41 protein-coding genes (1 of these 41 running past the window's edge) are annotated in these 57,671 nt (G+C 68.6%); 6 read left to right on the plus strand and 35 right to left on the minus strand.

Annotated features, from left to right (window positions below; all coding sequences use genetic code 11):
* Nucleotides 1-87: 87 nt before the first annotated feature.
* From Q0P60_RS04665 to Q0P60_RS04675, 3 genes are all read right to left on the minus strand, one after another.
* Complete coding sequence (locus tag Q0P60_RS04665; protein ID WP_294988923.1) at nt 88-537, minus strand: hypothetical protein; 450 nt, start codon at nt 535-537, stop codon at nt 88-90.
* Between the two features lie 67 nt (nt 538-604).
* Nucleotides 605-1,873, minus strand: a complete 1,269-nt coding sequence (gene glyA, locus Q0P60_RS04670; protein WP_294988926.1) for a serine hydroxymethyltransferase — start codon at nt 1,871-1,873, stop codon at nt 605-607.
* Nucleotides 1,874-2,052: 179 nt separating this feature from the next.
* Nucleotides 2,053-2,517: an RcnB family protein gene (locus Q0P60_RS04675; RefSeq protein WP_294988929.1), complete on the minus strand. Its 465-nt coding sequence runs from the start codon at nt 2,515-2,517 to the stop codon at nt 2,053-2,055.
* Nucleotides 2,518-2,769: 252 nt separating this feature from the next.
* Here Q0P60_RS04675 and ettA point away from each other — a divergent pair, with 252 nt between their 5' ends.
* The 3 genes from ettA (at nt 2,770) to Q0P60_RS04690 (ending at nt 6,983) form a co-directional block, all read left to right on the plus strand.
* The gene (gene ettA, locus Q0P60_RS04680) at nt 2,770-4,434 is read left to right on the plus strand and encodes an energy-dependent translational throttle protein EttA (protein ID WP_005408049.1); all 1,665 of its coding nucleotides are present in this window, start codon (nt 2,770-2,772) and stop codon (nt 4,432-4,434) included.
* Nucleotides 4,435-4,598: 164 nt separating this feature from the next.
* The gene (locus tag Q0P60_RS04685) at nt 4,599-5,915 is read left to right on the plus strand and encodes an NCS2 family permease (RefSeq protein WP_005408048.1); all 1,317 of its coding nucleotides are present in this window, start codon (nt 4,599-4,601) and stop codon (nt 5,913-5,915) included.
* Nucleotides 5,916-5,984: 69 nt separating this feature from the next.
* Nucleotides 5,985-6,983 carry a DUF4434 domain-containing protein gene (locus tag Q0P60_RS04690; protein ID WP_294988933.1) on the plus strand — a complete coding sequence of 333 codons (999 nt, stop codon included), beginning with the start codon at nt 5,985-5,987 and terminating at the stop codon, nt 6,981-6,983.
* 76 nt (nt 6,984-7,059) lie between these two features.
* Here Q0P60_RS04690 and Q0P60_RS04695 read toward each other — a convergent pair whose 3' ends face one another.
* The 28 genes from Q0P60_RS04695 to purL form a co-directional block, all read right to left on the minus strand.
* Complete coding sequence (locus Q0P60_RS04695; protein WP_294988937.1) at nt 7,060-8,193, minus strand: acyl-CoA dehydrogenase family protein; 1,134 nt, start codon at nt 8,191-8,193, stop codon at nt 7,060-7,062.
* A gap of 4 nt (nt 8,194-8,197) precedes the next feature.
* Nucleotides 8,198-8,884: an alginate O-acetyltransferase AlgF gene (locus tag Q0P60_RS04700; protein ID WP_294988941.1), complete on the minus strand. Its 687-nt coding sequence runs from the start codon at nt 8,882-8,884 to the stop codon at nt 8,198-8,200.
* Nucleotides 8,881-10,368, minus strand: a complete 1,488-nt coding sequence (locus Q0P60_RS04705; protein ID WP_294988944.1) for an AMP-binding protein — start codon at nt 10,366-10,368, stop codon at nt 8,881-8,883. Before Q0P60_RS04705 ends, Q0P60_RS04700 begins: the two co-directional genes overlap by 4 nt.
* A 27-nt stretch (nt 10,369-10,395) precedes the next feature.
* Nucleotides 10,396-10,629 carry a phosphopantetheine-binding protein gene (locus Q0P60_RS04710; protein ID WP_294988947.1) on the minus strand — a complete coding sequence of 78 codons (234 nt, stop codon included), beginning with the start codon at nt 10,627-10,629 and terminating at the stop codon, nt 10,396-10,398.
* Nucleotides 10,630-10,645: 16 nt separating this feature from the next.
* Nucleotides 10,646-12,226, minus strand: coding sequence for an MBOAT family O-acyltransferase (locus Q0P60_RS04715; protein WP_294988950.1), 1,581 nt, complete (start codon nt 12,224-12,226; stop codon nt 10,646-10,648).
* 13 nt (nt 12,227-12,239) lie between these two features.
* Nucleotides 12,240-13,364 carry a cell division protein FtsQ gene (locus Q0P60_RS04720; RefSeq protein ID WP_294988953.1) on the minus strand — a complete coding sequence of 375 codons (1,125 nt, stop codon included), beginning with the start codon at nt 13,362-13,364 and terminating at the stop codon, nt 12,240-12,242.
* A 4-nt stretch (nt 13,365-13,368) separates the two neighbouring features.
* Entirely contained in the window at nt 13,369-14,397 is a 1,029-nt protein-coding gene (locus Q0P60_RS04725; RefSeq protein ID WP_294988956.1) for a twin-arginine translocation pathway signal, read from the minus strand.
* Between the two features lie 21 nt (nt 14,398-14,418).
* Nucleotides 14,419-17,244 carry a hypothetical protein gene (locus tag Q0P60_RS04730; RefSeq protein WP_294988959.1) on the minus strand — a complete coding sequence of 942 codons (2,826 nt, stop codon included), beginning with the start codon at nt 17,242-17,244 and terminating at the stop codon, nt 14,419-14,421.
* Nucleotides 17,241-19,388, minus strand: coding sequence for a glycosyl transferase family protein (locus Q0P60_RS04735; protein WP_294988962.1), 2,148 nt, complete (start codon nt 19,386-19,388; stop codon nt 17,241-17,243). The genes Q0P60_RS04730 and Q0P60_RS04735 overlap by 4 nt, the downstream gene beginning before the upstream one ends.
* A gap of 6 nt (nt 19,389-19,394) precedes the next feature.
* Complete coding sequence (locus Q0P60_RS04740) at nt 19,395-21,599, minus strand: hypothetical protein (protein ID WP_294988964.1); 2,205 nt, start codon at nt 21,597-21,599, stop codon at nt 19,395-19,397.
* Between the two features lie 4 nt (nt 21,600-21,603).
* Nucleotides 21,604-21,939 carry a hypothetical protein gene (locus Q0P60_RS04745; protein WP_294988967.1) on the minus strand — a complete coding sequence of 112 codons (336 nt, stop codon included), beginning with the start codon at nt 21,937-21,939 and terminating at the stop codon, nt 21,604-21,606.
* A 135-nt stretch (nt 21,940-22,074) separates the two neighbouring features.
* Nucleotides 22,075-23,274 carry a nicotinate phosphoribosyltransferase gene (pncB, locus tag Q0P60_RS04750; RefSeq protein ID WP_294988970.1) on the minus strand — a complete coding sequence of 400 codons (1,200 nt, stop codon included), beginning with the start codon at nt 23,272-23,274 and terminating at the stop codon, nt 22,075-22,077.
* Between the two features lie 131 nt (nt 23,275-23,405).
* Nucleotides 23,406-24,245: a glycosyltransferase family 2 protein gene (locus tag Q0P60_RS04755; protein ID WP_294988973.1), complete on the minus strand. Its 840-nt coding sequence runs from the start codon at nt 24,243-24,245 to the stop codon at nt 23,406-23,408.
* Complete coding sequence (locus Q0P60_RS04760) at nt 24,242-25,093, minus strand: glycosyltransferase (protein ID WP_294988976.1); 852 nt, start codon at nt 25,091-25,093, stop codon at nt 24,242-24,244. Before Q0P60_RS04760 ends, Q0P60_RS04755 begins: the two co-directional genes overlap by 4 nt.
* A gap of 602 nt (nt 25,094-25,695) precedes the next feature.
* Nucleotides 25,696-27,906 carry a type II secretion system secretin GspD gene (gene gspD / locus Q0P60_RS04765; protein WP_294988980.1) on the minus strand — a complete coding sequence of 737 codons (2,211 nt, stop codon included), beginning with the start codon at nt 27,904-27,906 and terminating at the stop codon, nt 25,696-25,698.
* Nucleotides 27,907-27,915: 9 nt separating this feature from the next.
* Nucleotides 27,916-28,701 carry a general secretion pathway protein GspN gene (locus Q0P60_RS04770; RefSeq protein ID WP_294988982.1) on the minus strand — a complete coding sequence of 262 codons (786 nt, stop codon included), beginning with the start codon at nt 28,699-28,701 and terminating at the stop codon, nt 27,916-27,918.
* Nucleotides 28,691-29,428: a type II secretion system protein GspM gene (gspM, locus tag Q0P60_RS04775; protein ID WP_294988986.1), complete on the minus strand. Its 738-nt coding sequence runs from the start codon at nt 29,426-29,428 to the stop codon at nt 28,691-28,693. Before gspM ends, Q0P60_RS04770 begins: the two co-directional genes overlap by 11 nt.
* Nucleotides 29,403-30,548: a PilN domain-containing protein gene (locus Q0P60_RS04780; protein ID WP_294988989.1), complete on the minus strand. Its 1,146-nt coding sequence runs from the start codon at nt 30,546-30,548 to the stop codon at nt 29,403-29,405. The genes gspM and Q0P60_RS04780 overlap by 26 nt, the downstream gene beginning before the upstream one ends.
* Nucleotides 30,545-31,408, minus strand: a complete 864-nt coding sequence (locus Q0P60_RS04785) for a general secretion pathway protein GspK (RefSeq protein ID WP_294988990.1) — start codon at nt 31,406-31,408, stop codon at nt 30,545-30,547. Before Q0P60_RS04785 ends, Q0P60_RS04780 begins: the two co-directional genes overlap by 4 nt.
* On the minus strand, nt 31,405-32,040 hold the full coding sequence (locus Q0P60_RS04790; protein WP_294988993.1) for a type II secretion system protein J: 636 nt from the start codon (nt 32,038-32,040) through the stop codon (nt 31,405-31,407). Before Q0P60_RS04790 ends, Q0P60_RS04785 begins: the two co-directional genes overlap by 4 nt.
* A complete protein-coding gene (locus Q0P60_RS04795) occupies nt 32,037-32,462 on the minus strand; it encodes a prepilin-type N-terminal cleavage/methylation domain-containing protein (RefSeq protein WP_294988997.1) in 426 nt (141 codons plus the stop codon). The genes Q0P60_RS04790 and Q0P60_RS04795 overlap by 4 nt, the downstream gene beginning before the upstream one ends.
* Nucleotides 32,459-32,953 carry a GspH/FimT family pseudopilin gene (locus Q0P60_RS04800; protein ID WP_294989000.1) on the minus strand — a complete coding sequence of 165 codons (495 nt, stop codon included), beginning with the start codon at nt 32,951-32,953 and terminating at the stop codon, nt 32,459-32,461. Before Q0P60_RS04800 ends, Q0P60_RS04795 begins: the two co-directional genes overlap by 4 nt.
* A gap of 6 nt (nt 32,954-32,959) precedes the next feature.
* Nucleotides 32,960-33,403: a type II secretion system major pseudopilin GspG gene (gene gspG, locus Q0P60_RS04805; protein ID WP_294989003.1), complete on the minus strand. Its 444-nt coding sequence runs from the start codon at nt 33,401-33,403 to the stop codon at nt 32,960-32,962.
* Between the two features lie 49 nt (nt 33,404-33,452).
* Nucleotides 33,453-34,673 carry a type II secretion system F family protein gene (locus Q0P60_RS04810; protein ID WP_294989006.1) on the minus strand — a complete coding sequence of 407 codons (1,221 nt, stop codon included), beginning with the start codon at nt 34,671-34,673 and terminating at the stop codon, nt 33,453-33,455.
* Between the two features lie 24 nt (nt 34,674-34,697).
* On the minus strand, nt 34,698-36,419 hold the full coding sequence (gspE, locus tag Q0P60_RS04815; protein ID WP_294989009.1) for a type II secretion system ATPase GspE: 1,722 nt from the start codon (nt 36,417-36,419) through the stop codon (nt 34,698-34,700).
* A gap of 137 nt (nt 36,420-36,556) precedes the next feature.
* On the minus strand, nt 36,557-38,449 hold the full coding sequence (locus tag Q0P60_RS04820) for a S8 family serine peptidase (protein ID WP_294989012.1): 1,893 nt from the start codon (nt 38,447-38,449) through the stop codon (nt 36,557-36,559).
* 157 nt (nt 38,450-38,606) lie between these two features.
* Nucleotides 38,607-45,788, minus strand: coding sequence for an ESPR-type extended signal peptide-containing protein (locus Q0P60_RS04825; protein WP_294989015.1), 7,182 nt, complete (start codon nt 45,786-45,788; stop codon nt 38,607-38,609).
* A gap of 439 nt (nt 45,789-46,227) precedes the next feature.
* Nucleotides 46,228-50,112, minus strand: coding sequence for a phosphoribosylformylglycinamidine synthase (gene purL / locus Q0P60_RS04830; protein WP_294989017.1), 3,885 nt, complete (start codon nt 50,110-50,112; stop codon nt 46,228-46,230).
* A gap of 507 nt (nt 50,113-50,619) precedes the next feature.
* Between purL and Q0P60_RS04835 the strand changes: the two genes are divergently transcribed.
* On the plus strand, nt 50,620-52,719 hold the full coding sequence (locus Q0P60_RS04835) for a glycosyl hydrolase family 18 protein (protein WP_294989020.1): 2,100 nt from the start codon (nt 50,620-50,622) through the stop codon (nt 52,717-52,719).
* A 95-nt stretch (nt 52,720-52,814) separates the two neighbouring features.
* On the opposite strand, the gene Q0P60_RS04840 is transcribed toward Q0P60_RS04835, so the two are convergent.
* Entirely contained in the window at nt 52,815-53,600 is a 786-nt protein-coding gene (locus Q0P60_RS04840; protein WP_294989023.1) for a thioredoxin fold domain-containing protein, read from the minus strand.
* A gap of 100 nt (nt 53,601-53,700) precedes the next feature.
* A complete protein-coding gene (xerD, locus tag Q0P60_RS04845; protein ID WP_294989025.1) occupies nt 53,701-54,678 on the minus strand; it encodes a site-specific tyrosine recombinase XerD in 978 nt (325 codons plus the stop codon).
* A gap of 56 nt (nt 54,679-54,734) precedes the next feature.
* On the opposite strand from xerD, the gene Q0P60_RS04850 reads away from it, so the two are divergent.
* The gene (locus Q0P60_RS04850) at nt 54,735-55,226 is read left to right on the plus strand and encodes an RDD family protein (protein ID WP_294989028.1); all 492 of its coding nucleotides are present in this window, start codon (nt 54,735-54,737) and stop codon (nt 55,224-55,226) included.
* 121 nt (nt 55,227-55,347) lie between these two features.
* Here Q0P60_RS04850 and lptG read toward each other — a convergent pair whose 3' ends face one another.
* Nucleotides 55,348-56,454, minus strand: coding sequence for an LPS export ABC transporter permease LptG (lptG, locus tag Q0P60_RS04855; RefSeq protein ID WP_294989031.1), 1,107 nt, complete (start codon nt 56,452-56,454; stop codon nt 55,348-55,350).
* Nucleotides 56,451-57,533 carry an LPS export ABC transporter permease LptF gene (lptF, locus tag Q0P60_RS04860; RefSeq protein ID WP_294989034.1) on the minus strand — a complete coding sequence of 361 codons (1,083 nt, stop codon included), beginning with the start codon at nt 57,531-57,533 and terminating at the stop codon, nt 56,451-56,453. Before lptF ends, lptG begins: the two co-directional genes overlap by 4 nt.
* Nucleotides 57,534-57,637: 104 nt before the next feature.
* On the opposite strand from lptF, the gene Q0P60_RS04865 reads away from it, so the two are divergent.
* Nucleotides 57,638-57,671, plus strand: partial view of a leucyl aminopeptidase gene (locus Q0P60_RS04865; RefSeq protein WP_294989037.1) — the 5' end (the start) only. Its footprint extends 1,445 nt past the window's final position; the window shows 34 of its 1,479 coding nt (coding positions 1-34); the start codon lies at nt 57,638-57,640; its stop codon lies off the right edge, out of view.

Here is a 57,671-nt window from a genome sequence, read left to right on the forward strand (position 1 = left end):
GAGAAGGGCCCCAGCAGCAAATGCTGTCTGCGCGGAAGTGCCTGCGCTACGGTCGAAGAGGCCGCGTGAGCGTCGCCGCTGCGCCGTTCAGCGCTCCCGGCCGGCGGCAGCCCCCTGCCGGCCCCATCGCAGCCACGCCAGATGCCCTGCGAGCAGCAGCAGCGGTGGCCCCAGCCCCAGGTAGGCCAGCATCTGCCATTCGCCATGGGTCCACAGCAGGCGCGCCACCGCAACGATCACGCCACACGCCGCGAAGACGCCCAGCAGCAGGCCTACCCACACAACTCGTGGGGACTGGCGCAGGCCCTCACGGCCACGCCACAGGAAGACGATGCTCAACCACAGCCAGGACAGCAGGCCGAGGATCCCGCCCAGCGACCACAGCAGCAGCACCGTCGGCTCGTCGCCGGACAGATACGTGCCCTCCAGCGCCACCATCAGCCCCAGTACCGCAACGGTGCCTCCGGCAGCCAGTGTGGGCAGGCCCAGCACCAGGCCGGCGACAGCGACCACGCGCTTGTGCAGCAGCTCATCCATGCGCTCTGACTCCAATACCGGGGTCAGAGCCCTTCCCGCAGGAAGGGATCCGACCCCGTTGTTCCGATCAGCCGTAGACCGGGTACTTGCGGCACTGCGCACTGACGGCATCGCGCACGCGCGCAATGACGGCGTCATCGCCCGGCGCGTCGAGCACGTCGGCAATCCAGTTCGCCAGGTCCACGCAGTCCTGCTCGGTGTAACCACGGGTGGTTACCGCCGGGGTCCCCAGGCGCAGGCCCGAGGTCACGAACGGCGAGCGCGGATCGTTCGGCACCGAGTTCTTGTTGACGGTGATGTGGGCCTTGCCCAGCGCGGCTTCCGCGTCCTTGCCGGACACGTCCTTGCCGATCATGTCGACCAGCATCAGGTGGTTCTGGGTACCGCCGGAGACGATCTTGTAGCCACGCGCGATCAGCGTGTTGGCCATCGCCTGGGCATTCTTCACCACCTGCTGCTGATAGGCCTTGAAGCCCGGTTCCAGCGCTTCCTTGAAGGCCACCGCCTTGCCGGCGATGACGTGCATCAGCGGACCGCCCTGGATGCCCGGGAACACGATCGACTGCAGCTTCTTGACCAGGTCCTCGTCGGCACCCTTGGCGACGATGATGCCGCCGCGCGGGCCGCGCAGGGTCTTGTGGGTGGTCGAGGTGACCACGTGGGCGTGCTCCAGCGGGCTCGGGTAGACGCCAGCGGCAACCAGACCGGCGACGTGCGCCATGTCAACGAACAGGTAGGCACCGACCTTGTCGGCGATGGCGCGGAAGCGTGCCCAGTCGATCACCTGCGAGTAGGCCGAGAAGCCGGCCACGACCATCTTCGGCTTGTGCTCCAGGGCCAGGCGCTCGACTTCGTCGTAATCGATCAGGCCCTGGTCGTTCACCCCGTACTGCACGGCGTTGAACAGCTTGCCCGAGGCGTTGACCTTGGCACCGTGGGTGAGGTGGCCGCCATGGGCCAGGCTCATGCCGAGGATGGTGTCACCCGGCTGCAGCAGGGCGAAGTACACGGCCTGGTTGGCCTGCGAGCCGCTGTGCGGCTGCACGTTGGCGTACATGTCTTCCGTGGAGCCCGCACCGAACAGCTGCTTGAGGCGGTCGATCGCCAGCTGCTCGGCGATGTCCACGTACTCGCAGCCACCGTAGTAGCGCTTGCCCGGGTAGCCTTCGGCGTACTTGTTGGTCAGCTGGCTGCCCTGGGCTTCCATCACGGCCGGGCTGGTGTAGTTCTCGCTGGCGATCAGCTCGACGTGGTCTTCCTGGCGCTGGGTCTCAGCGGCGATGGCCTTGGCCAGTTCGGGATCGTAGGTTTCGATGCGGACGTCACGCGGGAACATCGGGTACTCCAGCAGGCAGGGAAAGGGGTACGACTCAGCCCCCGATTGTAGCCCCGCACCGGCCTGCTGGGGCCGAAACGGACGGGGCCGGCATCCGCGAAGGAATCCGGCCCCGTATGGTTGCCTGATGGCGGCGCAGCCCTTTCCCGGGAAAGGCGTGCGGCCCCGCGGGCGGATCGTCAGCGGCTGCTGACGATGTAGTCGGCGATGATGCCGCTGGCGATGGCCACCAGCAGCATGTTGCCGCGGTCATCGCGGATCCACTGGTGCCCGTACGGCGGGCGGCGCAGGTGGTAGCGCGGGTAGTCGTTGACCACGTAGATCGGGCCGCGGTAGTAGTCGCGGTAGCGGTGGCCCACCTTCCAGCCGTAGCCGGGGCCATAGGCCGGGCGATAGACCACGCGCGGCGGTGCCGGGCGGTAGTAGCGGTCATGGTCGCGGTGCCAGTCGCGGCGGTCACGTTCCCAGTCGCGCCGGGCCTCGCGGCGGTCGCGCTCCCAGTCACGGCGGTCCTGACGCCACTCCCGGCGATCCTCGCGCCACTCGCGGCGGTCACGGTGGTCGTTGTCGGCGAAGGCCGGGGCAACCGCGCCGAGCGCCAGCACAGAGGCCACGGCTCCGGCCATTACTCGATTGATGCGCATGTCAGACCTCTGCTTGGGTGGGTGGTGACCCCATATTGCGCACTCGATCTGAACCGTTTCCCGCTGGAAACGCTTCCCGCTGCGGAACTGTGACCCGGTATTCAGGCGATAGCCAGCCCGGCGCGCCTTCCGGGCGCGGCCCGGAACCGGTTCCGGCTATAATTGGCGGCATTCCTTTTCAGTCTGTGCCCGCTGCCGCAACGGGATCTTCCCGTGACGGGTCGGGCGCAGGGCCGCGCCTACGGAGACCTCATGTCCTCGCAATACATCTACACCATGAACCGCGTGTCCAAGGTGGTCCCGCCCAAGCGGCAGATCATCAAGGACATCTCGCTGTCCTTCTTCCCGGGCGCGAAGATCGGCCTGCTGGGCCTGAACGGCGCCGGCAAGTCCACCGTGCTGAAGATCATGGCCGGCGTGGACACCGATTTCGAGGGCGAAGCCCGCCCGCAGCCGGGCATCAAGGTCGGCTACCTGGCACAGGAACCGGAACTGGACCCGACCAAGACCGTGCGTGAAGCGGTCGAGGAAGGCGTGGGCGAAGTGCTGCAGGCGCAGGCTGCGCTGGAAGCGGTGTATGCCGCCTACGCCGAGGAAGGCGCCGACTTCGACGCCCTGGCCAAGGAACAGGAGCGCCTGGAGGCGATCCTCGCCGCCGGCGACGCCCATACCCTGGAAAACCAGCTGGACGTGGCCGCCGATGCGCTGCGCCTGCCGCCGTGGGATGCCATCGTCGGCAAGCTGTCCGGTGGTGAGAAGCGCCGCGTGGCGCTGTGCCGCCTGCTGCTGCAGAAGCCGGACATGCTACTGCTCGACGAACCGACCAACCACCTCGACGCCGAGTCGGTGGAATGGCTGGAACAGTTCCTGGCGCGCTACACCGGCACCGTGGTGGCCGTCACCCACGATCGCTACTTCCTGGACAACGCCGCCGAATGGATCCTGGAACTCGACCGCGGCCGCGGCATTCCGTGGAAGGGCAACTACACCGACTGGCTGACCCAGAAGGATGAGCGCCTGAAGCAGGAAGACAACCAGGAAAAGGCTCGCCAGAAGGCGATCCAGAAGGAACTGGAGTGGTCGCGCCAGAATGCCAAGGGTGGCCGCACCAAGGGCAAGGCCCGCCTGGCCCGCCTGGAGGAGCTGCAGTCGGTCGATTACCAGAAGCGCAACGAGACCAATGAAATCTTCATCCCGCCGGGCGAGCGCCTGGGCAACGCGGTGATGGAGTTCAAGAACGTCTCCAAGAAGTTCGGCGACCGCCTGCTGTTCGACAACCTGAGCTTCCTGGTGCCGGCGGGCGCCATCGTCGGCATCATCGGCCCGAACGGCGCCGGCAAGTCGACCCTGTTCAAGATGATCACCGGCCAGGAAAAGCCGGATACCGGCGAGATCGTGGTCGGCCCGACGGTGAAGCTGTCGTACGTGGACCAGAGCCGCGACGCGCTGGAAGGCAACCACAACGTCTTCCAGGAAATCGCCGGCGGCCTGGACATCCTCAACATCAACGGCATCGAGATCCAGTCGCGCGCCTACATCGGCCGCTTCAACTTCAAGGGCCAGGACCAGCAGAAGATGGTCGGTTCGCTGTCCGGTGGTGAGCGTGGCCGCCTGCACATGGCCAAGACCCTGCTGCAGGGTGGCAACGTGCTGCTGCTCGACGAACCGTCCAACGACCTGGACATCGAAACCCTGCGTGCGCTGGAAGATGCGCTGCTGGAGTTCCCGGGCAACACCTTCGTCATCTCGCATGACCGCTGGTTCCTGGATCGCATCGCGACCCACATCCTGGCGTTCGAAGGCGACTCGCACGTGGAGTTCTTCCAGGGCAACTACCGCGAGTACGAAGAAGACAAGCGTCGCCGCATGGGCGATGACGCGGCGCCGAAGCGCCTGCGCTTCAAGGCACTGAAGTAAGAAACAAAGAACGGCCGCGCTCTGCGCGGCCGTTCTGCATTCTGGCAGGTCACCACCGTGGGTGGTGACTGGAGGCGTACCGACCAACGGTCGGTACCCACCACCAATGGTCGGTACCCTCAACCAACGGTCGGTACCCACAACCAACGGGTTGAGATTTCCCCATGTCCCTGTTCGAACGCCTGTTCCAGCTGCAGCAGCACGGCACCACCGTGCGCACCGAGCTGCTGGCCGGTGTCACCACCTTCCTGACGATGTCCTACATCGTCTTCGTCAACCCCGAAATCCTCGGCACCACCGGCATGGACGCAGGCGCGGTGTTCGTGGCCACCTGCCTGGCCGCAGCGCTGGGTTCGGCGGTGATGGCGCTGGCCGCCAACTTCCCGGTCGGCATGGCACCGGGCATGGGCCTGAACGCCTTCTTCGCCTTCACCGTGGTGGGCGCCGCCGGCCTGCCCTGGCAGCAGGCGCTGGGGGCGGTGTTCATCTCCGGCCTGGTGTTCCTGGTGCTGTCACTGACCGGGGTCCGGGCATGGCTGGTGTCGGGTATTCCGTCCTCGCTGCGCTCGGCGATCGTGGCCGGTATCGGCCTGTTCCTGGCGATCATCGCACTGCAGAAATCCGGGGTGATCGTCGGCAATGAAGACACCCTGGTGGCACTGGGCCCGCTCAATACCGCGCCGCCGCTGCTGGCGCTGGCCGGCTTCCTGCTGATCGCGGTGCTGGAAGCACGCCGCATCCGTGGCGCGATCCTGATCGGCATCCTGGCTGTGACCGGTGCCGGCTGGGCGCTGGGCGATGTGCAGTACCAGGGCCTGGTTTCGCTGCCGCCGAGCCTGGCACCGACCTTCCTGCAGCTGGACCTGCCGGGCCTGCTGCACCATGACGGCGGCGCTCCGATCGCGGTACTGCTGCAGGTCGTGCTGGTGTTCGTGCTGGTGGAAGTATTCGATGCCACCGGCACCCTGTACGGCGTGGTCGGCCGCGCCGGCCTGCTGAAGCTGCCGGGCGCGCAGAAGCGTTTCGGCCGCGCACTGCTGGCCGACAGCACGGCAATCGTGGCCGGTTCGATGCTCGGCACCAGCAGTACCACCGCTTTCGCGGAGAGCGCCTCGGGCGTGCAGGTCGGCGGGCGTACCGGCCTGACCGCGTTGGTGGTGTCGGCCCTGTTCCTGGCGGCACTGCTGTTCTCGCCGCTGGCGGCCATGGTGCCCAGCTATGCCACCGCACCGGCGCTGCTGTTCGTGGCCGGCCTGATGCTGCGCGAACTGGTGGAAGTGGACTGGAGTGACCTGACCGAATCGGTGCCGGCTGCCTTGTGTGCGCTGGCGATGCCGTTCACCTACTCGATCGCCAATGGCCTGGCCTTCGGCTTCATCGCCTATGCCGCACTGAAGGCCGGCACCGGCCGCTGGCGCGAAGTGCATCCTGCGGTATGGCTGGTCGCCGTGCTGTTCACCCTGCGCTACGCACTGGAGTAAGCGCGACCGCCGCTGCCGGACAGGCAAGCGGTTCACCCGCTGCGCACGGCGCTCTGGGATGATGGGCGCATGTCAGCGCCCCTGCTCCCATCCGACCCGTCTTCGCCGCTGCGCCGGCGCCTGCTGCGCGCGGCGCTGCTGGCACCGGTGGCCGGTGCCCTGGCCGCCCTGCCCGGTTGTTCGCTGCCGGAGCAGGTCGACGGCACCTTCCTGCAGCCGTGGCGCAGCCACCTGCAATGGGGCATGGGAGACTGGCAACGCTCGCTGCAGCTGGCCCGTAAGCTGGGGTGCCGGCAGCTGGTGCTGCAATGGACCGGCATCAGTGGCGGCGCCGACGGCGATTGGGAGCTGCCCGATACCAGCGTGCGCATGCTGTTCACCGCGGCGGCCGAAGCAGGCATCAAGGTGCGCGTCGGCCTGCCCTTCCAGCAACGCTGGTGGCAGGCGATCGGCGCCGACGATGCGGCGCTGCAGGCGTTCTTTGCCGACAGCCTGGCGCAGGCGCGCACGTGGCTGGCGAAAGCGCCGTGGGCACGCCTGCAGGCGTTCAACGGCTGGTACGTTCCCTACGAACTGGAGCAGTACCACTGGGCCGATCCGGCCCGCCAGCAATGGCTGGCGCACTGGCTGCACGGCATCACCGAGGCCACCGCCGAGCGTGGCGGCGACTGGGCGATCTCCTGCTATTTCAGCCGCCTTGCCACCGATGGCAACCTGGTGACGCTGTGGGACGCGGTGCTGGCGCAGGCAACGCTGCGGCCGATGGTGCAGGACGGAGTAGGTGTTGCCGGTGCCGGCAACGTGCAGCAGTTGCAGCCGCTGCTGAAGCATTTCCGCGAGCGTGGCGTCGCCTTCGACGCGATCGTGGAGCTGTTCCGCGAACTGCCCGGCGAGAACAACGACGGCACCCAGTTCAAGGGCGAGACCGCCGACCCCGCACGCATCGAGCGCCAGCTGGCATGGGCGCGCGACAGCGGTGCCGAGCATGTGCTGGTGTATGCGCTGGACCCGTGGCTTACCCAGGACACCCCGGAAGCGGCCACACTGCGCCGCCGCTGGGGAATCTGACCCGCAAAAAGGGGACGGAGGGGATTAAGTCGTTTGTGGCACAAACGACTTAATCCCCTCCGTCCCCTTTTTGCTGTTAGAGGGCGCGGCCGATGATGTCGCGCAGGATCTCGCTGGTGCCGCCGAAGATGCGCAGTGCGCGGGCGTCGGCCCAGGCGCGACCGATGCCGTACTCGCTGCTGTAGCCGTAGCCTCCATGCAGCTGCAGCAGGTCATCCAGCACCCTGCCCTGCAGTTCGGTGGCATTGAGCTTGGCCATCGCCGCACGCAATGGCAGCAGCCGGCCCTGCATCTGCTCGGCCAGGCACTGGTCGAGGAAACTGCGCAGCATCGCCAGCTGGGCAGCGGCCGAGGCCAGCACGAACCGGGTGTTCTGGTGATCGATCAGCAACCGCCCAAATGCCTTGCGCTGGCGCACGTAGTCCATCGTTTCCTGCAGCATGCCCTCGGCCGACGCTGCGGCGCGCAGGGCGATGGCCAGGCGCTCGGCAGCCAGCTGCTCCTCCAGGCAGGCGAAGCCGCGACGCTCCTCGCCCAGCAGGTGATCGGCCGGCACGAACACGTCTTCGAAGAACAGTTCGGTGGTGTCCTGCGCGTGCTGCCCGACCTTGGCCATCGGTTCGCCGCGGCTGACACCGGGCTGGTGCAGGTCGACGCAGAACAGGCTGAGGCCGCCGGCACCCAGCTCCGGCGCGACGGTGGCCACCACCACCGCCATGTCGGCGTTGTTGCCGTTGGTGATCCAGGTCTTCTGCCCGCTCAGACGGTAGCCGCCGTCCACCGCTTCGGCCCGGGTCCGGATCGTCTTCAGGTCACTGCCCGCGCCGGGTTCGGTCATCGCGATCGCACCGATCACTTCACCGCGAGCCATCCGCGGCAGCCATGCGTCGCGAACGGCTGGCACGGCGTACTGCATCAGGTACGGCGCGACCATGTCCGAGTGGATCGAGAAGCCGATGCCGAGGAAGTTGGCGCGTGCCAGCTCCTCGATCACGCAGGCGGCATGGCCGAAATCACCGCCCAGGCCGTAGGGCTCGGGCAGCTGGCAGTTGAGCAGCCCGGCCTCCCCGGCCGCCAGCCACAGCGCGCGCGGGGTGATGCCATCACGTTCCCACTGCTGGTAATACGGAGCAATGCGTTCATCAATGAAGCGACGTACCTGTTCGCGGAACAGGTCGTGGTCGTCGCGGAAGACAGGGCGCTCGGCCATTGCGTCAGCGGCCCACCGCGTCGGTGCCACTGAGCTGGCCCTGCAGCACCGGGGCGCTGGCAGTGCCGGTCAGGAACAGGCTGTAGTGATCGCCCGGCTGCAGCGCCGGCAGTTCCAGCGCGGTGCTGTCCTTGTCACCACAGCCGGCCACCAGGCGCGCCTTCACCGGGTTGATGCCGCGCGCGGCGCTGCGCCCGGCGGCCACCGCCGGGAACACCACGGCGCCCTTGTCGGCCATGGCCAGCTTGCCCTGCGCGCAGCCTGCGGCAAGGTTGTAGAAGCGGATCTCGGCCTTCAACGCATCGCTGCTGCCGCCGCCGTCTTCGAGCACCGTCACCGGCTTGGACGGCGCAGCGCCATCCAGCACCAACGTGGTGAAGCTGCCGGCGGCCACCGCCGGCTGCGTGCGCGCCTTGCCCGCCACGCGCACGCTGAACGGCTTGCCGCCTTCAACGATCGCATAGCGGGTAGCGCGGGCGGCCGGGCCGACGCTCTGGTCGGCGCCGTTGGCGATACCGGCCTTGACCGCGGCCGCACCCGGGTTGAGCACGCGCACGAAGGCCGAGCCGGCCGGCGGGCGCGCGGCATACAGCTGGGCCAGACGCCCTTCCGGCGCAGCCTGCTGGGCGAAGGAGGCACACGGCGCCAGCACCAGTGCCGCGCTGATCAGCGTTTTCATCGACAGGTTCATGCAGGTTTCTCCGTCATGCGGAGCGTGCGCGCCAGGGCCTGGTAGCGCTGCTCCAGTTGCTTGCGATCAACCTTGTTGCTGATCGTCTGCGGCAGCGACGCCACCGCGAACAGCTCCGAAGGAATCATATAGGGCGGCATGTAGCGTTCCATCTGCTCCTTCCAGTCGGCCAGTTCCGCCGGCACCCGCTGCAGTTCGCCGGTTGCCGGCGGCGCGGTCTCGATGAAACCGATCATGCGCACCAGGCTGCCATCCGGCCGGCGCAGCACCACCGCCGCACCGGCTACCACGCCGGGAAGCCGGGCCAGGCCGACATCGACCTCGGCCAGCTCGATGCGGTAGCCATTGAGCTTGATCTGGTCATCGCGGCGCCCGCGGAAATAGAACCGCCCCTGTTCGTCCTGGTCGCCCAGGTCGCCCAGGTCGCCACTGCGGTAGGCGCGCTTGCCGTTGTGCTCGAACAGCACGCCGGCATCCAGGTCGGGACGCTCCAGGTAGCCGCGCATGACATGGTCGCCGGCCATGCAGATTTCGCCATCGAGCAGGAACACCTCGGCATAGGGTTTGCCGACGCCGATCGGGAACGGGTTCGGCGCCGCGGCGCGCAATGCCGGATCGATCTCCACCCAGGTGGTGGAGCAGGTGGCCTCGGTCGGGCCATAGGAATTGATGATGCGCACCTGCGGGAAGCGCGCCCACAGTTCTTCGGCCACGCGCGGGGTGAGCGACTCGGCACCGAACACGAACACGCGCAGGTCCGGCAGGTGGGCGGCGTCGAAGCGCGGGTTGAGGATCTGCTGGCGCACGAACGATGGCGTCGACGCCCACACCGCCACCTGCGAATCGCGCAGGTGATCGATGAACTGCTCGCTGCTGGCAATGACATCGCGCGGGCACAGCACGCAGCAGCCGCCCAGGCCGAGCGCGCCACACAGGTCGAACAGCGAGAAGTCGAAGCTGAACAACATCTGGTTCAAGAACGCCGGTGCCGGGCCGAGGCCCAGGCAGTCACGGATCCAGCCGGTGAACAGCGCCACGCTGTCACGGCCGATCTGCACGCCCTTGGGATCTCCAGTGCTGCCGGAGGTGAACATGATGTAGGCCAGGTCCGGCACCGCCAGCGCGCGCGGTGAGCCGGCGCCGGGCAGGAACGCATCGGCCGCCGCATCGTAGACGGCCCGCGCATGCACCAGGCTGGTGATGCGTTGCAGCCGCGCCTGCGGGTTGATGTTGTCCACCGGCACATAGGTCACGCCCAAGCCGAGGCAGCCCAGCATGGCGACCACGAAGGCCGCTTCCTTGTGCCCGGAAATCACCAGCGCATCGCCTGCCGCCAGCCCGGCCGCACGCGCACGCTCGATCCAGTCCTGGGTGCTGCGGTACAGGCTGGCCCAGTCCATCACGCCATCGGCGGTGTGCAGGGCCGGCGCCTGCCCGGCAACCTCCAGGTCGGCGAAACGGCAGTGGTCGAAATCGAAATACATCGCGCTACCTCCGGCGCCGTTGCGCGGTCAGCGGGAACCGTGTTCGGCCACGTAGTCGGTCAGCACCTGCACCGAATCCACCAGCGTATCGATCTCATCCACCGGCAGGGTCACGCCCAGGCGGTCCTTGACCTCGACCATCAGCTGCACCTTGGACATCGAGTCGAACAGCGACTCGATGTACTCGTCCGGCTGCACGCGCGTGCCGATCACGGCCTCGACGATATCGATCAGCTGGTTCTGGATCGTCTGCTTGTCCATGTTGGTATCCACCTTGTCAGAACTGGAAGTAAAGGAAACGGGTTTCTTTATGCAGGTTGAGCAGGCACAGCGCCAGCAGCACCAGCATCAGCAGCAGCCATGCCAGGTTCGGCTGCCAGCGCATCCACGCGCGCGGTGCCGGGTTGGGCTTGGCCAGCGAAGGCGAGTACACGCCCATGATCTGGTGCGCGTTGGGGGCCAGCCAGACGATGGCCAGCGACACCAGGATGTACAGCAGCTGCAGGTGATGGCCGATCAGCAGGCGCAGGCCGTCGGCCAGCGCCAGGCCCCCCACATGGCCCAGGTTCTCCATGCTTTCCCAGCCGCGCACGCCGAACATGCCCTGCACCAGCTGCCAGGCATCATGCACGCCATCGGCGCGGAAGAATGCCTGTGCCACCAGCACCGCACCGAAGGTCAGCAGCAGGTAGCCGGCATGCTGGAACGGGTTGAGCGTGCGCATCGCCGCCGGCTTGCGGCCGCCGACGAACACGCGCCAGGCGTGGTTGATGGCCAGGTAGGCCGCATGCAGCAGGCCGAAGATCAGGAACTGCAGGCCGGCGCCGTGCCAGATGCCGGCCAGCCCCATCGCCCAGACCGTGGGCAGCACGATCATCGACAGGAAACCGCCGGCGGTGGACACCGCAGCCGGGCCGGTGGCGCGGCCATGGCGGGTGCGCCAGCGGGTCACCGCCATCGCCACCGGGTAGTACAGGTAGGCGGTGATGTAGCGGGTGAGCGTCATGTGCCAGCGCGCCCAGAAGTCGATGATGCTGGTGGCCTTGTACGGCGAGTTGAAGTTCAGCGGGAAGCGGATGCCGAACATCCTGGCCAGGCCCAGCGCCATGTCCGAATAACCGGAGAAATCGAAGTACAGCTGCAGCGCGTAGGTCAGCGCGGTGGCCCACGCGCCCCAGAACTGCACATCACCGGTGGACGCAAACCCCGCATCGGCATACGGCGCCAGGGTGTCGGCCAGCAGCACCTTCTTGGCCAGGCCGATGACGAACAGCATGCCGCCGATGGAGAGGTTCTCGGCCTGGAAGCGGTAGGTTTCGCGCTTGCTGAACTGCGGCATCATCTCCTTGTGATGCAGGATCGGGCCGGCGATCAGGTGCGGGAAGAAGGTCACGAACAGCACGTAGCTGAGTGGGCTGCGGTCGTTGACCACGCCGGCACGGCAATCCAGCAGGTAGCCGATCTGGGTGAAGGTGAAGAAGGAGATGCCCAGGGGCAGGATCAGCGTGTCCATCGGGCCGACGTTGAAGCCCATGTCGTGGACGAAGTTCACCATCGCCGCGAAGTACTTGTAGTGCACCAGCAGCAGGATGTCGGCGGCCACGCCGAAGGCGGTGGCCAGCAGCTGCAGCTTCGGCCGCTTGGCCAGTGACAGGATGACCAGGCTGACCAGGTAGTTGAAGAGGATCGATCCAGCCAGCAGGATCACGAACTGCGGGTTCCACCACCCGTAGAACACGATCGATGCCACGCACAGCCACAGTGCGGCCAGCCGCGGCTGCAGCGCGCCCAGCAGGTAGTGGACGCCCAGCGCGATCGGCAGGAACACCAGCAGGAACAGGAATGAGTTGAAAAGCATGGTCGGTCGGCGCTCAGTCGATACCGGCCAGTGCCTTCTGCTCGCCTTCGGTCAGCGGCAGGGACAGGGCCATTTCGGAGAATTCCCAGATCACCAGTTTCAGGGTCGGTGGCCACGTCGCCTGCTGCGGCAATGCCGTCAGCAGCGCGCCGGAGAACTGGCCACCATCCATGCTCTGGTTCCACACCTCGCGCCCCAGGCCATGGCCCAGGCGTTCGGCAAACAGGCTGCGCCTGCCGTTGGAACTGCCCAGCAGCAGCACCTCCACCGGCGGCGTGTCGTCCAGCAGGCCACCGCTGCGGACCGGGGCGATCACCTGCTCCGGTTCCAGGTCCAGTGCGGGCCGCCAGGCCGGCGGTGCATGTTCCAGCCCGGCCAGCACGATCAGGTCGCCCATGCGCGGCTTCGGCACGCCCAGCGGGCCGACATCGAATGCCTGGCCGCCCTGCCCGCCCAGCAGCGGCAGCGCTGCGGCGGCAACCGCGTCGGCGGCGCGCTGCGCACCGATCCGGTTCATGTGCACGTCGGTACGGAAGAACACCGGCGCATCCTGCCCGGCCAGCACCGGCAGCAGGTCCACGCTGGGCACCCTGGCCGCGGCCAGTGCCTGCTGCCACTGCCCGTAACGGGCACGCATCGGCTCGGAGTAGCGCAGGCCACAGGTATGCGCCTGCTCGATGCGCGACTTGTCCGGCACCACCGCCACCAGCAGCTGCACGCCCTTGGCCTGCAGCTGCCGCGACCAGTGCTGCATCAGCCGGATGCGATCGGCGAGCACCTGCGCACCGGCACCGGGCTGCGGGCGCAGGCCATCGCGGTAGAACAGCCAGTCCGGGCAGCCCAGCGCCACCTGCTCACCGGTATCCCCCAGCAGCCGGTAGCGCAGGGCGGCGCCGACCAGATCACCTTCGTTCTGGATCGGCAGGCGCAGCGCCTGGTTGATCGCCTGGCCGGCCTCGCCGTCGGCCCACTTGGACGGCAGCAGTTTTTCAGCCGGCAAGCGGGCATTGGCCAGCATCCAGCCGCCGGCGCAGGCGCCGATCAGCAGCAAGGCCGACACCACCACGGCGGTCAGCCGATGGGCGCGTGCAGGGGCAGCAGGTGGCAGGGGCGCAGGCGCCCCGGGACGGGCATTCATCGGTTTACTGTCCCAGTGCCTTGTGCAGGCGCGCCTTCCACTGCTCGGCGCTCATGATCGAAGCGTTGTCCCACTGGCCACGTGCATCCGGGCCCTGCGGGTAGGACGGTTCGAACATCTGCCAGACCAGCACCTGCGGCTTGTTCTGCTTGAACTCGGCCGATTCCAGGTACTCCAGCAGCATCACCCAGTGGCCGACGTTGCCGGGCTTCCAGTTCACCGATACCGGCCGGTCGATCAGGTTGGACAGCTTCTGCGGGAAACCGAAGTACGGCTGCACCATGCTGTGCCCGGTCACGTGCACCGGTGCCGGCGCATCGTCCAGCAGCGACTGCTGCTCGGCCTGGCGGCGCACGGTGAAGGTATCGCGACCGATCACCTTGCGCTGCTCGTCGGTGAGGAACAGTTCGGCCAGGTCACCGAAGCGGCGCTCCTTGATCTCGCTGCCCAGTGCCAGGCCGGTACCGGCCTGGCCGGCCAGGGTCGGCACCTGCTCCTTGATGCGGGCGGCAACCGCAACCGCAACCGCATCGGCCGCCGGCTGCGTCCAGTGCTGATCGCTGCGGTAGAACACGTCCTGGCCGGCCTGCTTGACCTGGCGCATCGCCTGCAGCGCATCGACCGCCGGCACTTGTGCCTTGGTCAGGCCATCCAGCTCCAGCGCGTAACGGCCACGCACCGGATCGCCCAGGCGCTTGCCCTCGGGCAGCTTGTCTTCATAGAACAGCGCCTTGTCCGGCAGTACCAGCACCTGCAGCTTCACCCCGGCCGCGGCCAGCGCACGCTGGGCTTCGGCGATCAGTGCGGTATTGCGGGCGACCGCGGCAGTGTCCACCTCGGTCAGGCTGCCCCAGGCCGGGAACAGCCAGCCGTCCTTGCCGGTCAGCACGATCGACGAATCCTGGTTGGCCGCCGCGACCGGCGCGGCCGGAGCCTGCGCCTGCAGCGGGCCGGCCACGGCAAGCGCAGCCAGTGCGGCCAGCAGCAGCGCGCGCGGGCGCAGCCTCGGGGTTGAAACGGAAACGAGCTTCATCGGCAGTTCCTTCTTGCGGAGTCAGTAGTACAGGGTGGCGGTGGCGAACAGGCCCTTGGCCCGCTGGGTATCGCCCCCACCGATGGCAAAGCGGTACGACACCGACAGGTCCAGGTAGGACCGCGCCGCGTTGTAGTGGTCTTCGCGGAACCAGTAGCGCAGGCCGACGCCGGGGCCGGCGCCGAGCGACCAGCTGCGCTGGGTATCGGACAGCGCGAACGACTGCGTGCCGATGCCGGGATAGTCGATGCCACGCACCCGCGAGCGCTGGTCCTGCCAGTCCGCGCCCAGCACCAGGTACGGGGTCAGCAGCCAGCGGGTCTGGTCGGCACCGAAGCGGTAGTTGCGGCCGGCCCGCAGCTCGGCCGCGGCGAAGGCCTGCTGGCGGCGCAGGCGGCCGTTGGATTCGCTCACCCGCTGGCCCGGGTTGCCGTTGGCATCCAGCGCATCGATGGTGAAGTGGGCGCGGTTGTCATCCCAGCTCAGGCCGGCCTGGGCATAGCCACTGACCGTCCACCACTGGGTGACGTCGGTGCGTACGCCGGTGCCCTTGTAGAAGCCGTAGGTGGCGTAGGTCATCCAGCCGCCAGCACTGTCGTTCAAGCGGTAGCGGGCCAGCAGGTTGGCCTGCAGCGGGCGCTCGGACTCGATCTGGATCTGGCAGCGCATCGCCGCCGAATCGGCGTAGATGCCGCCACGGCGGGTCGCGCTGCCCAGGAACTGGCGGCGCTCGAGGCCGACGCTGAGGCCGGTCTGGCCGAACGCATAGCGCACGCCGAACGAACCGATGGTGGACGGCCAGCCCGCGATCGAACGCGATCGGCTGAGGCGCTCCGCGCGTTCACGGGTATCCGGCGTCTCCACCCCGGTGCATGGGTCGACGAACAACAACGACTCGAAGGTGCCGCCCGCGTCATACAGCGTATTGGAGAGGCGCGCGTAGGCTTCCAGCGTACCGTGCTGGTTGTTGGTCACCTGCGGACGCCAGAACGCTTCCAGCGTGCCGAACACCGACGCGCCAGGCGTGCTGGTCGATGCACCGCCGAGGTTGGTCGCGGCCTGGCGCGAGCCTCGATAACCGGCTGCTGCGGTCATGCCCCAGGTCCGCGAGTAATTGGCGATGGCACTGCGCGTGTTGTAGCGCTGCGTCTTGTCCAGCGGCAGCTGCCCGGCATCGGCGGCATCGATCGCACCGCGCAGCAGGGTCACAGCCTGGCTGTGATCGCCAGTGGCGGCGCTGGCATAGGCCTGGTCCATCACCACGGTCTTGGGCGCCTTGCCGGTCGCCTCGGCGGCACGGAAGTCGGCCAGCGCCAGCGCCGGCTCACGTGCGGCCTGGTTGAGGTAGCCGCGCTGCATCAGCAGGCCGGCATCGTCGGGGTGCGCGGCCAGCGCGGTATCCAGGCGCTGCCGCGCCTCGGCCTGCTGGCTGCGGTTGCCGGCGGCCAGGGTGGTGGTCAGCAGGCCCTGCAGCGGCACGCTGTCCGGCGTTTCCTGCACTGCCTGCCGGGCTTCGATGATGGCCTGCTGGTAGTCCTGCCGTCCGTAGGCCGCATAGGCGCGCTGGGACGCACCGCCATCCCCCTGCAGGTCGGCCGGCATCACCTCGCACTGGGTGCCATACGGGGTATCGCGGCACTGCTGGAACGGCGCCGGGTACGACTGCAGGGTCAGGGTCTGGCCGGCACGCGCGGTACGGATCGCCTTGGCCCGCTCGGCCACCGCCTGGCGGATGCCCTGCCGGGCCTTTTCGTCCTCGTCGGCCAGCGTGTCGGCCTGCAGCGGTGCCAGCAGCGTGCTGGCACGCTCGCGGTCACCGGCCGCCACCGCCGCATCCACCGCCAGCAGGCGCACGTTGCGCTGCTGCTGGCCATCCAGCCAGTCCTGCTTCAGCGCGGCATCGAAATCGGCATTGGCCTGCGCGGTTTCGCCCTGGCGCTGGCGCAGGTAGGCGCGCATCACCAGTGCAACGGTGTCGTCCTGGTCGTTGTCCAGGGCATCGTCGGCAGTCTGCTCGGCGGCAGCCAGCTGCCCGTCCAGCAGCTGCGCGGTCATCAGCAGCAGGCGGTGCGAGGCCACACCGGGCGCACGCGCAACGGCCTCGCGGGCGAAGCCGGTGGCCGCAGCGAAATCCTGCGCGATCAGCGCCTGGTAGCCATCCTGCGCTGGCTTCACCGCACGCTGGCGCCCCAGCGCCACGCGCTTGGCGCGCAGATCGGCAACGTTGGGCGCGCCCAGCTGCAACGCGGTCGCCGCAGCGGCGTCGGCCTGCTCCAGCTGCTGCTGCGCTTCCAGCGAGGCCACCCACAGGATCGCCCACGCGCCCTGCTGTGGCTGCCGGCGGAAGGCCTGCTCGGCCTTGCTGGCGGCCACCGCCATCTGATCGTTGTTGTAGGCGGTGTAGGCCTCGGTGGCGAGTTCGAACGCCTGCTGATACGCACGTTCGGCCGGGGTCTGGCGCGCGGCGGGGACAGCGCGGCCGCCCGCGCCGGCAGTGCCGCCGCGACCGGCCGCCGGGGCACTGGCCAGGCCGTCCAGCGCCGGGTCCTTCAGGCCAGCGTTCAGGGCATTGCGCGCCTGCTGGCGTGCCTCGTCGGCGCGACCGAGTTTCTGCAGGGCGTAGATCTGCAGCAGGCGCAGGCGCACCACATCCGGGCGCAGGCGCGAGGCTTCGCTGGCCTGCCGGTAGGCGGCGCTGTAGTCGCCGCGCTCGTAGGCGGCAAAAGCCTGCTCGGCCAGGCGGTAGGCCGGCCCGGACAACGGCAGCGGCGCGTCCGCCTGCGCGTAGGCCGGCGCAGCGGTGGCCAGGGCCACGGCAATGACGGTGGAGAGCAGCGTGGTCTTCATGCCGTTACGACTCCGGGAGGCGGTGACTGCAGCAACGCCGCACGACGGCGCTGCTCTTCCATGGCCTGGGCAACGGCCTCTTCGGTGGCGATGCCCTTGGTCACCAGGTAATCGCCGATGCGGCCATCACGCTGCGGCTTGTATTCGTCCAGCGCGATCTCGAAACGGGCATGGTCGATCAGGCGCATTTCCACCAGCAGGTCGCCGAGCAGCGGCACGGTATCGATGCGCCACTGTTCGGCACCGCCGATCATGCGCAGGCCGGCGTTGATCTCGCTTTCGCGGGCCACGCTCTGTTCAACGTGGGCGCTGCCGGTTTCCTGCTTGAGCAGGGCCAGCGCAGCCTCGGACAGTGGATTGGCCACTGCCAGGCGCAGGGTGTCGTCCTGCAGCCGCGGCAACGGCAGCATGCGCCACTGCACGCAGGCATCAACGCTGACCGGGAACTCGCCCCGGGTCAGGTAATCGACATCGATCACCGCACGCTGCAGGTCACCCTGGAAGGCGATCGCCTCGGCCAGGGTTTCATCATCCAGCCAGCCCTGCGACAGCAGGATGCGGCCCAATGGCTGCTTGCGCCCGCCCTGCTGCTGCAGCAGCGCCTGCTCCAGGCGTTCGGGCTCGACCGCCTGCCAGGTGGTCAGCAGTTCGCCCAGCCGCTTGCGGGTCTGCACCAGCGCCGAGGCATCGGGGAAGTCGTGCATGGTCTTGTCCCAGACCATGCGCTTGCCGAACAGCAGGTAGGCCAGGAACATCTTCCACGCCCGCGCGGTGGCCATGAAGTTGACCATGTTGCCGACCACCATGCGCGGGATCGACATCAACGCGTGTTCCCAGCCGTACAGCCGGTTGACGAAGTAGAAACGCTGCGCCACGCGCGTGGCCAGCGCTGCGGTGGTCAGCAGTGCGATGTTCATCTGCCAGGTCCCGGCCTGGAACACGCTCGGGTACTGCAGGGTCCATACCCCGGTCACCTTCAGCACCCAGAACAGCAGCAGCTGCAGGAAGATGACATAGGCGATGATGCTGACGAAGGAGGTGATGATGCCCTTGCGGTCGCGCGCCAGCAGGTACTTGGTCGCCAGCGAACCGCGCCAGCCCAGTGTTTCCCAGCTCTGCAGGCCGATGCCCAGCACCCAGCGCGCCTTCTGCCGGTAGGACGCGCGGAAGTTGTCGGGGAAGTACTCGCGCACGCACAGCGCCATCTGCTGGGTGCGTTCGCGCACCGGCCCCCAGCCAAACCACGACGGCCGCCGCACCAGGAACTGCACCGGGAAGCGGGCGAAGATCGAATGCATGCCCATCGCCGCCAGGCGCGCACCGACGTCGTAGTCCTCGGTGAGGCTGTCGGTGTTGAACGGCTGGTTGTCGGTCTGCTCGCTCAGCGCCAGCAGCGCGCGCCGCGAGAAACAGGTGCCGACACCGGCCGAAGGCACCATGCCGGACACGCTTTCGCGCACCACCAGGTCCTTGGCGTGCCATTCGGCGAACTCGTCCATGTAGACGCCGGCCACCAGCTCGTACCACTCGCGGTCCAGCGAGGTCACCGGCAACTGGATCATGTCCTTGCGCGGCAGCAGGTAGTTGAAGAAACGCAGCTCCATCGGGTGCAGCACGTCTTCGCTGTCATGCAGGATGACGCCAGCGAATTCGATGTCGTGGCGCTTCTCGTAGTCGAAGATCGACAGGATCAGCCAGTTCAGGCAGTCGGCCTTGCTGGTCGGGCCATCGTGCGGCACTTCCACCCGGCGCAGCCGCTTGTAGCGGCGGCGCATGCGCTCGACTTCGTCGATGGTCTGCTGGTCGTTGGGATAGGTGCCGACGAACACCACGTACTCGCGGTAGTCCAGAACATCGATCATGTTCTCGACCATCTGCGCGATGACGTCGTACTCCATCCATGCCGGCACCATGATCGCCAGCGGCTGCTCGGGCCGCTGCAGCAGGTCCTGCTGGGTCAGCGGCTTGTACTCGCGGCGCTTCTTGACGGTCAGCGTGCGCCAGGTTTCGCGGACCCAGTACCAGACGTCGATGAACAGGTCATCGAGGCTGGAGATCAGGATCAGCACGGCGACTGCCGCCGCCACTGTTTCCAGGGCGGCGTAGTAGTTGGCCAGCTGGATGTTCCAGAACAGACCGTCCACGACGGATCAGTGCCCGGTGCTGGCGGACTTGCGGCGGCGGCGGACCTGGGTGATACGGGCGGCCAGCAGGGCGAACACCACCACGCCAACGGCAAGCAGCAGCCACACCATGTGCTTTTCCCAGCCCGACTGCGGATTGCCCTCTTCGGCGATGCGCGAACCATAGGGATCCTGGCTGTCGAAATCGCGCACGACGTCGCTGCCATCGATCACTGCCAGGTCGCCGCGCAGCAGGCGGAACGGTGCGCCCAGCACCGGCCCCTGGCCGCCCAGGTCGCTGTACAGCACGCCGGTCTGGCCGCCGGCCGATGCCACCTGCACGGCAGCGGCATGTTCCAGCCCGGTCAGGTCCAGCAGCGGTTGCGGCTTGCCGGCAATCACCAGCTGGCCATCCTTCAGCCCGGCCAGGGTCACACCCGACGGCGCCACGCCAAAGGCCAGGTAGGGCTTGCCCGGGCTGATCGCCGCGCCGGCATCGACCACCTTCAGCTCGGCAGCTTCCGGCGACGCACCGACGGCACTGGCGATGGCGATCACCTTGGCCAGCGACAGCGGGGCATCCTGCAGCCAGCTGCCCGGCACGAACACTTCATTGGCGCGCGACAGCAGGCTGGCGGCACCGATGAAATCCGCGCCCAGGGTGCGCTTGGCCAGCTTGATATGGCTGCTCGGCAGGATCGACACCGGGAACGCGGTGGCCGGATCGTGGCAGTACGGGCGTGCCGGCTGGCGCAGGAAACTGACACGCACCTCATTGCGGGCCGACAGCGCATAGGCCGGCACCTTGGCCACCAGGCGCTGCGGCTTGCCGTTGGCCGACAGCACCCGCGCACCCAGCAGGTAATCATTGAAGAAGATCGTGGCCACCGCGCCCTGCCCGCCCGCATTCGGCGCGGCGGACACGTCGATCACCACTTCCTCGGGCAGGCGGCCGTCGGCCGACAGCGCGCCCAGTTCAAAGGTGGCACTGCGGTCACCGCGGGTGACGATGTCCTGGGTACCGGCGATGTTGCCCAGGCGGCTGAGCAGCACCAGGTCACCCTGCATGGCGGGCGCGCCGGCCTGGTCCACCTTCAGCGAACGTCCCAGCGCATACGCGCGCCACTGTTCGGACAGCAGCCCGGCCACCTTGCCACCGGCGGCCGGGTCGACCACCAGCGCCGGCCGACCGGCCACCGCGGCCACGCTCACCGATGCATTGGCGGCCGGCTTTTCCAGCGCGGCCATGTCGGCGGCGCGCCACGCACTGAACGCGCTGGCAGCATCGGCGCCACTGGCCCCCACCTGCACGGCCAGGGCGTCCAGCGCCGCGCGTACAGCACTGCGCAGTGCCTCGCTGCCGATCATCACGTCGGCGGCCAGCGGTCCGCTGTCGCGCAGCGACAGCAGCGCACCGACCTCGGCCAGATCCTTGATCGCGTGCGCGCGCTCCGCTCCGGCCAGCGCCGCATAGGCGGGCACCCCGAGCAGGCTGGCGGGAATGCTGATGCCGGTCAGGTCGACGCTGTCGCCGACCTTGGGCAGTGCCACCACGTCCACCTGCTTGCCACCGGTCTGCAGCGCGGCACCGATGCGCCAGGCCGCGTCGTACGACGGCGCCTGCAACGACTTGCCATCGACCAGCAGGCGCACGCGCGGCGGCAATGCGCCCCAGGCCTTGGCCACGGTGTCCACGGCGCGGCCATCGAAGCGATAGCTGAAACGCGAATCGGGCGACAGCCGCAGCACGTTGGCCGGTGCGCTCTGGTCAGCGCAACGGTAATCGGAAACGATCGACCACCAGCCCACGCCCACGCGGACGAAGCCGTTGTCGCGCGGTTCGCCGTCGATCGCCAGCAGCTGGCTGGCATCGCCCTGTGCATCGGTGATCGAGCGCGCGGCGATTGGATCGCCATCCACCGACCACAGGCCGGAGGTGCGGCCGGTGTGGCCACGCACATAGCGGCCATCCAGCTGCAGCTGCGCGTCGCGGGTGGGTACGCCCACCGGCACCGGCAGGTAGATCTCGCGCTGGCTCTCCTGCCCGCTGAGCACCAGCGGCTGGCGGAAGCCGAGCTGACGCAGGGTCATCTGCCGGGTGACGGTGCTGTCGCCGGTCCACTCGGCGAACTGGCCTGCCGCGTTGTCGGCGGCATGGGCGATGACGGCGGTGCTGGCCAGGGCCAGGGCGGTGGAAACCAGGAGGAAGGTACGTCGGCCGGTCTGGGTCATGGCGTCACTTCGAGAAGAGGAGAAAGGGCACGGCCGGCGCGGCGACCGCCGGGACTGGATTCGGCAGCGGCCGGCCGCACGGGTCGGTCCCGACAGGGCCGACCGGAATGCGCGATGGAAAGATTGACGCCAGGCCATTGCGCATCTGGCGGGAAGCGATGGCATCGGGGGTGCGGCCGGCGAAGACCGCGGCCAGCAACGCCACCCGGTCCGGCATCGCCCGATGCTGGACCGCGGTGCAGACGATCGATTCAATTCGCGGCGCCTCACCCAGCGCCTTCAGCAGCGGTCCCCTCCCGAGTGCTTCAGGACAGGTACCGGACACGGATAGAACCTTCACCGCAGAACTCCCTCAAGGCCTGCTAAACATCCTGTCGCCAGATCGTAAGCGATTCTGTGAAGTTCGGCCATATAAATGTGATGCGCATCACAAACTAGCGCAGTAAGCATTCGATCACACAAGTGACGCAAAGTGTCACTTTGTGACGGCAGGCTTCTCCTCGGGCGGCAACTCGAAGACCTGGCGCAGATAGGCCAGGTAACCGGGGTCGTCGCACATGCTCTTGCCCGGCGAATCGCTGAGCTTGGCCACCGGCTGGCCGTTGCAGCGGACCATCTTGATGACGATGTTGAGCGGTGTCGGGCCGAGGTCGTTGGTCAGGTGGGTGCCAACGCCGAACGCAACCTGGCAACGACCGCGGAAATAGTCGTACAGACGCATCACCTTGGCGATGTCGAGACCATCACTGAACACCAGCACCTTGCTGCGCGGATCGACACGACGCTGCTGGAAGTGCGCGAGCATGCGATCGCCCCAATCGAACGGGTCGCCGGAATCATGGCGCACACCGTCGAACAGCTTGCAGAAGTACATGTCGAAGTCGCGCAGGAACGCGTCCAGCCCGACCACATCGGACAGCGCGATGCCGAGGTCGCCGCGGTACTCGCGCGCCCACGAATCCAGTGCCGCCACCTGCGAATCACGCAGGCGCGGACCCAGCGCCTGGAACGCCTGCAGGTACTCGTGCGCCATCGTGCCGTGCGGGGTCATACCGTACAGGCGCGCGAAGTGCACGTTGCTGGTGCCGACCAGTTGCGGGCCGAGCGCATCGCGCAGCAGCGGCAACAGGCGCGCATGCCAGTCGCGCGAATAACGGCGGCGGCTGCCATAGTCGGCGATGCGGCACTGCTCGAAACCCGGCGTGTCGCGCAGCAGCGCGGCCTTGGCCTGCAGCCGGCGCTCGCCTTCGGCGAAATCCGCCGTGGTGGTATTGCGGAACCACACCTCGTTGATGATCGCCAGCAGCGGCACTTCAAACAGGATGGTGTGCAGCCACGGGCCGGTGATGTCCAGTTCGATCTCGCCGGGCACGGTCTTCGACGCACGCAGCTGGATGTATTTGCGATCGAGATGGAACAGGCCGAGGAAATCGGCGAAGTCCGGCTTCACGAAGCGCAGACCACGCATGTAGTCCAGTTCCGCGTCACTGAAGCGCAGGCTGCACAGGTGGTCGATCTCTTCGTCGATCTGGTCGATGTAACGCGCCAGTTCGATGCCGGGGGTACGGCACTTGAACCGGTACTGCACCTGGGCGCCGGGGTGCTGGTGCAGCACCGCCTGCATCATGGTGAATTTGTACAGGTCGGTATCGAGCAGGGACTGGATGATAGGCATGGCGGAGATTATGCGCCCGGCCAGGTGAACAGGGGAGCGCGACGCGCACCTGGCATGCAGTAGATCCACGCCATGCGTGGATGCCTTGCCGCAACGCCGAGCATCGGCTCGGCGCTACAGAATGCAGATCTCTACAACGACCTGCGCAGCAACCTGGGCACCAGCATCAGCGCATGCGCCCAGATCGCGCCCCACACCGCAGCACGCACCGGAAGCGAACGCTGCTTCGCCTCGAACTTCTGGAAGTAGCGCCACAGGCCCTTGTGCTTGTGCCATTCCACGAAGAAGGGCCGCGAGCGGCTGGAGACGCCGCGCACGTGGGTCACCTGCAGGTCATTGGCGATCGCCACCACCGCGCCGGCCTCGCGCGCACGCCGGCACAGGTCCAGGTCCTCGGCATGCAGGCGGTAACCGGCGTCCCAGCCGCCGATACGGTCGAACAGTGCGCGCGGCATCATCAGCAGCGCACCGGACAGCGCCGGCACCTGCTGCAGGGCCTGGTGCGGATCACGCGGCACCGCCAGCTTCGACCCCTTGCCGGGCGAACGCAGCATCAACAGGAAATCAGGATCGCGGCGGCGCACGGCTTCGTCGGCGTGGCCATGCTCGTCCAGCTGCTCCACGCCCAGCAGGCAGTCGCCCAGCGCCTCGGCGCGGCGCCGAAGTTCGGCCAGCGTATCCGGCTCGACCATCAGGTCCGGGTTGATGAAGGCCAGCCAGGGGCTGTTCGAATCCGCCACGCCCTGGTTGTTGGCGGCGGCAAAGCCGGGGTTGTCCGGATTGCCGACGAAGCGCACGCGCGGATCATGGCTGGCATGCCGCTGCACGATGTCCAGCGTGCCATCCATCGAACCGTTGTCGATCACCCTGATCTCGGCCACGTCCTGTGCCTGGCGCAGGCGCGACAGGCAGGCGTCGATGGTGCTGCCACTCTGGTAGGTGACGACGATGGCGGCAATGGCAACATTCAAACGGGTGGCTCCGGCGCGGACGGGACGAACAGGTCACCCTGCTCGCGCGGCATTATCGCCTGCCGCATGCGTTGCTGCAGATCGGCACGCAGCCCATGCAGCGGATCATGCATGAGGAAGTCCGCCAGCCGCGGCACCCAGGCCGGCCAGCGCGCGGCCAGGGCCTCCAGGTCACCGTCGCGGCTGACCGCTTCCCCGTCGCGGCTGACGAAGGCGGTCTCGCACAGCACGTTGCGCCACCCCAGTCCGGCCATGCGCAGGCTGAGGTCGACCAGCGCCGCGTTCCAGCCGGCATAGCTGTCCACGTCCAGGCCTCCGGCACGACGACGCGCATTGCCCCGTACCAGCACCGCATGGGTCACCGCCGAAGGCAGCTCCGGATGCAGCGCCGGCAGGCCTGCGCAGGTATGTGCCAGCAGGTGCGGATCTTCAGGTTCGGGGTTGATCTCGCCCAACCGGGGCCACGCGGCCGTCTCGCCGGCGTTGCACCATGGGGTGGCCGTCGCGATGGCGGCATCGCGGGCGAAGGCATCCTGCAACTGCTGCAGCCAGCCCGGCGCCGGCACGCTGTCCGGGGCCAACACGGCCACATCGAGGCCATCGCAGGCGCGCAGCATTTCATCGAGGTGCGCCACTTCACCCAGCGGCCGTGCGCGCCGGGTGTACTCGGCCTGCAATGGCGTATGCGCCAACCAGTGTTCCACCACCGCCTGCGCACGTGGTCCGGTCTGCGCATCATCGGCCAGCCAGACCGAGGTTCCCGGTGCGGTACCGGCATCCAGCGCAGCCAGGCAGCGGTCGAGTGCAGCGTCGTCCACGCACAGCGGCAACAACACGATCGCCCCCATCCCGCCTCCGTGGTTGTCGGTGGCCACAGCGTAGCACCGGGAAGGTATCGGCCGGGTTGCAGCCGGCACCTGCTTCAGGCCAAGGCAACAGCAACAGCCGAAGCAAAGGCGGGCTTCTTGGAGTTGGCGAGGTGGGTCCGGTTGCGGAGGACGCCGTAAGTACGTCGCTGTAGGCTCGGTCGCGCCATCCATGGCGCTCACGCCCCCGCAACCGGACCCACCCCGCCTTCGACAGAGTTCTGCGACCTGTCGGGCCTTGCTTTCTGTAGAGCCGAGCCATGCTCGGCTCAGATCTCACAGATACAGAAATATTCGATTTCGATGAAGAGTCATCCACGCATGGCGTGGATCTACGTGTCGATCAAGGTCGACACCTACCAACAGCCGCGGGAATCTGTCAGAGGCGGGGCGGTGTGGGTTGGCAGGACCGTTGGCGCCATGGATGGCGCCATCGAGCCCCCAGGGACGGGTTTACGGCGTGTCCTGACAACCCACACCGCCCTGCCCTCCCTCAGCAAACCCGCTGTTGCTGTTGCTGTTGCTGTTGCTGTTGCTCCAGCTCCAGCCTCTGCGGGGGCCGGGTGCCGCCCGGCCGTAACCCCTTACTTCTTCGCGCGCGGCTGGTTCAGCGGCTCCATGGCGCGGAAGCGCTTGCTGTATTCGTCGGTCAGGTTGCGTGCCTCCTGGCCGTTGCGGACGATGCTCGGGGTCAACAGCACGATCACTTCCGAACGCCGGCTGTTGCGGGTCTTCTGCCCGAACAGGGCACCGACCACCGGAATCCGGCTCAGCCCGGGAATGCCGGCGCTGCCATCGGTCGCCGTGTCGGTGATCAGGCCCGCCAGCATGATGGTATCGCCGCTCTGCACTGCCGCTTCGGTCGACAGCTTCTTGGTGGAGATGCGCGGGTTGCAGTTGCGCTCGGACGGGTTGCAGTTCTCCGGCACCTCGGAGGCGCTGCTGACTTCCTGCACGATGTCGAGGAACACCGTGCCGTCACGGGTCACGCGCGGGCGCACCTTCAGGATCACGCCGGTGTCGATGTACTGCACCGAGCTGTAGCTGCTGGTACCGATGCCGGTGTTCACCGTGGTGGTGTTGATCGGCACCTTGTCGCCCACGTTGAGCGTGGCTTCGGCATTGTTGCGCACGAACACCGAAGGGGTCTGCAGCAGGCGTACATCGGTGACCTTGTCCAGCGCGCTCACCACGGCCGCGCCGCTGTGGCCGGTGAATGCCCAGCCCAGCCCCTCGCCACCGGTTGCGGCACCGGCGAAGCTGCTCCAGGAACCACCGGCAGCAGCGGGCAGGGTCACGCCGCCCAGGGCGCCGGTCAGCTTCTGGCCGAGCACCGCGTTGTCGAAGAACCAGTTGACGCCGTACTTGAGATCGCCGGTCAGGGAAACCTCGGCCACCTGGGCTTCGATGTGCACCTGCAGCGGCATCACGTCCAGCTTCTCGATCACTTCTCGGATCGAGCGCCAGGCCTGCGGGGTCGAACGCACCAGCAGGGTGTTGGTCTCCTCCACCGCCGACACGCCGACGCGGTCGCCTTCCACTTCCAGGCTGACGCTGACGTTGCCGGACTGGCGCTGCGGCAGGTTCATGCTGCCACCGCTGCTGCCACTGGAGCTGCTGCCCGGCGTGCCGCCGAAGCTGCTGCTGTTGTTGCTGCTGTTGTTGTCCATGCCACGGTCGCCGTCGCTGCCCAGCTGCGACGGAATCGCGCCGGGTGCCAGCGAGGCCGGGCTCGAGCCGCCGCGGTTGCCGCTGCTGGCGAAGGCTTCGCTGAGGCGCTCGGCCAGGTCGCGTGCCTTGATGTAGCGCAGCTCGTAGGAGAACAGCCGGGCACTGCCGCCGGCGGTGTCGATGCGGTCCAGCCACTGCTGGATCTGGTCCAGGTAGCGCACCTGCGGGGTGATCACCAGCACGGCGTTGGCGTTCTCCAGCGGCAGGAAGCGGAACATGCCGGCGCTGGGGGTCTTGCTCTCCTCGCCGAACACCTTTTCCAGGTCGGCGGCGACCTGCTCGGCCTTGCCCGACTGGATCGGGAAGACGCCCACCGACATGCCCGACAGCCAGTCGACGTCGAAGATCTCGACGGTGCGCATGTAGTTTTCCAGCTCGGCGCGGGTGCCGCCGAGGGTGATCACGTTGCGCCCGCTGTCGACATTGACGATGGCATTGGGCCGCGCATACGGCTCCAGCACCTTCTTCATCTCGGTGGCGGAGATGAACTGCAGCGGGATCACCCGCACTTCGAAACCGCGCGCGCTGGCGGCCGGTGCCGTGCTCGGCGCCACGGTGCCGGCCAGGGCCTGGTCGGCGGCGACGATGTTGTAGCGACCGCCGCTGTAAACCATGCGGGCGTTGTTCCAGCCCAGCACCATTTCCAGCAGGTTCAAGGCCTGTGCCGGCGACACCGGCTTGGGCGTGGCCAGAGTGACAGTGCCCTGCACCCCCGGTGCGATCACGTAGTTCTGGCCCAGCATGTCACCGAGGATCGCCTTGACCACGGCGTGCACCGACTCGCCCTCGAAGTTGAAGGTTGCCTCGCCGGTGCTGGCGCCATGCAGTGCCGGTGCCGGCGCACGCGCGGCTTCGCGGTTGATCATGGTGCCGGTGCCGCGGCGGATCACCGCCTGCGGCGCCCCCTGCGCATCACGCGCGGCATCGGCCGCCACCTCCGCCGCCTGTCCGGCGTCTGTGCTGGCTGCCGGGTTGCCGTTGCGCTGCACATGCGGTGCGGACACGGTGCTGCAGCCCACCAGCAGGGCAAGGGCAAAGGACCAGGGAAGAAAACGCAGGCTCATGCATTCACTCTATCGGTTGGTGCCATCGCCCGGGGGCGGCGACGGTTGTTGCTGCTGTTGCTGCAGCTGGCGGCGACGGGCCTGGATGCGTTCGCGGATGGCCTGCATCTGCGCTTCACTGGGACCGTTGCTGTTGTTGTTGGCAGGCGGCGCGGCGGCGGCCGACGGCGCACTGCCGGTCGCTGCGGCCTGCACGGTGGCCGCCGCCGGCGGCGGTGGCGCCGGCGGGCCAGCCGCGGGTGGCGGCACGATGATCGCCCCCGCTGGCGGCGCACCATTGGCGCCACGCAGCACGGTCGGTGGCTCACCGCCCTGCCCGTTGAACACCGCCAGTTCCAGCACCTGGCTGCCGCCGGGGCCGATCACCGTAGCCTGGCGCGGTTGCAGTGCCACCAGCTGCCAGCCATCCACCGCCTCACCATTGAGGCGCAGGCGCAACGAGCGGCTCTGTTCGGTGGTGAAGGTGGCCATGCCGAAATCACCGGTGAGCAGCACGCCGGTCAAGCGCAGCGCGGCACTGGCGGCCGGTTCGCTTCCGCCCAGCAGGTACGGTCGCGGCTTGCGGTCTTCGGCGAACAGCGGGCGTTCGCCGATCGCGCTGTAACTGTCGGCGCTGGCCATGCGTTCGGCCGCCAGCGCTGGCAGGGTCGGCAACGCGGGGACCGCATCGGCATCAGCGCCGGCAGCGGGCAACTGGCTACCGAGGCCAAAGCCGGTCGCCAGCCAGACGGCGGCGGCCCAGCCGGCCAGGGCCAACAGGAAGCCGGTGCGCAGGCTGATCTGCTCAAGTTTCATCGGCCACCTCCTGTCCCTCACCGGACCCGGATGCGGCCGGTGCCGGTGCCGGTGCCGGTGCCGGTGCCGGTGCCGCCGGCGGAGGCTGCGGCGCGGATCCCGGCTCGGCCACCGATGCCGGCGCGGTGGCATCGGTCGCCGCGCCCGGCAGCAGGTAACCGGCCAGTTCGAACGACACATCCAGCCCCAGGCCGGATTCATTCGGTGACTGTTGGAAACGCTGCGCGATCAGGTTGAGGTTGTCGACGAACAAGCGCGGGCTGCCGGTTTCCAGGCTGTACAGCACCGTGGCCAGTTCGGCGACGCCGCAGCGCAGGCGCACCTGCATGGCCACGCGCACGAACTCGGCGTCGCGACGGTTGTCGGTCAGCGGCGTGCGGTTGCTGATGGTGCAGCTGCGATTGCCCGGGCTGGCCATCGCCACCGCATCCTGCAGTTTTGCGCCCAGCGCCGCGGCGGCGGCTTCGGCGGTGGCTTCATGCAGGAAGCCCGGCCGCTGCTGCAATGCTTCGCGGGTAGCGCGCAGGCGCTGCTCGATCTGCGGCTGCTGCTGCAGCTGGGCCTGCACGCGCGCCTGGCGTTCGCGCAGCGCCGCAACGTCGGCATCGATCTCGCGCAGCGGCTGGGTGAACCAGGGATGCACCAGCAGCAGGTAGCCCAGGCCCAGCACTGCCAGCAGCAGTGCCAGTGCCAGCCAGCGGTCACGGCGTGCGCTTGGCATCGGCATCGGCCGCCTCCCGGGTCGGGGCCGCTGCCGGCAACGGCTGCAGCTCGGCGCTCAGGGTAAAGCGGTCGCGGCCACTGGCCGCGCCGTCGGCCTGCAGCACGCCGGTCAGGTTGACCTTGCGCCACTGCGGCGCGTCCTGCAGCAGCTGCACCAGCTGCGAAGCCTCACGGCTGAGCCCGATCAGCTGCAGGTTGTTGTTCTCGATGGCCAGCTTTTCCAGATAGGTGCCCTCCGGCAGCCGCCGGGTCAGTTCCGTCCAGATCTCCACCGTACCGGCGCGCTGGCTGCGCTGCTTTTCCAGGAATGCGGCGCCGTCGATCATGGCCTGCAGCTGCGCACGTTCACTGGCCACGCTACGCGCACTGCGCGCGCTACGCTCGACCTGGGTGCGCAGTTCATCGGCGGCGGCGCGGCGGTTGTCGAGCAGCTGGAGGCCCGCCAGCACCAGCATCACCACTGCGGCCACCGCCAGCAGCAGGTTCCAGCGCCGCATCGGGTCGGCCCGCAGCTGCCGCTGCGCCGGCGGCAGCAGGTTCACCTGCAGCGTATTGCCCTGCGCATCGATGGCGTCGACACCGGCCAGCGCGTCGGCCCATTGGCCCACCGTCGCGCGCCAGGCCTCGAGCTGGCGCAGCGGCCACGCCACCAGTTCGACCTGCAGCTGGCCTTCGGCGGCGCCGCCGAGTTCACGCACGTCATAGCTGACCTGGCTGGATTCAAACGGTGTCTGCCGGTCGATCTCGAAACCGACCACCGCACGCAGGCGGTCGGCCGCCGCCGCTGGCAGCCGCAGCTGGCGACGCAGCACATCCTTGGCCGGCAGCAGCCACACCCGCGGCAGGCTGCGCAGGCGCGCTTCCAGGACCCGGTCCAGTTCGGCCGGCGACAGCGGCCACGGCAGCCGCGCCACCGCTTCGCGGCGCTCACCGGACTCGCGCCAGACCTGCAGCTGTTCGCCTTCGCGCTGCAGCAGCAGGCGCGCCTGCGCCCAGCCCAGCGCCCACTGCCAGCGGACCGGCACCCACGCCAGCAGCGATTGCCGCCACCAGCGCAGGAAGCGACCGGCACTGGGGCCGATCCGGCCCTGCACCTGCCGCAGACTGTCCTGCCAAGCCGTCATCTTGCCGTCATTCCCTGCTCCCAGCGAAGCACTGTGTAGGACCGCCCGGGAACCCCGCCCGAGCCATTGCGTACCACTGCCTGCAGCACCGACCTGCGTCCACTGCCGTCGGTGACACCGGACTCGATACTATAGGTGCCACTGCTGCTGGCAAGGGTTGACGCACCGGCAGCGGAATCGGCGTCACGCTCCTGCTGGGCGCGCTGGGCCAGCACGGTGTCGGCGTCGAGCCCGAGTGCGGTCAGCACCACGGCGCTGGCGAACTGCGGGTCGGGCCGCGCCTGGCGGCTGTACAGGGTCAGGTGCGGGAGCATGGCCTGGTACAGCGGGCCACGCATGCCGAGCACCCGCTGCAGCTCGCCCAGGGTCTCGAAACGCTTGTTGCGCGGGCCATACGGCAGCCCTGCCGCCGCGTAGTCGGGGGCCTCTGCACCGCCCCCGGGCTGCAGCAGGCTGTCCTCGTCCCGCCAGTCGACAATCGCCCCGGCCAGCTGCCGTGCTGCCCCCTCGTCTTCGCCCAGCGCCTTGAGGAAGGCGGTCAACAGGGCGACGTCGGCCAGGTTCAGGTTGATCTTGCCGTTCTCGTCCAGCACCTTGATCTCGATGCTGGCGCCATCGAACTGCCAGCGATAGATGCGGCCATCGGCCCGCCACGGTGCCCGCTGCGGATCGGCGGACAGACGCATCAGCGCATATTCCAGGCCGGCACGTGCCCGCTCCTGGCCACGTGCATCGTCATCCAGCACCCGCTGCTGCAGGTGCTCGACCCGCGCGCTCAGCGCGAACGCTCCAACCAGCGCGGTCATCAGCGCGATCAGCCACAGCACCAGCACCAGCGCGGCGCCCCGCGACCGGCTCATCGTGCACCTCCGCTGCCGCCTGCGCGCGGCGCGACCACCAGTGCCGGCCACGCTGCGCCCTTGGCCGGCACGATGCGTATTTCCACCAGCATCGGCAGGCGCCGGGTGTCGTCCCAGCGTGGCATCCAGTCCGTCATCTGGCCGCTGCTGGCATCGATGCCGCGATACCGCAGCTGCACCGACTTCAGGTTCTCCACCAGCACCTCCGGCGGGCGCGGTGGATTCTCGGCGATCCGCTCGCCTTCCTGCAGCAGCACCAGGTCCAGCAGCAGGCGTTGCTGGCCGCTGCGGCCGTCCACCTGCAGCGCGTGCAGGTAGGCGCCGCCCCGGCCGAGATAGCCCGGCAGATCGGCGGCAAACAGCATGCGCTGCTCTTCGCCCTGGAAGAACACCGGCTCGCGGGTCGGGTCAGGCACTTCCAGCGGCGTGCGCAGTGCAGCAGCCAGTTGACGCCGCAGCAACGCCTCGACCGCGCGCATGCGCTCGCTTTCCGCGGCAATCTGCTCGCCACGCTGACTCACCGCCATCGCCGAGCGCACACTGGCAAACGCCAGCGCCAGGCCACCGGCCAGCAGCACGGTGGCCAGCATCACTTCAACCAGGGTGAACCCGGCAGCGCGGCGCGGGGTCATCGTGCGCTCTCCAGGTCCGGCGGCAACAGGCGCAGGCTGCGCCAGCGCAGCTGCTCGCGTTCACTGTCGCCCCAGCGCACCTGCAGCTGCAGCTCGGCCAGCCAGGGCGTGCCCGGTGAGGGTGCCTGCGCCTGCGCCGCGTTGCCGGCACGCGGTTCCACCCACGGTTGCACCTGCAGTTCCCAGTGGTAGCGCCCCTGTTCCCAGTCGCCCTGCTGGCTGCCGATCTGCAATGGCGAGGCGACACCGGCCTCGGCCAGCAACGACTGCGCATGCAGCACCGCACGCGTGCGTACTTCAGCCTCGCGCACCTGCCTGGCCCCGCCGGACAGGCTGCCCAGCAGCAGGGTCAACGCCAGGCCCAGGAGTGCGAAGGCGATGATCACTTCCAGCAGGGTGAAGCCACGCGCACGCCGCCTCATTGCGCCCGCCAGGGGCCGGAGCGGACCTCGCCGGTCAGCCAGCCGACATCGATGCGCCATTCGGCGCCGTCGCGCTGCAGGCGGATGCGGCCACCACTGGACCCGCCATCCGGATGGAACTCGATCACACCCTGTCCCGGCGCAGTGGCCAGCTGTGCGGCGCCTTCGAACTGCACCTGCAACTGCGCCGGCAGCTCGCCCTGGCGCTGGTTCGCACCTTCCCAGTGGCGGCGCGCCGGTTCGATCACGAAGCGCTGCGGCTCGCCACGGGCAATGGCCTGCGCACGCACCATGCGCAACTGGTTGGCGATGTCCTTGCCGGCACTGCGCAGCTGCATGCCGGCGAATCCTCGTGACAGGCCCGCTGCCGTAATCAGGCCGATCGCGGCAATCAGCGCGATCACCAGCAGCATTTCCAGCAGCGACAAGCCCGCTGCGCGCCTGCCGTGCAGGTGCGGGCGGGGCAGCCGGCGCGGCAGGAAATGCGTCATGCGGGATTACGGCTGGTAACGGATGTCAGCGTCGACACTGCTGCCGCCGGCCTTGCCATCCTTGCCCAGGCTGATCAGTTCGTACGGCTGCCCTTCGCCCGGTGCGCGGTACTCCAGCGCATGGCCCCACGGGTCGTTCAGGTCGGCCGGCTTCGCGTACGGGCCCAGCCAGCCACCGACACCGGCCGGGGCGGCCACCAGATCGTTGAGCGAGCCCGGCAGCTTGCCGGTGTCGATCTGGTAGTTGTCGATCTTGGAAGCGACGGTCTGCACCTGGGCCTTGGCGATATTGGCCTTGCCGCGGTCGGCGCCGCCCAGCACGCGGCTGGCGACCAGGGTCAGCACCGCACCGATCAGCACGATGACGATGATGATCTCCAGCAGGCTCATGCCGGACTGGTTGCGTGCAGCGGTGAAGGAAAGGCGGATCGGTCGACGGGAAGCAATCATGGTCGGTCCTTTCAGTTGCGGAGTGTCGAGGTTGCGTAGGGAACCATCATCAACCGATGGCATTGGTCAGGTCATACAACGGCACCAGCACGGCAATGATCACCGCGCCCACCACCGAGGCCAGCACCAGGGTGATCGCCGGCACCATCGCGGCCAGCAGGCGGTCGATGCGCCGGGCGCTGTCCTGTTCAAACGTGTCGGCGGCCTTCAGCAGCATGGTATCGAGCGCACCGGATTCCTCGCCGACCTGGATCATCTGCAGGGCCAGGCGCGGGAAGCGCTTGCCGCGTGACAGCGCCAGCGACAGGCCGGCACCGTTCTTCACCTCATCGGCCGCCGCTTCCACATCGGCGGCCAGCGCGCGGTTGCCCAGCACGTTGCGGGCGATCCCCAGCGCACCGAGCAGCGGCACGCCATTGCGCAGCAATGTGCCCAGCGTGCGCGCAAGCCGCGCGGTTTCCAGTTCGCCCAGCAGGCGCCCGATGCCACGCCGCTGCAGCAGCCATCCATCCAGCGCAAGCCGGAACGCAGGTTGCCGCGCCTTGCGCTCGAAGAACAGCGCCAGCAGCGCCGGCACCACCAGCAGCAGGAGCCACCAGTCACGCACGAACAGGCCCAGCTGCAGCACTACGTTGGTGAACCACGGCAATGCCACGTCCAGGCTCTCGTACATCTGTGCGAACTGCGGCACCACGTAACCGAGCAGGAACAGCAGCGCGCCGCCCACCACCACCAGCAGGATCGCCGGGTAGACCAGTGCGTTGATCACCTTGCCCTGCAGTGCGCGGCTGCGCTCCAGGTAGTCGGCCAGGCGCTGCAGGGTCTCGTGCAGGCTGCCACCGGCCTCGCCGGCACGCACCATGTTCACGTACAGCCGGGAAAACAGGCCATGCTGGCGTTCCAGCGCGGTCGACAGCGGCGCGCCGCCCCGCACCACATCGCGGATGTCGGTGATCGCGCGGCGCGAGCGCTCGTCTTCCGGCAGGCCCAGCAGGATCGACAGTGCGCGGTCCAGCGGTTGGCCGGCCCCGAGCAGAGTCGCCAGCTGCTGGGTGAACTGCAGCAGCGCGGCGCCCTGCAGCGGGCGCTGGCGCAGCAGGTTGCGCCAGCTGCTGCCACCGATCGAACCGCCATCGGCCAGCTGCGTCTCCATCGGCAGGTGGCCCTGGTCCTGCAGGCGCGCGATCAGTTCGGCCTCACTGGCCGCTTCCATCTGCCCGTCGAAGACCTCGCCATGTGGATTGAGGGCCTTGTAGCGGTAGTTCGGCATGTCAGCCCCGGCGTCCCGCGCGCATCAGTTTTCCTCGGTCACGCGCAGCACTTCCTCGAGGGTGGTCTGCCCGCTCAGCGCCTTGGCCAGGCCATCCTCGTACATGGTGCGCATGCCGGCTTCGCGCGCGATGCGTTCGATCTCGCCCATGCCATCGCGGCGCATCACCGCACGGCGCAGCGCATCGTTCATCACCAGGAATTCCATGATGGTGGTGCGCCCCAGGTAACCGGTCGGCGCCAGCGCCGAGGGCTTCGGGCGATACAGGTGGATCGTCCCCTGCGGTTGCAGGCGGCGCAGCTCGAAGCGCTCGATCTCTTCCGGCGAGGCCGGGTAGCGCTCGGCGTGGGTCGGCTCCAGCCGCCGCACCAGGCGCTGGGCGAGAATGCCGTTGATGGTCGAGGTGAGCAGGTAGTCCTCCACGCCCATGTCGAGCAGGCGGGTGATGCCGCCGGCCGCATTGTTGGTATGCAGGGTGGACAGCACCAGGTGGCCGGTCAGCGCCGACTGGATCGCGATGCGCGCGGTTTCCAGGTCGCGCATTTCACCGATCATGATGATGTCCGGGTCCTGGCGCACGATGCTGCGCAGGGCGTTGGCGAAGTCCAGCCCGATCTGCGGCTTGGCCTGGATCTGGTTGATGCCCTCGATCTGGTACTCGACCGGGTCTTCGACCGTGATGATCTTGACGTCGGCGGTGTTGAGCTGGCTCAGCGCGGTATACAGCGTGGTGGTCTTGCCCGAGCCGGTCGGGCCGGTCACCAGCAGGATGCCGTGCGGCTGCTCCAGCACCTTGCGGAACTGCGGCAGGAACGCGTCGGTGAAACCCAGCCGGTGGAAATCGAACACCACCGTTTCGCGGTCGAGCAGGCGCATCACCACGCTCTCGCCGTGCGCGGTGGGCACGGTGCTCACGCGCAGGTCCAGCTCCTTGCCCTGCACGCGCAGCATGATGCGGCCGTCCTGCGGCAGGCGGCGTTCGGCGATGTTGAGCCGGGCCATGATCTTGATGCGGCTGATCACCGCGGCAGTGAGGTTGGCCGGCGGGCTCTCGCCTTCCACCAGCACGCCATCGACGCGATAGCGCACCTTCAGCCGGCTCTCGAACGGTTCGACATGGATGTCCGAGGCGCGCAGTTCCACGGCACGCTGGATCACCAGGTTGACCAGGCGGATCACCGGCGCTTCCGAGGCGAGGTCGCGCAGGTGCTCGATGTCATCGACCGCGCCGCCTTCGCCGTCGGCGGTCTCGACGATTGCGCCCATCGCGCTGCGGCCCTGGCCGAACCAGCGTTCGACCAGGTCATCGATTTCCGCGCGCATGCCCAGCACCGGCGTCACCGGCACGCCCAGCGCCAGCTGCACGGCCTGCTGCGGGTAGGGATCATGGGCATCGGCCAGCCACAGCCGTACGCCCTGTTCATCCAGCGCCAGCGGGCATACGTGGAACTGCTTGAGGAAGCGCAGCGATAGCGGCAGGCCCTCGGCCAGGCCCTGCGGCGGGGCCTCCGGCAACTGCTTGCCTTCCAGCAGCGGCAGTCCCAGCACGTCGGCACTGGCCTGCGCCTGGTCACGTTCGGAGACCAGCCCCAGCCTGACCAGCAGGCCGAGCAGGCTGCCGCCGGCCTCCGCGTGCAGTGGCCGCGCCCGTGCAAGATCTCCTTCCTTGAGCCGGCCACGCGCAAGCAACGCATCCAGGATGCGTCCTTCGACGTCGTCGGCAGCGGGTGCAGCAAGCGCGTTCACGTAGCTCTCCTGTCGATCGGCCCGACTTTAGCAGTTAAGCCGTGAGTTCCGCCGCCCCGCTGACCGCTTTGGTAAAAAGACGAAGCCCGTCACATGCAGCTGACGGGCTTCGTCCATTCAACTACGACACTGAGCGCTTACTGCGTGGCGAGAATGCTCACGCCGCTGTAAGCCGCTTCACCGACCACCTTGATGTAGTAGGTGCCGGCCGTGGCAGCGGTCACGCGCACCGTTTCCGAGGTGCCCGGGCGGGTCGAGCGCGCATCGTTGTCGGTGGCGCTCGGCTCGCGGCCCTTGGCCAGGTAGACCGAGACGTTGCCGGTGCCGCCATAGGTGATGACGCTGAGCTGCTTGCCCGCCGCGGCTTCGAAGCTGTACAGCACGCTGCTGCCGGCGGCACCGCTGAGGCCACCGATGGCCACCTTGTTGGTCAACGGCTTGGCCACCGGCCCGCAGTTCTCGGTGCACGGTGCTTCCAGCGCCTTGTCCAGCGCGGCCTTGGCGTCGACGATGCCGGTGCCGATCGGGGTCGCGGACGGGATGCTGACCGGGAACGGACGCGCCGTTTCCTTCAGCAGCGTGCGCATGCCGGCCGGCGCCAGCGGATCGCGGTTGGCGGCAATCAGCGCGCTCTGCACCAGCGCCGCGACTGCGGCCACATGCGGCGCCGCCATCGAGGTGCCGGCCTTGCCCCCCAGGGTGTAGCCCTCGGTGGAACCGGCCGCCGGCGGCGAGGTCTTGCTGCTCGACACCGCCTGCCAGACATAGCCGTTCGGGTTGCCGTCGGTCACGCCGCCGCCCGGGCCGGACAGATCGATGCGGGTACCGAAGTTGGAGTAGTAGGCCATCGCACCGGTAATGCCGGTCGCGCCGACCGAGACCACGCCATCGCAGTTCGCCGGACGGGCATTGGCGACATTCATCGAGTCGTTGCCCGCGGCCACCACGACCAGGGTGCCACGGTTGGTGGCGCCGGTGATGGCGGCCTGGTAGGCCGGATCACAGCTGCCGGAACCGCCCAGGCTCATGTTGATGATCTCGGCCGGGTTCTGGTTGGCCGGAATGCCGGCCACGGTGCCACCCGAGGCCCAGGTGATCGCATCGGTGATGTCCGACAGGGTGCCGCCGCAATAGCCCAGCACGCGTACCGGCAGCACCTTGGCCTTGTAGGCCAGGCCGGCGGTGTGCAGGCCATTGTTGGTGGCCTCGGCGATGGTGCCGGTCACGTGGGTGCCGTGCCAGCTGCTGTCACGCACCGGCGAGCCGTCATAACAGGCATTGGCAGTGGGCATCCAGTCGCCGTAGTCGAGTGCACCCGGCACGCGGCCATCGGCAGGACGACGCGAGCGGCTGGCCTGGCTGATGAAGTCGTAGCCTTCCAGCAGCGTGCCCGCGGCGAAATCGGGGTGTTCGGGCAGGATGCCGGTGTCGATCACCGCGACCACGATGCCTTCGCCCTGCGAGACATCCCACGCCGCCGGCGCGTTGACGCCACCCACCGGGTTGTGGAAGTGCCAGTTATGGCTCTGGTAGTACGGATCGTTGGGTACGAAGTTCGGCGACGCGTCGGCCTTCGGCGCAGCCTCCAGCCGCGAGCTGGAACCGGCATCGATCGGGTACATGATGGCGTCGGCCACCGCGTATTCCACGGTCGGGTCGGCCTTCAACTCGACCAGCACCTTGTCCAGGTCCGCACGCGCGATCCCGCCCTGCAGGCGGATCAGGTCGGCACCGATGCCGAGCTTGCGCGCCACCTGCGGACGCAGCGCAGCGCTGCGGGCAGCGGCATTGGCGCCTCCCACGGAGGCGCGCGAGAGCGCGGAGTTGACCACGGCCAGCTTGGCCGTTGCGTCGGCGGCAGCAGCGCTGCCTGCGCGGTACTTCACGATGATGCCATCGACCTGTTGCGTCTTCGGGCCGGACAACGGCGCACTTACCTTCAGGTCGGCGGCCTGTGCCAGGCCAACACCGGTCAGCGACAGCACGGCGGCTGCCAACACGTTGATGCGAAGGTTCTGCTTCTTGATCACGTCGAATTCCTCTTCTGGGTCATGGATCGAACCAACACTGCGGCCATCATTCCTTGACGACTCCCGGCCGGCCCAGCCGGGATTGCCGTGACCTCCCCCCAGGCCCTCGTTGCAGGTGCTGCGCCGGCGTGGGTGGCCGCCGGCGCGATGGAGTGGCTTACCAGCCGAAGCCGGCACCGACGCCGACCGAGCTGTCGTCGCTGCTGAAGGCACCGCCGAAGGTCACCGTGGCGCGATCGCTGATCGCACGCTGGTAACCCAGCGACAACGCCGATTCGCCGCCCTGGAAACCAATGCCGACGCCGACCCGGTTCTGGGTGCGGATGCCGGCGGCACTGGTGGCCATGTTGAGCATCGCGGCGCTCATCGCACCCTGGCGGTCGATGCGGCGATCCATGTGGCGCAGGCGTCCGTCGATCTCGCCCTTGAACACATCGAAGCTGTCGGCGACGGCCTGGACGCGGCTGTCGGTATAGCTGTTGGCGGTGGCCATGCCGCGGTCGAGCTGGCCCTTGTTGACCGCATCGGTAGCGTTGGTGCCGGCGGCGACGTTGGCGACCTGGCGCTCATTGCCCTCACTGCCGACCGAGATCGTATTGGCCCGGTCGGCAACCGAGCCCTGGCCCAGGGCAATGGCATTGCTGGCGGTTGCGGTCGCGCCCTGGCCGATGGCAGTGGACGATGCACCGCTGGCGATTGCGCCATCACCCACCGTGACCGAGTTGGCACCGCTTCCCGGTGTGCCCACCGGAATGCCGGCCCCCGCCGCGGCAGCCGTTGGCGTGCCCTGCACGCGTGCGCTGCTGGCCGGCGCCGCATCGGCCACTGCCGGTGCCTCGGCAACACTGGCCAACGGGCTTTCATCCAGCGCTGCACTCATCGCGCGCAGGCTGGCGGTGCCGCTGCGGCTGCCACTGGCGGTGCGGCGGTCGATCTCGCTGACCTTGCGGTCCAGTGCACCCAGCGCATCGCCGACGTTGCTGTAGGTGGCGCCCTGGATCACGTAGTTCGGCGCCACGAACACGCCCTGCATGCCGACGCTGGCACCACCACCGAGGAAGCTGGCGGCGTCGCTGAGCGACTGGAACAGCTGGCCACCATTGATCGCCTGGCGGCTGCCGGCGGCGATGCTGCCGGCACCGACGTTGTCGATCGTGGTGCCCTGGAAGCCGGACAGGGTCAGGCGATCGCGGCTGGCATCGTCGTAGCCGACCGCGCTGGCGGCCGTGGTTTCCACCGTGGCGATGCGCGAATCGAAATCGCCGACGCGGGTTTCCACCGCCCCCACGCGCTGGTTGGTGACATTGAGCTGCGAACCGGTGACGGCATCGCTGCTGCCGGCGCCGATACGGCCGTCGGCCACATTGACGATCCGGCGCGTGGCCGGGCCGTCGCTGCCATTGCCACCACCGACCGACACCACGTTGGCATCGAGGGCGCGCGATCCTGCGCCGAGCGCGACCGAGTTGGCTCCGGAGGCACCGGCACTGTTGCCGATCGCCACCGCACCGTTGCCGATCGCCACCGCGTTGGCGCCCAACGCGTTGCTGCGCGCGCCGCTGGCGCTGGCGGCCGAGCCGAACGCGGCGGCATCACTGCCACTGGCACTGGCGGTGCCGTTGCCACTGGCCTTGAGGTAGCGCGCGGTGCCATCGGCGGTCGCGGCAACCGCGTCCAGCTGGCCGCGGTTGACCGCATCGGTACGCTCGGTACCGGCGGCGACACGGGTGATCTGGCGATCACTGGTGCTGCTGCCCACCGACACGGTGTTGGCACGATCCGCCACCGAACCCGCGCCGAGTGCCACGCTGCCGGCAGCGCTGGCGGTGGCACTGGCACCCACCGCCGTTGCATTGGCACCGGTGGCCTTGCTGCCGTAGCCGGCGGCAGTGCCAAGGCGACCGCTGGCGTCTGTGTAGCTGCCCAGCGCCGAGGCGCCATCGGCAGACGCACTGGCGCGGAAGCCACTGGCCTGCGACTGGGCGCCGCTGGCGGTGGCCTGTGCGCCACTGGCGGTGCTGTAGGCGCCCTTGGCCTGGGCCCCGGCGCCGGTCGCGCTGGCGCTGGTGGCACTGGCGCTGGCTCCGCTGCCCAGGGCGATGCTGTCGACACCGCTGGCCTGCGCGGCATTGCCCAGCGCGGCGGCATTGCTGCCGGTGGCCAGTGCATCGAAGCCGACCGCCGTGGCATTGGCCGCCATCGCATTGGCACCGCTGCCAAGCGCGGTGGCGCCGGCACCGATGGCATTGGCCGCATTGCCGGCGGCCAGCGCGTTGTCACCGTCAACCAGTGCACCCGCCTCGCCATCGGCATTGCCGCTGGCCTGGAACTGGCGACCGGTCTTGTCGGCGACGCTGGCCACCGCATCCAGCTGGCCCTTGTTCACCGCATCGGTGGCTTCGGTGCCGGCTGCGACGTGGGTGACCTGGCGTTCGCCACCGGCCTTGCCGACCGCTACCGTGTTGTCGCGGTCGGCCTTGGAACCGGCACCGAGCGCGACGCTGTTGCTGCCGTTCGCCGTTGCGTTCGCACCCAGGGCGGTTGCGTTGGTGCCGGCCGACCAGGCATTCCAACCGATCGCAGTGGCGTAGTCCTCGGTGGCCCATGCACCGGCACCGAACGCCGCCGCACCGGTGCCACTGGCACGCGACGGAATCAGGCCGAAGTAGGTGCTACCACCGATCGCCACGCTCTCGGCGCCGCTGGCCTCGCTCGACTGGCCGACCGCAACCGCGCCGCTGCCGGCAGCGGCCGCGCCGAAGCCCACCGCCGTGGTGTTGGCACCGCTCGCCGCCGAGCCGTAGCCGAGTGCGGTGCCGAGGCGGCCGCTGGCTTCGGCATAGCCGCCAACGGCGGTGGTGCCATCCGCGGAGGCCGCACTGCGGAAGCCACTGGCCAGGGCCTGGGTACCGCTGGCGTTGGCCTCGGTGCCGGTGGCCGTGCTGTACGCGCCGCTGGCCTGGGCACGCGCACCGAGCGCGCTTGTACCCAGCTCGCTGGCGCTGGCGCCGCTGCCGAGGGCCACGCTGTCGTCGCCGGTGGCCTGTGCCGTGCTGCCGAGTGCAGCCGCATTGTTGCCGGTGGCCAGCGCATCGATACCCACCGCCGTGGCGCTGGCGGCCAGTGCATTGGCGCCACTGCCGAGTGCGGTGGCACCGTTGCCGATCGCGTTGGCAGCATCGCCCGCCGCCAATGCGTTGTCGCCCTCGACCAGGGCACCGGTTTCACCATCGGCGTTGCCACTGGCCTGGAACTGCCTGCTGGTCTTCGCTGCCACCGCGGCCACGGCATCGAGCTGGTTGCGGTTGACCGCATCGGTGCCCTGGGTGCCGTCGGCAACGTTGGTGATCTGGCGGGTATTGCCACCGCCGCCCACCGAAACCGTGTTGTCACGGTCGGCGATCGAGTCCGCACCCAGCGCCACGCTGTTGGCGGCGCGCGATTCGGCCGCGTTGCCCAGCGCAGTGCTGTTGATGCCGCCCGACCAGGCGCCACCACCGACCGCAGTGGAGTAGTTGCCCGAGGCTTCGGTGGCCAGCGTGCCGAACAGCGAACCGCCGATGGCGACGCTGTTGGTGCCGGTGGCCAGGCTGCCCTGGCCGGTAGCGGTGCTGTAAGCCCCCGAGGCTTCCGAGTCACCCCCCAGTGCCACGCTGTTGGATCCGGAAGCCTTGGCGAAATTGCCGAACGCGGTGGCATTGAAGGCCGAGGCCTGTGCATAGCCACCGATCGCCGTGCTGTAGCCACCGGTAGCCTCGGCACCGATACCGAACGCGGCCGACGCCGTACCGCTGGCCACGCTCTCGCTGCCGACGGCGGTGGCGGCACTGCCGCTGGCGTTGCTGAAATAGCCCACTGCCACGGCTTCTTCGCCAGACGCTTCAGACAGCGCGCCACTGGCAGTGCTGCCGGCGCCGCTGGCGATGCTGGCCGCGCCGAAGGCTGCACTCTGTTCGCCGCTGGCCTCGCTCTCGGTACCATGCGCGGTGGCGTATTCACCGAGGGCCTGTGCATTCGCACCCACCGCGCTGGCATTGGCGGCGGTGGCCAGTGCATTGAAGCCCAGCGCCTGGGCGTTGCCGGCCAGCGCATTGGCACCACTGCCAAGCGCGGTGGCGCCATTGCCGATGGCGTTGGCGGCATCACCGGCGGCGAGGGCGTTGTCACCCTCCACCAGTGCACCGGCCACATCCTCGCCATTGCCGCTGGCCTGGAAGAAGCGGCTGGTGGTCGCTGCGGTGGTCGCCACCGCATCCAGCTGCGCCTTGTTCACCGCGTCGGTGGCCTGGGTGCCGGCAGCGACGCTGGTGATCTGCCGCTCGTTGCCCGCGCTGCCGACCGACACCGTGCGTGCACGGTTGGCAACCGAACCGGCGCCCAGCGCGACGGCGTTGCTGGCACTGGCATTGCTGCCCGCACCAAGCGCGATCGCGCTCTCTCCGCCTGCCACCGTATTGGTGCCGATGGCGATGCTGTTGAGGCTGTTGCCCAGCGCCTGGAAGCCGAGTGCCACGCTGTTGTCGCCATAACCGAAGGCACCACGGCCCACTGCAGTGGCGCTGGCACCATTGGCCCAGCTGTTGTAGCCGATGGAGGTGGCACCGCTGCCACTGGCCCAGGCGGCGTTGCCGAAGGCCGATGCATTGGTGGCGGTGGCCCATGCGCCGGAACCGAACGCGCTGGCACCACTGGCCGTGGCCCAGCTGTAGCCACCGACGGCGGTGCTGTCATCGCTGCTGGCAAATGCACTGTCGCCCACCGCGACCGCATAGCTGCCGGTTGCGCGCGACTTGCCACCCGCAGCGAAGCTGTTGTCGCCACTGGCCCTGGCGGCAGTGCCGAAGGCACTGCTGGCGGCACCGCTGGCCTGCGCGCCGCTGCCGACCGCGGTGGCATCGGCGGTGGCGGTGGTGCCGACCTGCTGTACCTTGCCATCGGCGCCGATGATCGGCTGGTTGAACTCATCGTAGGCCTGGCCCAGGCCACCGATGGCAACGCCTCCGTTGCCGGTGGCCGTGCTGTTGCGGCCGACGGCGACGCTGTCATCGCCGATCGCCGATGCCGCCGCGCCATGCGCAACGGCGCCGGCACCGATCGCATTGCTCGACGAGCCGATCGCGATGGCGCCCTCGCCTTCGGCCAGCGCGCCGGCATCGCTGCCAGCTTCCGGCTGCGCCTGGAAGAAGCGCGCGGTGGCGTCGGCGGTGCCGGCCACCGCATCCAGCTGGGCCTTGTTCACCGCGTCGGTGGCTTCACTGCCGGCAGCAACGCTGGTGATCTGCCGCTCGTTGCCAGCGCTGCCGACCGCCACGCTGTTGGCGCGCACCGCCTCGGAGTTGGCACCGAGCGCAACACTGTTGGCACCCCGCGCCGTGGCGTAGTAGCCCACGGCGGTGCTCTGCGCGCCGCTGGCCCAGCTTTGCGCACCCAATGCACTGGCGTTCTCACCCGGTGCGTAGGCGAAGTAGCCGACCGCGCTGGCTTCGGTGCCGGACGCTTCGCTCAGGCTGCCGTTGGCTACGCTGCGGTCGCCACTGGCGATGGCACCGGCGCCGACCGCAGTCGCGGCTTCGCCGCTGGCCTGGGTCTGCACGAAGAAGCCCAGCCCCGGAATCAGGTCGGCCGGGCCACCAATGGCGACGCTGCTGGTGCCGGTGGCATTGCTCTGCGTGCCCAGTGCGGTGGAGTAGTCACCGATGGCATTGGAGACTGCACCGAAGGCAGACGCCTGCGCGCCGGACGCATAGGCGCCCACGCCGTAGGACGATGCCGCAAAGCCGCTGGCATCGGCACTGGCGCCGACCGCGGTGCCGCCGACACCGGCACTGGTCGCGCCGGTTTCCACCGGCACGCCGCCACTGGTGATCAACGGATTGCCGTTGGCGTCCACCGCAGCACCGCCCACGGCGACGCTGCCAGGGCCGTTGGCCTGCGCGTTGTTGCCGAATGCCGCACTGTTCTGGCCCGAGGCCAGCGCGTTGTTGCCGACTGCGGTGGCGTTCTGCGCGACGGCGGTAGCGCCGGCGCCGACCGCCGTTGCGCCCTTGCCGATCGCATTGGCGGCCTCGCCGGCGGCCAGCGCGTCATCGCCCTCGGCCAGTGCACCGGCATCGCTGTTGCTGCTGCCGGTGGCCTGGAAGCGCTTGGCGGTGGCATCGGCCACTGCGGCTACCCCCTTCAACTGGCCCACGTTGACCGCATCGGTGTCTTCGCTACCGGCAGCCACGCTGGTGATCTGCCGGGTGAGGCCGTATTCGGCGGCACCCACGGACACGGTATCGACACGGTCGGCCAGCGAGCCGGCACCGAGTGCCACGCTGCCGGTCGCGACCGCTGCCGCGTTCGATCCCAGTGCGGTGCTGTACTCGCCGACCGCCGTACTGAATGCACCGACCGCGATCGAGGCTTCATTGGCAGCGGTGGCGCCGCGCCCCAGCGCCGTGCTGCCCGGTCCCGCCGCCACGGCACCACCGCCGACCGCGGTGGCACCATCAGCGCTGGCTTCGGACAGCGCGCCAAGTGCCGTCGCCGCCCCGTTTTCGCTGGCGGCATAGGCACTGGCACCGACGGCGGTGTCACCGAGGCCGAAGGCGGCGGCACTCTGCCCGACCACCACGCTGGCGTCGCCGATCGCCAGGGCGCCCTGGCCGAAGGCGCTGGCGCCGATGCCGGCGGCGATGGCCTGGGTCCCGATGGCCGTGGTGGCGTTGGCCAGCGATTGCGCACCGGCGCCGGCTGCCAATGCGCCCTGTCCGTCGGTCTTCGCTGCGTCGCTGTCGTTGCCGCTGCCATCGGCCTTGAAGTAGCGCTGGCCATCGGCCGCGACGTCGGCCAGCGCGGCCTGGGTGGCGCGCGCCTGCGCGTCGAGCTGCGCCTTGTTCACCGCGTCGGTGGCCTGGGTGCCGGCGGCGACGTGGGTGATCTGCCGTTCCTTGCCGGTATCACCGACCGACACGGTGTTGGCCCGGGTGGCCTTGGAACCGGCACCGAGTGCCACGCTGTTGGCGGCGCTGGCGCTGCTGTTGCTGCCGATCGCCACCGCGTTGCTGCCCTTGGCCGTGGCCGTGCCTTCGACCAGGCATTTCTCGAGCAGCTTGCCGCTGAGCACCAGGCAGTTGGCGCTGCCGCCGATCTGCACCGACTGTGCGGCGGCGGTGCCGCTCATGCCCAATCCCACTACCAGGCCCAGTGCCACCGCCAGCAGTGCGGGCGTGGCCTGCGTCGCATCGCGGCGCTGGTCGACCACCGCGCCACTGCTGCTGTCGGAGGAGGCCAGTTCCGAGGCCACCACCAACTGACCCAATGCTTTGTTCCAGACCTTGCGATAAATCCGATTCATCGGTACGGCTCCTGATTGGACTGGTTTTGGGCAAAGCAACGCCACCGCTGGGCTTTCCGGCCCAACGTCCCCTGGGGGCGTTTATTCGCGTGATTTACTGCGGGGTATTGCCGAACGGCGCGCAGCGACAGAAAACCGAGCGCGTGCGCCAACCGGTTACTGCGAAATGAATGATTCTGAAACGGGGTTCAAGTGTTAACGGCAACTTTCCAAATCGTCAAGACTTTGACACGACAAATCCTATTGCCGTGAAGCAGTTCACTATTTCACCTGTTTATAAAGCGATTTTGTTAGGCACGCGTGACGATCCGTTGTCGCCTGAAAATCCATGTAACTAGCGGGCAGGACAGGAGTTTCACCCGTGCAAAGAAAAAACCCGCCGGTCAACGGCGGGTTTTTCCATACGCGATGGCATTGAAGCCTGCGCGATCCGATGCGATCAGCCGCACCATACCCGCGCGTTGCGGAACATGCGCATCCACGGCGAATCACCCTGCCACTCGGCCGGTGCCCAGCTCAGGTTGAGCGCGCGCGGCGTGCGTTCCGGGTGCGGCATCATGATGGTGACGCGGCCGTCGCTGCTGGTCAGGCCGGTGATGCCGTCCGGCGAACCGTTCGGATTCAGCGGGTACTGGCTGGCAACGTTGCCATGGCCATCGATGTAACGCAGCGAGACGCGCGCGGCGGCCTGGTCGACGGCATTGTCGAACACGGCCTGGCCTTCGCCATGTGCCACCGCCACCTGCAGGCGCGATCCGGCCATGCCACGCAGCAGGATCGACGGCGATTCCACCACTTCCAGCAGCGCGGTGCGGGCTTCGAACTGCTCGCTGGCGTTGCGGCGGAACTGCGGCCAGTGCTCGGCACCGGGAATGATGCCCTTCAGCTGGCTCATCATCTGGCAGCCGTTGCACACGCCCAGCGCAAAGCTGTCTTCGCGCGCGAAGAACGCGGCGAAGGCATCGCGCAGCGCGTTGCGCTCCAGGATCGAGGTCGCCCAGCCGCGGCCGGCACCGAGGACGTCGCCGTAGCTGAAGCCGCCGCAGGCGACCAGGCCGGTGAAGTCCTGCAGGGCCACGCGGCCTTCGATCAGGTCGCTCATGTGCACGTCGAATGCACGGAAGCCGGCGCGCTCGAACGCGTTGGCCATTTCAATCTGGCCGTTGACGCCCTGCTCGCGCAGCACCGCCACGCGCGGGCGCGCGCCGCTGCTGATGAACGGTGCAGCCACGTCCTCGTTGAGGTCGAAGCTGAGCTTCGGCTTCAGGCCCGGGGCGTTGAAGGCACGGGCAACCTCGCGCTCGGCATCGGCATTGGCCGGGTTGTCGCGGCGCTTCTGCATTGCATGGGTAACCGACCACCAGGCGTCGAACAGCGCTTCCCAGCGCCACTCGGCCAGGTTCTCGCCGCCCAGCGACACGCGCACCACCGGGGCGGTGGTCGGCTTGGCGATGCGCTGCGCGCATTCGGTCAGCGCATGGCGCTCGACCAGGTCGGCGAACGCGGCACGGTCTTCACGTGCGATCTGCACCACGGCACCCAGTTCTTCGTTGAACAGGCTGCGGAACGGATCATCGCCCCATGCATCGAGGGTGATATCCAGGCCCAGGCGCGAGGTGAAGGCCATTTCGCACAATGCAGCGAACGCACCACCGTCGCTGCGGTCGTGGTACGCCAGCAGCAGACCGGCCTGGCGCGCGTCGCGGATCAGTTCGAAGAAGCCACGCAGGCGCTGCGGATCATCCAGGTCCGGGGCCGCGCCGGCGAAGGCCGGCAGGTCGCCGTGGTCGGCATGCACCTGGGCCAGGATCGAACCGCCCAGGCGCTGCTTGCCGGCGCCCAGGCCGATCAGCCACAGCTCGCTTTCCACGTCGCGGTCGAGCAGCGGGGTCAGCTGCTGGCGCACGTCGGCAACCGGCGCGAAGGCGGAGATCACCAGCGATACCGGCGACACGCTCTTGTGCGCTTCACCCTGGTCGTGCCATTGCGCCTGCATCGACAGCGAGTCCTTGCCCACCGGGATGCTGATGTCCAGCTGCGGGCACAGTTCCATGCCCACCGCCTTCACCGCGTCATACAGCAGGGCGTCTTCGCCGGGGTGGCCGGCAGCGGCCATCCAGTTCGCCGACAGCTTGATCTCATCCAATGCATCAACCGGCGCCGCACACAGGTTGGTCAATGCCTCGCCGACCGCCATGCGTGCCGAGGCAGCGGCATCGAGCAGCGCCAGCGGGGTGCGCTCGCCGATCGACATCGCTTCACCGGCAACGCCATCGAAGTCGGCCAGGGTGATCGCCACATCGGCCACCGGCAGCTGCCACGGGCCGACCATCTGTTCGCGGGCGGTCAGGCCACCCACGCTGCGGTCACCGATGGTGACCAGGAAGTTCTTCGAGGCCACGGTCGGATGCGCAAGCACGCGCAGGCCGGCGTCCTGCAGGTCCAGGCCGCCGGTCTTCAGCGCCGGCCAGCGCGGTGCCGGCGGATGCGCGGTGTCGCGGTGCATCTTCGGCGGCTTGCCGAACAGCACGTCCATCGGCAGGTCGATCGGTGCCTCGGCCGGGGTGTGGCCCGGCACCGCACCGTAGGCCACCACCAGGTGCTCCTCGGCCGTGGCCACGCCGACCGCGGCGAACGGGCAGCGCTCGCGGGCGCACAGCGCAGCGAACTCGGCCAGGCGCTCCTGGGCCACGCCGAGCACATAGCGCTCCTGCGACTCGTTGCACCACAGCTGCATCGGCGACAGCGACGGATCATCGGTGGGCACCTTGCCCAGGTCGATGACGCCGCCGACCTTGGAGTCGTGCAGCAGCTCGGGGATGGCGTTGGACAGGCCACCGGCGCCGACGTCGTGGAAGAACTTGATCGGGTTGCCGGCGCCCATCGCCACGCAGCGGTCGATGACCTCCTGGCAGCGACGTTCCATTTCCGGGTTGTCGCGCTGCACGCTGGCGAAGTCCAGGTCCTCGGCACTCTCACCGGAGGCCACCGAACTGGCGGCACCACCGCCGAGCCCGATCAGCATCGCCGGACCACCGAGCACGATGACCGCATCGCCGGCCTGCAGCGGAATCTTGTCGACCTGCACGCGGTCGATGGCACCGAGGCCACCGGCCAGCATGATCGGCTTGTCGTACGCGCGCACCAGATCGGCACCTTCCGGCAGCTCGAAGCTGCGGAAATAACCCAGCAGGTTCGGGCGGCCGAACTCGTTGTTGAACGCGGCGCCGCCGAGCGGGCCGTCGGTCATGATTTCCAGCGCCGGTGCCATGCGCGGGTTCAGCGCGCGCGGCGCCTCCCACGGCTGCGGCAGCTCGGGGATGCGCAGGTGCGAGACCGAGAAGCCGGTCAGGCCGGCCTTGGGCTTGCCACCGCGGCCGGTCGCGCCTTCATCGCGGATTTCGCCGCCGGCGCCGGTCGAAGCGCCCGGGAACGGCGCGATCGCGGTCGGATGATTGTGCGTTTCAACCTTGATCTGGAACGCGCTGGGCACCTGCGGTTCGCGGCGGTATTCGCCGCTGGCCGGGTCCGGGCGGTAGCGCGAGGCCGGATGGCCTTCGATCACCGCTGCGTTGTCGCTGTACGCGCTGAGCGTGTGCTGCGGCGTCTGCTGGTGGGTGTTCTTGATCATCCGGAACAGCGAGCGGTCCTGCTCCTGCCCGTCGATGGTCCAGCTGGCGTTGAAGATCTTGTGCCGGCAGTGCTCGGAATTGGCCTGCGCGAACATCATCAGTTCAACATCGGAGGGCGAGCGGCCCAGCGCGGTGAAGCGTTCGCGCAGGTAGTCGATCTCGTCCTGGGCCATGGCCAGGCCGAGGCGCTGGTTGGCGGCCTCCAGCTGGTCCACCGGCACGCGTTCCAGTTCGCCACGGGCCGGCGCCGAGAACAACGCCTGGCCCTGTTCCACGGTCTCCAGCACCGATTGCGTCATCGGGTCATGCAGTGCCTTGACCAGCGCCTGCTGGGCCTCGGCGTCGGCCGGCCAGCCCTGCACATCGATGCGCAGGCCACGCTCGACCCGGCTCACCGGCTGGCCGGCACCGCGGACCAGTTCGGTGGCCTTGCTCGACCACGGCGACAGCGTGCCCAGGCGCGGCACCACGATGCGGCTGACCGCGCCTTCGGCAACGGCCTCGGCCTGCGGCGCGGCTTCGAGGATCCGGCACAGGGTGGTGAGGTCGGGAGCGGCGGCACCTTCGGGCTGCACGAAGTAGACGTGCCAGGCACCACTGATGCGCAGGGAGGGAGCGATGGACTGCAGGCGGGATTCAAGACGTTCGCGGCGGAACGGCGACAGGGCGGGCGCGCCCTCGAGGACCATCATGTCCGGGGAACCGTAGTTGGGAAACGGGCCCGACATTGTACCGGAAGCGGGGGATGGGCTTTGGCCGGGCGGCGCCCGGCACCCGCCGAAGCCAGGGCAACAGCAACAGCAACTGCCAAAGCAAGCGGGGTTCCCGTGGGATGGCGGGGGTGTCCGCGGCATGGATGCCGCGGCCAAGCCCCCAAGGACGGGTTTACGGCGTCCCCCGCGATGCCCACCCGCCCGGCCAACCCCATGAAATCGCACTGCGACCCGCCATGAGGGGGCTCCGCCGATGGCCGCCGGCCGCGCGCAGCGCCGCTCTCCCCCCGGATCCCCGAACCATGCGCTTGCTCACGGATTGACCACGCGTTTGATGACAACGTTGTCCCCACCTGGTGCCGGACTCTCTCCCCGGCCTCCCAGGTACCCCGTCCGCCCCCTCCGTCGTCTTCCCGGGCGACGCCCGGACCTGCGTCACGCGCGGCGCCATCGGGGCCCGCGCGCCCTTTGATCGGAGACTTACCCATGTACGACCCGATTGTGCGCAGTGCCGAACGTTCGACCCGAAGCTGTCGTCCCCGCCGCCTGGCCTGGCTGCTCGCCCTGGCCGCCGGTGCTGCCGCCCTGCCCGGCCTGGCGCAGGCCGCCAGCTGTGCCGGGGTGGCCCAGTGGGACCAGGCCAAGATCTACCGGGCCGGCGATACCCTGCAGAAAGGAGGCGTCCTCTATCGGGCGAACCAGGACATCTGGAACGCGCCGCCGGACCATCCGGCCGGTGCGCCCTACTACACCAACCTTGGCGCCTGCGATGGCAGTGGCGCCAACCAGCCGCCGGTGGTCAGCCTGACCTCGCCGGCCAACGGTGCCACCTTCAGCGCCGGCAGCACGATCAACGTGACCGCCACCGCCAGTGATCCGGATGGCAGCGTCGCCAAGGTCGAGTTCTTCCGCGATGGCAGCACGCTCGGCGTGGCCACCAGTGCGCCCTACGCGGCCAGCTGGGCCAATGCCAGCGCCGGCAGCCACACCCTGCGCGCGGTGGCCACCGACAACAACAACGCCACCACCAGCACGCCGACCATCACCATCACCGTCAACGCCGCCGGTGGCGATACCACCGCACCGAGCGTGCCCGGTGGTCTGGCGGTCGGTACCCGTACCGCCAGCAGCATCGCGCTCAGCTGGAGCCCGTCCACCGACAACGCCGGTGGCAGCGGCATGGCCGGCTATGACGTGTACCGCAACGGCAGCCTGGTCGGTTCGCCGTCCAGCGCCAGCTACGTCGATGGCGGGCTGACCGCCTCCACCACCTACCGCTACCGCGTGCGTGCCCGCGACAACGCCGGCAACGCCTCGGCACAGGGCACCGAGATCAGCGCCACCACGCTGGCCGGTGACGGCGGCACCACCGGCAAGCGGGTCATCGGCTACTTCACCCAGTGGGGCATCTACGGCCGCAACTACCGGGTCAAGAACATCGACAGCAGTGGCTCGGCGGCACGCCTGACCCACATCAACTATGCGTTCGGCAACGTGCGCAACAACCGCTGCGAAGTGGGCATCACCCAGCCGTCGGATCCGAACAGCGGTGCCGGTGGCGATGCCTTCGCCGATTACACCAAGGCCTTCAGCGCCGCCGAGAGCGTCAGCGGCAGCGCCGATACCTGGGACCAGCCGCTGCGCGGCAACTGGAACCAGCTCAAGCAGCTCAAGGCCAAGTACCCCGGCATGAAGGTGCTGATCTCGCTGGGCGGCTGGACCTGGTCACGTGGTTTCTCCAGCGCGGCGCGCCCGGAAAACCGCCAGGCCTTCGTCGCCTCGTGCATCGACGCCTACATCAAGGGCAACCTGCCGGTAACCGATGGTGCCGGTGGCGCCGGTGCCGCACTGGGCGTGTTCGACGGCATCGACATCGACTGGGAGTACCCGGTGGCCTGCGGCATCGAATGCGGCAAGCCGGAGGACAACGCCAACTTCACCGCGCTGATGGCCGAGTTCCGCCGCCAGCTCGATGCGGTGCGTCCGGGCCTGCTGCTGACGGTGGCGGTGGGTGCCGGCATCGACAAGATCCGCGTCACCGATCCGGCCGCGTACCACCCGTACCTGGACTACATCAACGTGATGACCTACGACTTCCACGGCGCGTGGGATGCGAAGACCAATCACCAGTCGGCGCTGTTCGATTCGCCGAATGATCCGTCCACCGGCGACCAGAAGCTCTACAACAGCAACGATGCCATCGAGGCCTTCATCAGCCGTGGCGTGCCTGCAGCCAAGCTCAACCTGGGCATCGGCTACTACGGCCGCGGCTGGACCGGTGTGGCCAACGCCAACAACGGCCTGTACCAGACCGCGACCGGCGCCGCCCCGGGCACCTACGAGGCCGGCATCGAAGACTGGAAGGTGCTGAAGAACCTGGCGTGGCCGGGCTACACCGACAACACCGCCGGTGCCACCTGGATCTACAACGGCAGCACGCTGTGGAGCTTCGACACCCCGGCCAACATCACCCGCAAGATGGGCTACGTGAAGACCCAGGGCCTGGGCGGTGCGTTCGTCTGGGAGTTCAGTGGTGACGATGCGCAGGGCACGCTGACCAAGGCGGTCAGTGATGGCCTGAAATAAAACAAAAGCCGGGGGCGCGATACGCGCCCCCGGCCTCAAACCTGTAGAGCCGAGCCCATGCTCGGCTGTTGTTTCCCGGGGCCGGCCAGCAGCCGTCAGCGCTTGGCCGACAGCTTCTCCAGCGCCGCGCGCAGCTGCGCCGGCGGCAGGTAGCCGCCCAGCTGGGTGCCGTCCGGAGCAAAGATTGCCGGCGTACCGTTCACGCCCAGCTGCTGGCCCAGCGCGTACTGCATCGCCACCGGATTGGTGCAGTTCTTGGCCGGCACGTTGCCACCGCGCTTGGCGTTGGTCAGCGCCTGGCGGCGATCGGCCGCACACCAGACCGAGATCATGTCGATGTAGTCCTTGCTGCCCAGGCCCATGCGCGGGAATGCGAGGTACTCGACGGTGATGCCGTTGCGATTGAGCTCGGCGATGTCCTGGTGCAGCTTGCGGCAGTAGCCGCATTCGATGTCGGTGAACACGCTGATCGTGTACTTCGCGTTCGGCGCGGCGAACACGATGCGGTCACCGTGGTTGGCGGTGGCCAGCAGGCCACGACGGTAGCCGAGCAGGCCCTCGCTGTTGGCCGGGCCCTTGGCGCGGGTGTCGTACGGCTGCGACTGGAACAGGTAGCGACCGTCGTCGGAGACGTACAGCAGCTGGCCGGACACCACGACCTCGCGGAACCCCGGGAACGGCGCGGCACCGATGTAGTCCACCTGGAAGCCGGGGTTCAGCGCGGTCAGCGCGGCACGCACGGCCTGGTCGGCCGGAGTGTTGGCGGCCGGGCTGGCCTTGGCAGCAGGTGCCGCGGGCGCAGTGGCGGCCGGCGGGGCCGGCTGGGCGCAGGCGGTCAGGCTGAGCGCACCGAACACGGCGGCGATGGCGAATCGGAGCATGGAGCAGTCCGCAGCAGAGGAAGACCCCGGATTCTGACACAGCCTCCGGTAGCGGGCCGCGACACCGTGCACGGCCCGGAGCCGGGGTTCAGGCCCCTGCTCAGCCGCGCGGGTGGTGGCGGGCGTGCAGCTTCTGCAGGTGCTCGCGGGCCACCAGGGTATAGATCTGGGTGGTGGACAGCGAACTGTGGCCGAGCAGCATCTGCAGCGCGCGCAGATCGGCGCCTCGGTTGAGCAGGTGGGTGGCGAAGCTGTGGCGCAGCCCATGCGGACTGATCCGCGCCGGATCAATGCCCGCCACCTGCGCGTAGCGCTTGACCAGGTGCCAGAACGCCTGCCGGGTCAGCGCATGCAGTGCCGGCTCGACGAACAGCGGGGTCTGCCCATCCGCCAGTGCCTGCACCCTGCCCTTGCCGACCAGCTGCGGGCGTGACTGCTGCAGGTAACGCTCGAGCCAGTGCTGGGATTCTTCGCCCAGCGGCACCAGCCGCTCCTTGCTGCCCTTGCCGGTGACGCGCAGCACGCCCTGGCGCAGGTTCACCGCGGTGGCCGGCAACAGCACCAGCTCGCTCACGCGCAGCCCGGCGGCATACATCAGTTCCAGCATGGCGCGGTCACGCAGGCCAAGCGCGCTGTCGATATCCGGTGCGGCCAGCAGCGCATCGATCTGGCTTTCGGCCAGCGCCTTGGGCAGCAACCGTGGCAGCTTCGGTGGGTCCAGCAACGCACTGGGATCCTCACTGCGCTCGCCACGACGCACGCCATCGGCGAAGAACGCGCGCAGTGCCGACAGCAGGCGTGCATTGCTGCGCGGCGACCAGCCATGACGGGTACGCCAGGCCAGGTAGTCGAACAACCCCGGACGCCCGATGCCGGCCAGGCCCCCCTCGCGCCCGTCGGTCCAGCGGGCCAGTCCTTCCAGGTCGCGGCGGTAGCTGTCGAGGGTGGCGCGGGCCAGGCCGTTCTCGGCCCAGATCGCATCGAGGAAGCGCTGGATGCGCACGCTGTCGTCGCTGCGCAGCTCGGGCAGCTGCTGGACCAGCTGGCGGCGTTCGGCGGGAGTGGAAACAAGGGCCATGCGTGCAGGATACGAGGGCGACTGCGCAGGCGGCCAGCATTGCGTATGCTCGGCGCATGTCCCGCCCCGCCACCGACACGGCCACTGCGGCCGTTACCGAAATGCCCCGCCCGCGTGCCCTGTTGCCCTGGCGCCTGCTGGCGATGGTCTACGACGCCCTGCCGGTACTGGCGTTGTGGATGCTGGCCAGCACCCTGTTCACCCTGGCCTACACCTTCAGCGGCCACGCCCAGCGCGAGAACATCGCACCGTTCAGTGCCTGGCAGTGGCTGCTCTGGGCGGTGTGCTGGGTGATCACCGGCGCGTATGCGACGGCCAGCTGGCAGCGTGGCGGGCAGACGCTGGGCATGCGGCCGTGGCGGCTGCAGCTGCAATCGCTCGATGGCGCGCCGCTGCGGCGTGCGCAGCTGTGGCTGCGGTTCGCGGTAGGCACGCTGTCGCTGCTGCTCGGCGGCCTGGGGTTCTGGTGGGCCTGGGTCGACCGCCAGCGCCTGACCTGGCACGACCGCGCCAGCGGCACCCGCCTGCTACGCATCCCGAAGCGGTGATGGGCTCACCGCGACGCCTGGCATGACCCGCCGCTACGATTCCGCGGCGTAGAGCCGGGCCGGTGTCCGGCTGGCATGTGATGCGCCCAAAGCAGCCGAGCATGGCTCGGCGCTACAGTGATCAGCCGGATTTGCGCCGGAACAGCAGGCCGGACACCGCCAGCATCACGATCGGCGGCAAGGCGTAGGCAATGCGGTAGTCGAACTTCAACGCGCCAGCCATGCGGCCGAAGAACAGCTGCAGCAGCCAGAAGCCCAGCGCGAACAGGATGCCCAGGAACAGCCGCTTGCCCATGCCGCCGCTGCGCAGCGAACCGAACGCGAACGGTACCGCCGCCAGGCACAGCGCCAGCACGTTCACCGGGTAGAACCAGCGGCTCCAGTACACGTCCTCGAAATCACGCGCATCCAGCCCGTTGCGCTGGCGATAGGCAATGCTGGTACTCAGTTCGGCCAGGCTCAGGTTGCGCGGCTTGGCGATGCCGGTGGCCAGCGCCGCAGGGTCCAGCTTCGAATTCCAGGGCTCGCGCGCCACTTCCTGGCGGGTCGCCGAGCGCTCGCCGAAGGTATCCCGGCGCACCCCGGTCAGCACCCAGCCGTCCTTGTCGTGCTCGGCGGTGTCGGCATGGGTCAACGAGGCGATCTTGCCATCCTCGCCGATCCGGTACAGGCGCACGTCGCGCAGGATCAGCCGCGTGCCCTTGTCACCCACCAGCTGCTCTTCGCCGCCAACGGCGCTGAGGAAGGTGTCGCCTTCGCGGGCCCACAGGCCCGAGTAGCGGCTGCTGGAGATATCCCGGCCCCACTTGGCGCTGGCCTTCAGTGCGTCGGCGCGGTCCTGGCCCCAGGGCCCCAGGGTCTCGGCGCTGAGTACCATCACCGCGGTCAGCAGCGACAGCGCGATCGCCACCGATACGCTCAGCCGCTTGCGCGACAGGCCCAGCGCGCGCAGCGCGGTCAGCTCCGAGGTCGCGGCCAGCTGGCCCAGGCCCATCAGCGCACCGATCACCGCTGCGGTCGGGAACATCGTGTAGGCGCGTCGGGGCACCGTGTACAGCACCCAGGCGGCGGCATGGCCCAGGGTGTAGCCGTTCTTGCCGATGTCCTTGAACTCACCGGAGAACGCCATCACCACGTCCAGGCCGACCAGCACGGCCCAGGTCAGCAGCACCGTGGTGAACACCGACTGGCCCAGGTACAGATCGAAACGCATCGGGCGCAGCCTCATGCGCGGGCTCCCTTCGGGCGGCCCAGGCGGCCATCACGTGCATACATCCAGATCGACAGCGCCAGCAGCGGCAGGGTCAGCCACCACAGGCCAAGCGCGGCCGGCATCTTGCCGTTGGCGATCCAGCCGCTGCCGATGAACATCAGGTTGGTGCCGACCATGTAGGCCATCAGCGCCAGCATCATCCGTCCGTAGCGCTGCTGGCGCGGCGAACTGCGGCCCAGCGGCACGGTCAGCAGGGCGAACGCCAGCGCGATCAGCGGCGGCGCCAGGCGGCGGTGCAGCTGCGCCTGCGCCTGCGGGCGCTCATCGCCGATCAGCTTCAGGGTCGGCATCAGTTCCGGATCATCCTCGGTGCGGGTCTGCGCGCCGTCAGGCAGGGCAACGTCGTTGCGGGCGAAGGTCGCCAGCCGGTAGTCCAGCCCGCCCGCCACCGGGCCTTCCACCTGGTGGCCGTCATCCAGTTCCAGGAAGCGCTGGCGGCTGCCCTCGAAGAACATCTGGCCCCCGTTGGCGGACACCACCTCCAGGCGGTCTCCCTTCTGGCGTTGCAGGAACACCTTGCCCAAGTGGGTGCCATCGGGCGAGATCGAGGACAGGTAGACCACGCCGCCATTGGGCAGCTGGGTGAAGCGGCCCGGCTCCAGGCCGGCCATCAGCACGCTGCGGTTGGCCTCGATGATCATCTGTTCGGCCACCCGGCCGGCCCATGGGCCCAGCCACAGCGAGCAGGCGCCCACCAGCAGCACCACCGGCACCACCAGCATCAGCAGCGGCCGCAGCAGGCGCTTGGGGCCCACGCCAATGGCGGTGATGACCGCCATTTCCGAGTCGCGGTACAGCCGGGCGACCGCCAGCAGCAGGCCCAGCATCAGCGCCAGCGGCAGGATCAGCGGCAGGTAGGCGATGAACTGCAGGCCGAGCTGGGAGAACAGCAGCTTGGCCGGCAGGCGCCCGTCGGCGATGTTGCCGAGGATGTCCACCAGCACGCCGCCCACGCTGACCACCAGCAGGACGATCAGGGTAGCCAGGAAACTCTGGACGAAATCGCCCAGCAGGTATCGGTCGAGCTTCAGCATGGGGCGGTGGTTTAAACTCTGGGGTTCGTTCGCGGTGCCGCCCAGTCTACTGTCTGGGCGTAAACGGCCTGCGATTGTACGGACTCGCCAATGGAATCTGCTCAATGGCCCTCGAATTCACCCTGAACCACGTTGCTC

Origin of the sequence: uncultured Stenotrophomonas sp. (genome assembly GCF_945952405.1) — a bacterium.
GTDB lineage: Bacteria > Pseudomonadota > Gammaproteobacteria > Xanthomonadales > Xanthomonadaceae > Stenotrophomonas.

What these genes read in the sequence shown, in the direction of transcription:
- Q0P60_RS04665 (WP_294988923.1), bottom strand. Translation starts at nt 537, where the DNA reads ATGGATGAGCTGCTGCACAAGCGCGTGGTCGCTGTCGCCGGCCTGGTG.
- glyA (WP_294988926.1), bottom strand. Translation starts at nt 1,873, where the DNA reads ATGTTCCCGCGTGACGTCCGCATCGAAACCTACGATCCCGAACTGGCC.
- Q0P60_RS04675 (WP_294988929.1), bottom strand. Translation starts at nt 2,517, where the DNA reads ATGCGCATCAATCGAGTAATGGCCGGAGCCGTGGCCTCTGTGCTGGCG.
- ettA (WP_005408049.1), top strand. Translation starts at nt 2,770, where the DNA reads ATGTCCTCGCAATACATCTACACCATGAACCGCGTGTCCAAGGTGGTC.
- Q0P60_RS04685 (WP_005408048.1), top strand. Translation starts at nt 4,599, where the DNA reads ATGTCCCTGTTCGAACGCCTGTTCCAGCTGCAGCAGCACGGCACCACC.
- Q0P60_RS04690 (WP_294988933.1), top strand. Translation starts at nt 5,985, where the DNA reads ATGTCAGCGCCCCTGCTCCCATCCGACCCGTCTTCGCCGCTGCGCCGG.
- Q0P60_RS04695 (WP_294988937.1), bottom strand. Translation starts at nt 8,193, where the DNA reads ATGGCCGAGCGCCCTGTCTTCCGCGACGACCACGACCTGTTCCGCGAA.
- Q0P60_RS04700 (WP_294988941.1), bottom strand. Translation starts at nt 8,884, where the DNA reads ATGAACCTGTCGATGAAAACGCTGATCAGCGCGGCACTGGTGCTGGCG.
- Q0P60_RS04705 (WP_294988944.1), bottom strand. Translation starts at nt 10,368, where the DNA reads ATGTATTTCGATTTCGACCACTGCCGTTTCGCCGACCTGGAGGTTGCC.
- Q0P60_RS04710 (WP_294988947.1), bottom strand. Translation starts at nt 10,629, where the DNA reads ATGGACAAGCAGACGATCCAGAACCAGCTGATCGATATCGTCGAGGCC.
- Q0P60_RS04715 (WP_294988950.1), bottom strand. Translation starts at nt 12,226, where the DNA reads ATGCTTTTCAACTCATTCCTGTTCCTGCTGGTGTTCCTGCCGATCGCG.
- Q0P60_RS04720 (WP_294988953.1), bottom strand. Translation starts at nt 13,364, where the DNA reads ATGAATGCCCGTCCCGGGGCGCCTGCGCCCCTGCCACCTGCTGCCCCT.
- Q0P60_RS04725 (WP_294988956.1), bottom strand. Translation starts at nt 14,397, where the DNA reads ATGAAGCTCGTTTCCGTTTCAACCCCGAGGCTGCGCCCGCGCGCGCTG.
- Q0P60_RS04730 (WP_294988959.1), bottom strand. Translation starts at nt 17,244, where the DNA reads ATGAAGACCACGCTGCTCTCCACCGTCATTGCCGTGGCCCTGGCCACC.
- Q0P60_RS04740 (WP_294988964.1), bottom strand. Translation starts at nt 21,599, where the DNA reads ATGACCCAGACCGGCCGACGTACCTTCCTCCTGGTTTCCACCGCCCTG.
- pncB (WP_294988970.1), bottom strand. Translation starts at nt 23,274, where the DNA reads ATGCCTATCATCCAGTCCCTGCTCGATACCGACCTGTACAAATTCACC.
- Q0P60_RS04760 (WP_294988976.1), bottom strand. Translation starts at nt 25,093, where the DNA reads ATGGGGGCGATCGTGTTGTTGCCGCTGTGCGTGGACGACGCTGCACTC.
- gspD (WP_294988980.1), bottom strand. Translation starts at nt 27,906, where the DNA reads ATGAGCCTGCGTTTTCTTCCCTGGTCCTTTGCCCTTGCCCTGCTGGTG.
- Q0P60_RS04770 (WP_294988982.1), bottom strand. Translation starts at nt 28,701, where the DNA reads ATGAAACTTGAGCAGATCAGCCTGCGCACCGGCTTCCTGTTGGCCCTG.
- gspM (WP_294988986.1), bottom strand. Translation starts at nt 29,428, where the DNA reads ATGCCGATGCCAAGCGCACGCCGTGACCGCTGGCTGGCACTGGCACTG.
- Q0P60_RS04780 (WP_294988989.1), bottom strand. Translation starts at nt 30,548, where the DNA reads ATGACGGCTTGGCAGGACAGTCTGCGGCAGGTGCAGGGCCGGATCGGC.
- Q0P60_RS04785 (WP_294988990.1), bottom strand. Translation starts at nt 31,408, where the DNA reads ATGAGCCGGTCGCGGGGCGCCGCGCTGGTGCTGGTGCTGTGGCTGATC.
- Q0P60_RS04790 (WP_294988993.1), bottom strand. Translation starts at nt 32,040, where the DNA reads ATGACCCCGCGCCGCGCTGCCGGGTTCACCCTGGTTGAAGTGATGCTG.
- Q0P60_RS04795 (WP_294988997.1), bottom strand. Translation starts at nt 32,462, where the DNA reads ATGAGGCGGCGTGCGCGTGGCTTCACCCTGCTGGAAGTGATCATCGCC.
- Q0P60_RS04800 (WP_294989000.1), bottom strand. Translation starts at nt 32,953, where the DNA reads ATGACGCATTTCCTGCCGCGCCGGCTGCCCCGCCCGCACCTGCACGGC.
- gspG (WP_294989003.1), bottom strand. Translation starts at nt 33,403, where the DNA reads ATGATTGCTTCCCGTCGACCGATCCGCCTTTCCTTCACCGCTGCACGC.
- Q0P60_RS04810 (WP_294989006.1), bottom strand. Translation starts at nt 34,673, where the DNA reads ATGCCGAACTACCGCTACAAGGCCCTCAATCCACATGGCGAGGTCTTC.
- Q0P60_RS04825 (WP_294989015.1), bottom strand. Translation starts at nt 45,788, where the DNA reads ATGAATCGGATTTATCGCAAGGTCTGGAACAAAGCATTGGGTCAGTTG.
- purL (WP_294989017.1), bottom strand. Translation starts at nt 50,112, where the DNA reads ATGATGGTCCTCGAGGGCGCGCCCGCCCTGTCGCCGTTCCGCCGCGAA.
- Q0P60_RS04835 (WP_294989020.1), top strand. Translation starts at nt 50,620, where the DNA reads ATGTACGACCCGATTGTGCGCAGTGCCGAACGTTCGACCCGAAGCTGT.
- Q0P60_RS04840 (WP_294989023.1), bottom strand. Translation starts at nt 53,600, where the DNA reads ATGCTCCGATTCGCCATCGCCGCCGTGTTCGGTGCGCTCAGCCTGACC.
- xerD (WP_294989025.1), bottom strand. Translation starts at nt 54,678, where the DNA reads ATGGCCCTTGTTTCCACTCCCGCCGAACGCCGCCAGCTGGTCCAGCAG.
- Q0P60_RS04850 (WP_294989028.1), top strand. Translation starts at nt 54,735, where the DNA reads ATGTCCCGCCCCGCCACCGACACGGCCACTGCGGCCGTTACCGAAATG.
- lptG (WP_294989031.1), bottom strand. Translation starts at nt 56,454, where the DNA reads ATGAGGCTGCGCCCGATGCGTTTCGATCTGTACCTGGGCCAGTCGGTG.
- lptF (WP_294989034.1), bottom strand. Translation starts at nt 57,533, where the DNA reads ATGCTGAAGCTCGACCGATACCTGCTGGGCGATTTCGTCCAGAGTTTC.